Consider the following 47102-nt stretch of genomic DNA (forward strand, 5'->3'; position numbering starts at 1 on the left):
CGGTTCTATGGGCGAGATCAACAAATTGCCTTTATTGAAACAATCCATGAAAATTTTGGTAAATGAATTACGTGCAAAAGATAAAGTTGCCATAGTGGTGTATGCAGGTGCTGCAGGGATGGTTTTAAAACCCACTTCAGGCGACGAGAAAAAAACAATCAATGACGCACTTGATAATTTACAATCCGGAGGAAGTACGGCTGGTGGTGCAGGAATTGAACTGGCTTACAAAATTGCTTCAGAAAATTTTATTAAAAACGGTAATAATCGTATTATACTGGCAACCGACGGCGATTTTAATGTTGGAAGCACTTCAAATTCTGATATGGAGAAATTAATTGAAGAAAAAAGAAAAACAGGCGTTTTCTTAACTTGTCTCGGTTACGGAATGGGAAATTATAAAGACAGCAAAATGGAAACTCTGGCAGACAAAGGAAACGGAAATTATGCGTATATCGACAACATTCAGGAAGCCAACCGCTTTTTAGGAAAGGAATTTAAAGGCTCGATGTTTGCCATTGCAAAAGATGTAAAAATTCAAATCGAATTCAATCCCAAACAAGTACAATCGTACCGACTAATTGGATATGAAAACAGAAAACTTCGTCCGGAAGATTTTAAAAACGATGCCATCGATGCGGGCGAATTGGGGAGCAACCATATTGTGACGGCGTTATATGAAATCATTCCGGCAGGAGTTTCCAGCGAATATATTAGCAGTTTACCAGATGATTTAAAATATACTAAAACAGAAGAATCTGCAACAAATTTCAGCAATGAACTGGCAACAGTAAAATTCCGTTACAAAAAACCGGATGGTAACAAAAGTATCGAAATGGTTCAGGTAATTGACAATAAAACAATCGCTCTGGACAAAGCCAGCGACGACATGAAATTCAGCACCGCTGTCGCCTGGTTCGGATTAAAACTGAGAGATTCAAAATTAATCGCCAACAAATCTTCTGATGACATTGCATCATTAGCAAAGCAAGGATTATCAAATGATGTTGATGGCTATAAGGCAGAATTTGTAAGACTGGTAGAAACTTCAAAACAGTTTAATTAATATAATTGTCAGAGCAAATTAAACCTGGAGACGCACTTCGGTGTGTTTCCAGGTTTAATTTTTTTTGCGGTTAAATCATCATTAACAATAAATCCTAAATAAGGATTTGATAGATATTTTAGTACATTTGATCTTTATCAATCAAATATTATATACTCAATGAATTCAATTTTAAGCCAGAATCTATTTTTAGTAAAAGAACATGTCGGAATGTTTAAAGCCGCAAACAATTACGATATCTACAATCCCGACAACAATCAAATTATCTTAAACTGCCGCGAAAATAATTTAGGCTTTTTTACCAAAATATTACGTTTTACCGATTACAAAAGAGCTACTCCTTTTAATGTTGAAATTTCAACTCCGTCGGGAGAAAAATTAATTACCGTAAGAAGAGGTGTTGCCATTTTTCGTTCTACCGTTGAAGTATTGGATGAGAAAGATCGTTTGGTTGGAACCTTCAAACAAAAATTCTTTTCTATTGGAGGTAAATTTGACATCTTAGACAAAAACGAAAAACCTGTTGCGACTTTACAGGGAAAATGGACTGGCTGGGATTTTAAATTTTCTCACGAAGGAAAACCACTGGCGCAGGTAAGCAAAAAATGGGCAGGATTAGGAAAAGAATTCTTTACCAGTGCCGACAATTATGTACTTCAGATTGAAGAAACCGTACCAACTGACAGCCATTTAAGACAGTTGATTTTAGGAGCAGTAATGTGTATCGATATGGTTTTGAAGGAATAGTAAAAACCTGTTAAACTTAGATTAAGAATACATCTGAAAGCATTATTTTTAGTTTGCAAAAGCTTATTTTTGTAAGACTCAAAATAATGCTTTTGCATTTTCTAAATTTACAATCATGACTGACTTAAAAAATAAAAATGCGCTTATAACAGGCGCCGGAAAAGGAATTGGAAAAGCCGTTGCTATTGCTTTGGCCAAAGAAGGTGTAAACTTAATTCTGGTTTCGAGAACGCAAAGCGACATTGATGAGCTGGCAAAAGAAACTGCAGATCTTGGGGCAAAAACTATAGCGATCTCTGCAGATGTTGCCGATATTAATTCGATTAATAATGCTGTAGAAAAAGCCTTAAGCGAATTTAAAACTATTGACATTTTGATAAACAGCGCCGGAATTGCTTCTTTTGGAAAATTCCTTGAACTTGAACCGGAAACTTTCGAAAGAATTATTCAGGTTAATTTAATGGGGACTTATTATACAACCCGCGCCGTAATTCCGAATATGATCGAAAGACAGACCGGAGATATTATTAATATTTCTTCAACTGCGGGATTGAACGGAAATGCTTTAACAAGCGCTTACAGTGCATCTAAATTTGCTGTTTTAGGCTTAACCGATTCTTTAATGCAGGAAATGAGAAAACACAATATTCGTGTTACTGCTTTAACACCTAGTACAGTGGCAACTGATATGGCGAAAGATTTGAACCTGACAGACGGAAACCCCGAAAAAGTAATGCAGTCTGAAGATATGGCAGAATTAATTATTTCGCAGTTGAAACTAAACCGAAGAGTTTTTGTGAAAAACAGCAGTATTTGGTCTACTAATCCTTAATTTAAATCTCAAATTTTAGAAATCTCAAATTCCAATTTATTAACTTAGAGATTGGAATTTAAAAAAAACGTAATGGAGCAATATTTAAGACAATTGGTCGAAATTGAATTTCAGGATAAAAAAGAAATCTTTACCGGTTTTCTTATCGATTATTCTGACGACTGGATTTTACTTCGAAATAATCCTGTCGATTTTATATTGGATGGTTTTGTGATTTTAAAAAATAAAAATATTGAAGCGGTTAATCGTGATCATGATTTGGCTTTTAATGAGAAAGTAATTCGAATGAAAGGCTTACAAATCAATTCGGAAGATATCATTCCGATACGCGATTTAGCATCGATTATGAAATATGTCTCTGAGAAATACGGCATTTTTCAACTTGCAAAAAAATCTTCAAAATCTGCTTATTTAGGAAAACTGATTGAATTTACAGACGAAGAACTTACAATTGATTTTCTGGATACAAAAGGTCAGTTTGGCGGCGAATTAAGTTTTAATCCTGAAAAAATTCGTGTTATTGAATTTGATACAGATTATATTAATTCTTTGAAATTGATTGTTGGAGAGGATAATTGATTTTTTTTTGTTTCACAGAGATTCGCGTAGGTTTTTCGCAGAGATACACGAACAATTTTTAATAAAAAAACGACAAAACTCTTTAATTTAAAGTTATAGAGTTTTGTCGTTTTTGTCATTTCGACCGAAGGGAGAAATTACACTAGTATATGGACAAAGATTGGTAATTTACTTTGTGGAGTTTCTAGTGCGATTTCTCCCTTCGGTCGAAATGACAAACTTTATGTTTTTCTAATTATTTTCTTGATTAAACCTCTGCCAGTTTATTTAAAAACTCCAGACGAACACTTCCGTCTTCATCAATTTTGGTCAGATTTATTTCCTGCAAAGTATTTACGAGTTCCGGATTCCACGGTGTTTTTACTTTTACATAGTTTTCTGTAAATCCGTGTATGTAACCTTCTTTATTTTCTCCTTCAAAAAGAACTGTTCTGTTAGTTCCCAATTGACTTTCATAAAAAGCACGACGTTTTTTCACAGATAAACCGCGAAGCATTTTACTGCGTTTTGCCCTTACATTTGAAGGAACAACACCTTCCATGTCTACTGCTTCTGTATTATCTCTTTCTGAGTATGTAAAGACATGCAGATACGAAATATCCAGATCGTTTAAGAAATGATAAGTTTCTAAAAAGTGCTCGTCTGTTTCGCCCGGAAAGCCAACAATAACATCCACTCCAATGCAGGCATGCGGCATTACCTCTCGTATTTTATTGACACGATCGATATAAACTTCACGTAAATAACGACGTTTCATTAATTTTAAAATATCATTACTTCCAGATTGCAGCGGAATGTGAAAATGGGGTACAAAAGTTCTGCTTTTGGAAACAAATTCTATGGTTTCGTTTTTTAGCAAATTCGGTTCGATGGATGAAATTCTCAAACGTTCAATTCCTTCTACTTTGTCCAGCGCCTGAACCAAATCCAGAAAAGTATGCTCGTGTTTTTTATTCCCGAACTCCCCTTTTCCGTAATCTCCAATATTTACTCCCGTTAGAACAATCTCGCGAATATTCTGAGCTGAAATTTCTTTGGCATTTTTTAAAACATTTTCTAAGGCATCACTTCTTGAAATTCCACGTGCCAGTGGAATTGTACAATAGGTACATTTATAATCACAGCCATCCTGCACTTTTAGAAATGCTCGGGTACGATCTCCTATAGAATAACTTCCTACATAAAAATCGGCTTCGGCAATCTCGCAGGAGTGCACTTCACCCATGTCGTTTTTACTGAGATCATTTATATAATCGGTAATTTTGAATTTCTCTGTAGCTCCCAAAACCAAATCTACACCGTCTACAGAGGCTAGTTCTTCTGGTTTTAATTGCGCATAACAGCCAACAGCGGCAACAAAAGCTTTTTCGTTAAGCTTCATCGCTTTTCTCACAACTTGTTTAAACTGTTTGTCGGCATTTTCTGTAACCGAGCAAGTATTGATTACATATATATCTGCAACATCTTCAAAATCGACGCGGTCAAAACCTTCGTCATTAAAGTTTCTGGCAATTGTAGAAGTTTCTGAAAAATTCAGTTTACAACCCAGCGTATAAAAGGCAACTTTCTTTCTGTTTTCCATAATCTGTCTTAAATTAATGAAATCGTTGTCAAAAAATTTAAGGCTGCAAATTTACAAACAATATTCATCAAAAGAAAGCGATTAATTTACTTCGGGTCAGGAATTTGAAGTAGATGCAAATATCCCTGCATAAAAAGAGATTAATAATAAAATTTATTTTTATGCGAATACTATCCAACCAGAACTTTTTTTTAACATTTCAATAAGAATAAAATGACAAAATAATCGATTAAATGCAAATATTATCGATTAAATACATTTTTTATTCGTTTAGATTCAAAATTTCTTACATTTACCTTTGTTATAATTTTGCGATTGAATAAATCCGTATTTAAAAATTTTAAGAGGATTTGATTAATTAAATAATAATTCACGCATAACAATTTTGAATTTTACTCGTTATGTTGTTGTTTTGTGTTACAAAATGAAATGGGAAAGCCGAAAACCAAAGAGAGTAGGCAAAATATTATACAAATACCACGCTTTATGAAAGCATTTTTACCCACGATCTGCTTGATGTTCCTAACCCTTTTTAGTTCGCAAGCGCAAACTAATGCTCCGGCTTCAAATCCATTTCCTTCGATTAGTACATTGACTACATGGGCAAGCATGAACTCACAACAACAATTTGATGTTGCGATTCGCGCTGTTGGATTTAAATTTGAAGTAAAAGAGCCAGGCGAAGGTTCGACAGCTTACACTTATATTCGTAAAGTAACTGTAAATGAAGTAAACTATACGGATAGAATTGTTTACAGAATAACTAATAATAACTCAGCAAGCATTATTTCTTTGGTAACTGCTTCTACTGATTTAGTTAGTTTGTATACACCACAATTAGCAAGTTTTAAAAACAACAACTGTAAGACTGAAATGTCTAAAGACAAAAACACAACCTGCAGCTGTTACGAAAGTGCTAATTTTGCAATCGATCTTTGCGACGAGCGTGTAAAATTAACTATGGGTGACGGAAATAAATATTTTGTTTCTGTAGCTAAAAAATAATAGTACAATATTTTAACTCTAAATGGTTTCCAAATCTTTACTGACTTTTAAGTATGTAAAGATTTGGAACACATTTTTTTTAGTTTGAGTCCGGATTTTTGAGTTCATACCAAACTTCTAATTCTTCCTGATAAGTAAACGAATTCACAAAGTGAAAACCTAACTTCTCCAGGATCTTCCTTGAGCTTTCATTTCCCGCATCCGCGTAAGCGTAAAGTGCTTGTGCTTTCAATTCTTTAAAAGCATAATCCACAAAAGCTTTTCCGGCTTCAGAAGCATACCCTTTTCCCCAGTGTTCTTCGATAAAACGATATCCTAATTCGTAGAAATTCTGGTGTTTATTGATCTCATCAGTAATATATTTTATTCCCGACCAGCCAATAAATTCGTTTGTTTCTCTTAGAATAACAGCCCATCTTCCGATGCCGAAATTCTGATACTGTTTTTGAATATTTTCAATATATTCAATGCTTTCTTCAATATGTTTCACAGGTCTGTTGCCCAAAAATAAATGCACATTTGGGTTCGAATCCAACTCAAACATTCCGTCAGCATCTGAAAGCTGTAATTCCCTTAAAATTAAACGTTCTGTTTCAATTGGTTTTTTCATCGTATTTAATTTAAAATGTAGCGCTGTACAACCTCGGCTACTCCATCATTATTATTTGAAGATACGATTAAATTTGCTTTATCACGCAATTCCGGTGCTACATTATCAACCCAGACTCCCAAACCGGCGTATTCGATCATGGTTAAGTCATTTGCCGCGTTTCCTACTGCTATAATTTCATTTTGATGAATTCCCAGCTTTTCTGCCAAAAGTTTCAAACTGGCCGCCTTATCGATTCCTAATTGCGCTACTTCCAGAAAAAAAGGTTTAGAAGTTGTAACACTCAAATGTGGCATTGCCGCAATTAAGTCTTTTTCTACCGTTTTTAAATAATCAGGATCCTGCAATAAGATGCATTTTACCGCCGGTCTGTCAACATAACTTTTAAAATCCGGAACTTTACGATGCGCCATTCCGGTAATTTCTTTTTCGATTTCAATGTATTCTGAATCTGTTTCGCTGATAATTTCATTATCCAGATACGTGATAATATCGGTTTTCATTTTCACGCTGTAATCGTATAAAGCGTGAATTTGTTCAACTGTCAATTTCTGTTCAAACAAAATCAAATCATCTTTTACGCGGCTTATTATGGCTCCGTTAAACGAAATCATATACGAATCGTTTAGATCTAATTGTAAATCTTTTGCATAAGAAGTCATCGCAATAGTTGGTCGTCCAGAAGCCAAAACTACATATACACCTTTTGCCTGGGCTTCTAAAAGTACTTTTTTATTTAAATCTGAAATTCTGTGGTCGTCTGTCAACAAGGTATCATCCATGTCGAGTACAATCATTTTGTATTGCATTTTTTTAGTTCTTAATTTTTTAGTTTTTTTAGTCCCTGATACTTCGTTTTTAGCACTTTGTTCTAAACAATTAGTTTCTAAGAAGAAGGAATGGTAACTAAATCACTATGTATTAGATACTCATTCTAAATTGTTCTACAACAGGATTTGCTTTTGCAAAATCTGTTTCCTGAATAAACAATTCAACAGCTAAATCGGTCTGACCGAATCCGCCCAAACGAGCCGACTGAATATTATCTTTTTTTACTGTTTCTACTCCTGCTTCTTCTAATCTTTCCTGCAAAGCAATTGCTAATATTTCGCTTCCTGAAAACACCTTCATTAATCCCATGACATTTTGTTTTTATAATTAATTATTTTATTCTAATATTATTTTCAATTTATTTTGATAATCATTATTCTCGTTCATTCCAATATGCTCCTGGTTTTCCAGGAGAATAAGATGAGCTTTTTGATTGACTATTCTGTTCAGACGAATAGAATTTTCATATGAAATTAGGCGATCTTCCTTTCCATGGAACAGGTAAATTGGCGCTTTAACTTTTTGTAAATAAGTATGGGTTTCCAATTTAAATTTTTTCATAAAGTCAGGAAAGAAACGAACTCTTGTACTTGACAATTCTGTAAAGCTGTAATAAGGCGATTGAAGAATCAAAGCTTTGGGATTATTCTGTGACGCCAAAATTGATGCAAATCCCGAACCAATAGAATACCCGGCGATTATTATTTTGTCTTCAGAATATTGTTTTTTTAAAGTTTGATACACAATTGAAATATCTCTGATCATTTGCTCTTCATTTTCAATCTCACCTTCACTTTTTCCAAAACCTCGATAATCTAAAATAAAAATATCATACCCTAAGTTGGTATATATTTTTGCAATTTTCCCCCAGGTATCAAGTGTTCCTGCATTTCCATGAAGATAAAAAATAAGTCCTTTTGATTTTTCAGTTTTAAAAAGTAAACCATTCAGATTTGCTCCGTCAAAAGATTTTATATTTAATTCTTCAAATTTTTCAAGATACTCATACTTATGATTTTTTGGAAGGGCTACACTTTGAAAAATCATTCCCACCTGATTAAAATAAATATAGGAAATCATTAAAACATAAATAACAAGGAAAGCGCACGCAAGAACGATAACCAAAAATTTAAGCGTTTTAAAAATCTCCATTGTTATTTCTGTTATAAATTTTTCAGTCCCAATTTTCAATGTTTAAAACTGAAAATTGAGACTGAAAGTCGAGACTATTATATTTATTCTTCTTCCTGAATATCATCTTCCTCCTCATCGAGTTCCTCTTCGCCTTCTTCATCCATATCAAATAAATACGGTTCCAGCAACATTTTATCTGCAAGGATTTCAATACGCTCTGTTAATTCTTCGGCAAAAATAATACGTTGTACTTTTGCAATACTATTGGAAATACGCATGATTTTGGTTTCGTTGCGCAATTTCAAAATCGGATCTGCATCATCCAAAATCATCATTTTCAGACGGTTTACATTATAACCAGCCGTGGTAAACATATCATTTAATTTGACCGGCGTTCCGATTAAAACATCAATTCCGGTTGAAATATAGTTTTTATCATAATCCATATCCCCTTTTTCATGAACGCCATAAATTTCCAGATCGGTATATTTTCCGTATTTATTAAAAAGCTCTACCATTTCCAAAACCTTTGCTTTGTCTTCAACGATAATCAGGGCTCGTGGCGATTCTTCTATTTTTCCAGCCAATTGCTGAATCACATTGATGACAATTGTTGTGGTTTTTCCGCTTCCTTCCGGCGAAATAATAATACAATCGGCACCACTTTTTATGGTAGAGAAAGTTTCTAACTGAAGCGCATTAGCTTCCGTTAAACCATTTTCAATTAAACCGTCCTGTAATTTTTCGTTTATTTTTTTTAGTTTCATCTAATGAGATTAAAAGATTAAAAAATTGAAAAATTGAAAGATTCTAAATTGATCTTTCAATCATTAAATATTTAAATCATTAAATTAATTTATTTGCTTGCAAACAGTTTAACATCCGTTTCTGAGATTTCGCTGCCTCCTAAAATAATCAGTCTTTCTACTACGTTTCTGAGTTCACGAATATTTCCCGTCCAGTCGTATTCCTGCAATAATTTTATGGCTTCCGCCGAAAATCCTTTCACAGCATTTCCCTGTTCTGAAGCTATTTTTTCTGCAAAATGTAAAATCAAAGCCGGAATATCGTCCCGTCTCTCATTCAAGGGTGGGACTTTGATTAAAATCACGGCTAATCTATGGTATAAATCTTCACGGAAACGGCCTTCGGCAATTTCGGTTTTTAGATCTTTATTGGTTGCGGCTACAACACGTACGTCTACTTTTATGTCTTTATCGGCACCCACCCTGGTAATCATACTTTCCTGCAGTGCGCGTAATACTTTGGCTTGCGCCGAAAGACTCATGTCTCCAATTTCGTCGAGGAAAATGGTTCCCTTATCGGCTGCTTCAAACTTTCCGGCGCGGTCTTTAACCGCCGATGTAAAAGCGCCTTTTACGTGTCCGAATAATTCACTTTCTATCAGTTCACTCGGAATCGCAGCACAGTTTACTTCGATTAAAGGAAAATTAGCGCGCTCACTCTTCTCGTGCAATTGGTGCGCTACTAATTCTTTTCCCGTTCCGTTTGGCCCGGTTATCAAAACTCTGGCTTCAGTTTGCGCTACTTTATCAATCATCATTTTGATATGATTAATAGATTCGCTCTCGCCGATCATTTCGTAATTTTTGCTGACTTTTTTCTTTAGAATTTTATTCTCAACAACCAATTGTTTTTTGTCTAAAGCGTTGCGAACGGTATTCAAAAGACGGTTTAAATCAGGTGGTTTTGAAATATAATCAAATGCCCCCAAACGCATAGTATGAATAGCCGTTTCCATGTCTCCATGTCCGGAAATCATTACCATCGGAATTTCAGGTTTTATTTTCTTTACTTCTTCCAAAACCTCAACACCATCCATTTTGGGCATTTTGATATCGCACAAAACCAGATCGTAATCGTTGTTTTTTATTTTATCGAGTCCGGCTACACCATCTTCCGCTTCATCAACCTGATACGAATCATTTTCTTCTGATAAAATTTTTACCAAAACCCTTCTGATTGCCGCTTCGTCTTCTATAATTAGTATTTTACTCATTCTTTTTAAGGTTCAAAGGTGCAGAGGCACAAAGAGGCAAAGGTTCTTTACTTTGTCACTATCTACACTGCATCTTTACTATATTAATATATTTTTTAACGCAAAACGACAGAGATTGGAAACCTTTGTTCCTTTGAACCTCTGATGCTTTGCTCCTTTTTCCAATCAATATTTAAGCCATCTGTACAATTCTTTCCAGGTTGGTTTTTTGCCGTACATTAAAATACCAACACGGTAAATTTTTGCGGCGAACCACACAACAAGGAAAAACGTAGCAAACAATAATGATACCGAAATTGCAATTTGCCACCACGGCACTCCAAATGGAATACGCATTAACATCACTATTGGCGAAGTCAGCGGAATCATAGAGAATGCAACTGCAACTGTTCCATGCGGATCGTTTACAACTGTAAAAAATCCAATATAAACGCTTAATATAAGCGGCATTATGATAGGTAATAAAAATTGCTGTGAGTCGGTTTGATTGTCTACCGCCGCACCAATTGCAGCGTAAAATGAGCTGTATAAAAAGTATCCTCCAATAAAGTAAACCACAAAACCAATAATGATACTGGCAATGGGAAGATTCCATAATTCGGCAATGTACATTTGAGCCGTTCCCGAAAGTTCGTGCTGCGCCGATTGCATTAATTCTGGCGAAATTCTGGCCGTTGGACCGACATTCACACCAAAAAATGCCGATGCAGCAAACATTAGTCCCAGACCTATAATGGCCCAAATGGCAAATTGTAAAATTCCGGCCAATGAAGTTCCGATAATTTTACCGATCATCAAATCAAATGGTTTTACAGATGAAATGATAATTTCAATGATACGGTTTGTTTTCTCTTCGATTACACTTCGCATAACCATGTTGCCGTAAATGATAATAAACATCATGATCAAATAACCAAACGCACCTCCGATTCCGATTTTTATTTCATTCAGTCCTTTTAGACTTTCTTCCCCAGAAGCTTTTGCCAAATGAATATTAACTTCGCCCTGCGCCTTTTGAATGGCCAAAGTATCTAGCTTTGCTTTTTGTAAATTGATTTTAGTGATTTTTGAAGCAATAACATCCTGAGTGTTTTCGATAAAAGAAATACTTGGACTATTATTGGAAATAAATTCAATTTTTGATTGTAATTCTCTTTCTGAATCTGTTTTAGGAATTACTAATAATCCGCTGAAATTCTCTTTTGAAATGCTGTCTTTTAAGGCACTGAGACTTACTTCAGATAAATTCAGATATCTATATTCTCCCCCTTTTTTGTTTTCTTTTAAAAAATCTCCCGCGAACAAACCTGTTTCATCATGAATTGCAATTCGCTTAGTATCTGCTTTCATAGAACTTAAATAGCCAATAAAACCCGCTACTGCAACAAACAATATCGGACTTAAAAAAGTCATGACAACAAAAGATTTGTTTCTGACTTTTGCAATAAATTCTCTTTTTATAATTAGTGAAATTATACTCATTTATTTTAGATTGTTAGATTTTAGACTTCTTAGACTTTTTTAGACCTTTTTAAACTTCAAGATTATCTAAGAATCTAAGAAGTCTACCGATCTAAAGCCTATCCAGTTACTGTTTGAATAAAAATATCGTTAATACTTGGAATTTTTTCTACAAAATGAGTAACCTGACCTCGTTGTGTCAGGATATTAAGTAATTCGTTTGGCGCCGAGTTTCCAATCTCTACATTCAATTTCAAATCTTCATTTAGTGACTTAAAATTTGCAGGAGAAACCGTGAATTTTTGTGTAATGTCGTACATCAAACCCTCCACATTGCCTGTTAAAATCCCGACCTCAAAACTATTGGTTCTAAACTGTCGTTTAACATCGGCAACTTTTCCTTCGATTAGTTTATTTGATTTGTGAATTAAGGAAATATGATCACATAATTCTTCAACACTTTCCATGCGGTGTGTCGAAAAAATAATTGTAGAACCTTGTTCTTTCAAAGCTAAGATTTCATCTTTGATTACATTCGCATTTACAGGATCGAAACCTGAGAAAGGTTCATCTAAAATCAGCAATTTTGGTTTATGAAGTACACAAACCACAAACTGAATTTTTTGTGCCATTCCTTTAGAAAGTTCCTGAATCTTCTTGTTCCACCAACCCTGAATTCCTAAACGATCAAACCAATAATCCAGTTGTTTTTTGGCTTCGGCTTTAGAAAGTCCCTTCATCTGAGCAAGATACAAACATTGCTCTCCTACTTTCATGGTACTGTACAAACCTCTCTCTTCGGGCAAATAGCCAATAGTCTGCACATGTTTGGGCTGCAGTTTTTCTCCATCTAAAATTACTTCTCCACGATCGGGCATCGTAATTTGGTTGATAATTCTGATAAGGGAAGTTTTTCCAGCTCCGTTTGGACCTAAAAGTCCATAAATGCTTCCTTTCGGCACATTTAATGAAACTTCGTTAAGCGCCACATAATCACCGTATTTTTTTACGACTTTATGTACTTCAAGTAAGTTGCTCATTTGTTTTTATCGATTTTCTATGTCAAATTGACCTTTGCTGTTAAGCGGATGTAAAAATAATTAATTCAAAGCTATTCTAAGTATGAATAAGCAAAAAACCCATTCTAAATTTATCTTAGAATGGGTTTTATTTATTTAAGCACTTTTAAAAAAGTTTTAGTTATGAAAACATGTCTTTTACTTTTTCAAAAAATGATTTTTCAGATTTCTCAGGATTTGGAGCAAAATGTTCATTATTTAAAGCATTTTCAAAAAATTGTTTTTGCTCTTTATTTAATGTTTTCGGAGTCCAAACGTTTACATGCACTAATAAATCACCACTTCCGTAACCGTTTAAACTTGGAATACCTTTTCCTTTTAGCCTTAAGATTTTTCCGGACTGAATTCCTTCTTCCAACTTAATGCGCACTTTTCCGTTAATTGCTTCAATATCTTTAGAAGCTCCCAAAACTGCTTCCGGAAAACTGATATATAGATCGTAATGCACATTTTCACCTTCACGTTTCAGGAATTCGTGCTCAATTTCTTCAATAGCTACAATTAAATCTCCCGGTATACTGTTCCCCGGAGCATCGTTTCCTTTATTAGAAACTTTTAACTGCATACCGTCAACAACCCCTGCAGGAATTTTGATTGATACTGTCTCATCTTCCTGAACCATTCCCTGAGCATCTGCTTCAGAAGGTTTTTTATCTAAAATCTGACCAGAACCGCCACAAGCAGGACAAGTTGATGCAGACTGCATTCTTCCCAAAATAGTATTGGTTACACGCATTACCTGACCTTGCCCGTTACAAGTTGTACACGTTTTATAGGTTACACCTTTGGCCTGAACTTTACGTTTTACTTTTACTTTTTTCTCTACTCCATTTGCAATTTCTTCCAAAGTCAGTTTAACTTTGATACGAAGATTGCTTCCTTTAGAACGGCGAGGACCACCGCCTCCGCCTCCGAAACCGCCAAATCCGCCTCCGAAGATATCACCAAACTGGCTGAAAATGTCATCCATATTCATGCCGCCGTGACCTCCGCCGAATCCACCTGAACCATCAAATGCCTGATGTCCGTACTGGTCGTATTTCGCTTTTTTCTGCGGATCGCTTAAAACTTCATAAGCTTCTGCTGCTAATTTAAAGTTTTCTTCTGCCTCTTTGTCGCCCGGATTTTTATCCGGGTGATATTTCAACGCACTTTTTCTATACGCTTTTTTAATTTCGGCAGCATCTGCATTTTTTGAAATGCCTAATATTTCGTAAAAATCTTTTTTCATAGTCTAGGTTAAATTCCAAGTACAAAATTTTAAATCCAAATTTCAATAGATAATATTGACTTTAAGACTTTATATGTTTTTTAGTTCCCGATAACCACTTTAGGAAAACGAATAATTTTATCTCCTAATTTGTATCCTTTTTCAATTACATCAACAATTTTCCCTTTTAATTTATCAGACGGAGCTGGGATTTGGGTAATTGCTTCAGCAAAATCAGCGTTAAAAGCATCTCCTGCTCCAACTTCAACCTGCTCTAATCCTTTAGAAACTAAAGTACTTTTTAGTTTTTCGTGAATTAATTCTACACCTTTTTTCAAATTTTCGTCGTCAGATTTATTGATTTCCACAATAGCTCTGTCAAAATCATCTAAAACAGGAAGCATTGCAAGCAAAACTTCTTGATTGGCTGTTTTAAATAAATCCATACGTTCTTTCGAAGTTCTTTTTTTGTAATTTTCAAATTCGGCAAATAATCTTAAAAACTTATCTTTTTCTTTTGCTAAGTCTTGTGCCAGTTGCTCTTCAACACTTAATTCTTCAACAATTAACTGCTCTCCATTGGCGTTATTTTCTAACGTTACATCGTCTAATTCTTGATCGAATTCTGTATTTTCCGTAGTCATATCACTTTTATTTTTAAAAATATTTTTAAACTTCATTTTTTATTCTTTCTGTTGGATTGCAAAAGTACTGCCAAATCTCATAAAATGTCAAATTGTCACTTTATTAAAAATGAGCCAATTAAATTTTATTAGTCACCCTGAAAAATTTAGTATAATTTTAAGACTATTACGTTTTAGTTTGATGTAAATTTGAGGACACAACAAACTAAATTTTTATTATTTAAAATTGAATTTAAGGGCTAGCCTCGGCTATAAAAATAATTATTAATTCAAATTTACCTTATATTAAAAAAAGCTTCGTCAGAAATTCAGACGAAGCTTTTTTTATGCATTTTTTTCTTTGGCAAAGTGTCAGATTAAATCTTTACTTTTTAAAATCCAGTTGCACGGGCGGAGGGATTCGAACCCCCATCAACGGTTTTGGAGACCGCTATTCTACCCTTGAACTACGCCCGTAACTTAGGCCGCAAATTAAAAGGTTTTTTTTTTATCTGGCAACTATTTGAGGCACATTTAAAAGGATTTAAGTCAAGTTGTTCAGGCTCTTTAAATTACAAACTCTTTACGTTCCAACGGTTGAAACCGTGAGCTATGTTTTATAAATTAATTCGTGAAATTCGTGGCAAAAAAACAATATCCTTGCGTTCCCACGGTTAAAACCGTGGGCTATCTTTTTATAACTTGCGAACCTTGCATAAACCCTTGCGCTCTTTGTAATTAAATTCTAAGCCAGCAAAGCGTTTTTCAATCCTTCAAAATCCACAGTAACCTGCTCTCCGGAAACAAGATTTTTAAGCGCGTATAAATTGGAAGCCATTTCTGTATCTCCAACAATTACTGCAAACGGAATCAATCGTTTATCTGCATATTGAAACTGTTTTCCTAATTTTACATTGTCAGGATATAATTCTACTTTTATATTTTCTTTTCTCAGCTTCTGAATTGCCTGCGAAGCGTACAACGCTTCCTTATCTCCATAATTTAAAAACAGCGCTTTAGAGGTTGCCGCAACAGTTTCCGGAAATAATTGTAATTCCTCTAAAACCAGATAAATCCTGTCCAGTCCAAAAGAAATTCCGACACCGCTCATATTTTTCAATCCAAAAATACCAGTCAAATCGTCGTATCTGCCACCGCCGCCAATAGAACCCATCGCGACCGTTTTCGGCGCCGCTACTTCAAAAATGGCCCCGGTATAATAATTAAGTCCACGCGCTAAAGTAACATCCAAATCCAAAGTTGCAGTTGACAATCCTAAAGTCGCCACATTATCACAAATAAACTTTAGTTCTTCCACACCTTTCATTCCCTCTTCTGATGAAGCCAACATTACAGAAAGCTGATCAATTTTATCTGTGAAAGTTCCTGAAAAGCTAAAAAGAGGCTGTACTTTAACCAACGCATCTTCAGCAATTCCTTTTTCGATCATTTCTTTTTTAACGCCGTCTTCGCCGATTTTATCCAGCTTATCTAACGCGACTGTAAAATCAATCAATTTATCTGAAGCTCCGATCACCTCAGCAATTCCCGATAAAATTTTACGGTTATTAATTTTAATCGTAACGCCTTCTAAACCTAAAGCAGTAAAAACGGTATCGTACAATTGTACCAGTTCGACTTCCTGCCATAATGACTTTGAGCCTACCACATCGGCGTCACATTGAAAAAATTCCCTAAAACGGCCTTTCTGCGGATTATCTGCTCTCCAAACCGGCTGAATCTGATATCTTTTAAAAGGAAATTCAATTTCACTTTGGTGTTGCACTACATATCGTGCAAAAGGAACTGTCAAATCATAACGCAATGCTTTTTCTGAAATTTTTGACGTAAATTTATTCAGTTCGATTCTTTGTTCTAAACTGATTTTCTCAGCAGAATTTAATTGCAGTTCTTCTAATGCTTCCGGAAGTTCTATTTTACTTTTATTGTAGAAAAAATTACCCGAATTCAGAATTTTAAAAATCAGACGATCGCCTTCTTCTCCATATTTTCCCATCAGAGTATCCGAATTTTCAAACGAAGGCGTTTCAATAGGCTGAAAACCAAATTTTTCAAAATTAGTTTTTATAGTCTGAATAATATATTGACGTTTTGACACCTCTGCCGGTGAAAAATCTCTGGTTCCTTTTGGAATACTTGGTTTTGAAGCCATCTTTTTTATTTTAGATTTCTGATTTAGATTTTGGATTCTTTGAAACTAAAATCTAAACCTTTAAAATTAATTTATTTCTAGATTTTTTGATTGTTGGTTTATAAAAACTTTCGACTTTATGACTTTCCAACTTTTGACTTAATTTAAAATCGCCTGCAAATATCTTACTTTTTAAAATAAATATTAAAGGTTCGAAAACAAACTTGTAACAAAAAACGTATTTTCGTGACAAATTGGTCATATGCTAAAATTATTTAAAGAAAATATTCGAATTGCGTTTGGTTCTATCAAAACCCAATTGCTGCGCACTATCCTGACCGTTCTGATTATCGCAATCGGAATTACAGCTCTGGTCGGAATATTAACCGTTGTTTCTGCACTTGAAAACACCATTTCCAATGATTTTGCTTCAATGGGGGCCAATACTTTCAATATCAATCAATACGAAAATAAAGTTCGAAATCGCGGCGGAAACGAGCGCGAAGTTGTAAATCCGATTATTTCTTATCCTGAAGCTGTTGCTTTCAAATCAAAATACAAATATCCTTTTACCGAAACGTCTCTTTCCTTTACTGCTACTTCAACGGCAGAAGTAAAATATCTGGGCGAAAAAACCGATCCCGAAATTACAATTGTAGGTGTAGACGAACATTTTATTACCAACTCCGGACTGGAAACGAGTTTAGGCAGAAGTTTTAATCAATTTGATGTTGAAAACAATACGTATTCCTGTATTGTTGGTTCTGATTTTGAGAAAGGACTTTTGAAGGACATCAATCCAATTGACAAAATCATTTCCATTCGAGGCGCGCGATTTAAGGTTATTGGCGTTTTAAAAGAAAAAGGATCTACGTTTGGAAATAGTCAGGATTTAAGAGTTTTAATTCCGATTCAGGTTGCGAGATCTTTATTTACAGCACCAAACATCAATTATACAATCAGTGTAATGGTTTCTAAAAAAGAAGTTTTAGACCAGGCAATTGATAATGCTACGAGTACAATGCGAAGAGTTCGTAAATTAAGTCCGGTTCGTGACAATAATTTTGGCGTAGTGCGAAGCGATGATTTAATCAACCGTATTTTAGGAATTACGCAGTATTTGGGCTGGGCGGCCTGGATTATTTCGGTAATTACAATTTTAGGTTCCTCTATTGCCTTAATGAATATTATGATTGTTTCGGTAACCGAGCGTACACGGGAAATTGGTGTGCGCAAAGCGTTGGGCGCAAAAAGATCTACTGTAGCTTTTCAGTTTTTTATAGAAACTTTATTGATTGGCCAAATCGGTGGTCTGGTCGGAATTGTACTTGGAATTTTACTTGGCTTTGGCATTGCGGCTGCCATGAGTTTTGCATTTGTAATTCCGTGGATGGCAATTATTGCCGCTTTTGCAACCAGTTTCTGCGTTGCATTGGTTTCCGGATTATATCCCGCAATTAAGGCTTCAAAACTTGATCCTATCGAAGCTTTACGTTACGAGTAATCATAAAAATATTATTTTTTTGTTGGATTTGGAATTAAATTTTACCTGATATCATTCTGTCGTTATCGTAAATATCTTTGCGGAGTTCTACTTCTTTAAACTCCATGTTTTCCAGTAATTCAATCATTTCTTTTCCCAGATATTGATTGATTTCAAAATACAATTTGCCATTTTCGAAGAGTGCATTTTTTGCCAGTAAAGCAATTTTTCTATAGAAAATCAATGCGTCGTCATCTTCTACAAAAAGTGCCAAATGCGGTTCGTAATCCAAAACATTCTTTTTGATTTCCTGCTTTTCTAAATTACGGACGTACGGCGGGTTTGAAACAATGATATCAAACTGACAGGTAAACTCTACTGCTTCCAAAATATTGAGCAACATAAAAGTAACGTCAACATTATTGGTTATCGCATTTCTTTTGGCGGTTTCAATTGCTTTGCGGGAAACATCAATTGCAAAAACTTCTGCATTTGGTAGATTTTTTGCTAAAGAAATAGCAATGCATCCACTTCCTGTTCCAATATCCAGAATTTTTATTTTTTCAGATTTGTTCGGAGTTGAATTTTCATTGATAATCCATTCTACAAGTTCTTCTGTTTCCGGTCTTGGAATCAGAACATTTTCATTTACTTCAAAATCCAAACCGTAAAAGTTTGTTTTCCCAAGCAGGTATTGAATAGGAACTTCATTTTTTAAATGCTTAATTAATTCATTCCAGATTATGAAATCACTTTCTTCAAAAGACAATTCGTGATTTAAGGCTAAATCAATCTGACGAAGCTTATGTTTATTTTCAAGAATCAAATAGAAAAAACTTTCTGCTTCGTACGCATCGTAAAAAGGAGCTAATTCTTTAATAAACTGAGTACGATATTGTTTGATTTTCATTTTAATTTGTTGAGCATTATAAAATTCAGTCCGACCTGATTTTTTATCTACCAATAAGTCGGTTTAGTTTAAAATTGTTACAGTTAAAAACTATAAAACTTTCAACATCCAGACCGGACAAGAATTGTGCCCTGTGCAGCCCAGCGGAGCATCAAGATATTCAAAACCAGATTTTTTATACAGCTTTTGTGCAGCATGCATAAAAGGCATTGTCTCTATATAACATTTTTTGAAACCAAAAATCCTTGCCTGTTCCAGACATTTCTCCATCATTTTGGTTCCGATTCCCAGACCTCTTGTTTGGGGCAGAAAGTACATTTTTTGCAATTCGCATATTTGTTCATCTCCATTTTCTAAAGGTGCAATTCCGGCGCAGCCTACAATCTCTCCTTCACTTTCTACAACAAAATATACAGATCTCGATTTATTATATTCTTCAAACATTAAATCAAGATAAGGGTCCTCATAAGCTGTTCCGACCTTTGGAATTTCCATTTCATCAAAAACAGATCTTATCAAACTTGCAACTGCCTCATTATCTTCCTTTTTAATTTCTCTGATAAGCCAATTTACCATTTTTTCGTTCTAAATCATTATATATACAAAAATAGAAATAGTTTTTTGATCCTCTGATAACTATTCGGATTGTTTCACAACTTAACGACAATAGTGGACAAAAACCTTTAAAATAATTACTTTTGCATTGTGAATATACAAGAGAAATACATTAAACGCTGTATACAGCTGGCACAAAACGGACTTGGATCGACGTATCCGAATCCTATGGTGGGCAGCGTAATTGTGTACGAAAACCAAATTATTGGAGAGGGCTGGCATAAAAAAGCCGGAGAACCTCATGCAGAAGTAAATGCCGTAAATTCCGTAAAAGACAAAGCCCTGCTAAAAAAAGCTACGATATATGTAAGTCTTGAACCCTGCAGCCATTTTGGGAAAACGCCTCCGTGTTGTGATTTAATTATTGCGAATGGAATTCCGAATGTGGTTGTGGGAACCGTCGATCCGAATGAAAAAGTCGCAGGAAGAGGAATAAAAAAATTAATCGAAGCCGGGATAAATGTGACAGTCGGTGTTTTAGAAGACGAATGCAACAAATTAAACAAACGCTTTTTTACCTTTCATCAAAAAAAGAGACCTTATATTATTTTAAAATGGGCAGAAAGTCAGGATGGTTTTTTAGCTCCGGAAAAAATATTTAACCAGGGCCGTAAACCTGTCTGGATTACTAATCAATACTCCAGGCAAATGGTTCATAAATGGAGAACTGAAGAACAGGCTATTCTCGTTGGAACACAAACCGTTATTGACGATAATCCAAAACTAAATGCAAGAGACTGGTCTGGAAATAATCCTGTAAGAGTTGTTATAGATCAAAATGGCAGAATAGATAAGAGCAGTTTTATTTTTGATGAAACGGTGAAAACAATTGTTTTTTCTAAAGACAAACAAACATCTACAAAAAATACTCAATTTGAAAACATTGATTTTGAGAGCAATATAATTTCTCAAATTTTGGATGTTTTATATACAAATCAGATCCAATCCATAATTATCGAAGGGGGAAGACAAACCCTTCAATCTTTTATAGAGGAGAATTTATGGGATGAAGCGCGCATCTTTATCGGAAAAAGCCGTTTTGAATCGGGAACGAAAGCACCCGTTATTTTAGGAAAAAGCAGTGTTAAAACTACTATATTAACAGACGAATTAATAGAAATTAGAAATTATGATTGACACCATCATTTTCGACTTTGGAGATATTTTTATCAATCTGGATAAACAGGGAACAATTTCCGGATTTCAAAATCTGGGAATGAAAGAATGGATTTCCGAATTTGATGAATTGAATTTTTCGTTTGAAGTCGGCGCCATTTCTCCGGAAGATTTTATCGGCGGATTTCAGAAACAATTACCAAATGCCTCAACAGAAGAGATCTTAAAAGCATGGAATACTGTTTTGGCAGATTTTCCGCTTTACCGTTTGGAATTTCTTCAGGAATTATCAAAAAAATATCGTCTTTTTCTATTAAGTAATACTGATTCTATTCACATAAAAACTTTTGAAGAAAAAAGTGGTCCTTCTTTTTATCAGGATTTTTACAATTGCTTTGAGAAAGTATACTTTTCGTTTGATTTGGGAATGCGAAAACCAGATCCGAAAATCTATCAGTATCTTATTGACAAACATAATCTGGTTCCGGAGAACACGTTGTTTGTTGATGATAAAAAAGAAAATACAGACAGCGCAGCAGCTTTAGGAATAAAAGTATGGAATCTGCAGGTGGGAAAAGAAGACGTTGTTGACCTTTTTAATAAAAACATAGTATAATAATCTGCTTTTGGAAATAATCGATACCTATCAAACCATTGCAATTGCATCTGAAGAAACATTGTTTAAAGAAAAAGGAAGCAAATTCTTTGGCTATGCTTTTCCTATAAACCACGAAGATGAAGTAAAACCGATAATTGAGGAGCTTAAAAAACAGCATCCCCACGCTGTACATTATTGTTATGCCTATCAGCTTGGTGTAGGCAATAAAATTACTTATCGTGCAAATGATGACGGTGAGCCAGGCAATACGGCGGGTGCTCCTATTTACGGACAAATACAATCTTATGGATTAACAAACGTTCTTGTTGTGGTAGTGCGCATTTTTGGAGGTGTAAAATTAGGTGTCGGCGGATTAATTTCTGCTTACAGAACGACAGCTCAAATGACATTGGATGTTTGTGAAATTGTTGAAAAAACAATTGACGAAGAATTTTTAATCTCTTTTGATTATAAAAACATGAATAAAGTAATGCGTGTAATCAAAGAAAAAAAGCTTGAAATTGTTTCTCAGGAAATGGAAATGGATGAAATTTCGGGCTTACCAATTGGCAAAATTGTGACAAAAACACGAAAAAAAAATGCCGAATCTGTATTCAGCATTTTTGATTTAATGTTTGAAATCGATATTAAATTATTATAAAATATTGAAAAAACCTACTGTGTTTTAACATTTATTCGAGGGTTTTAAATATATCCAAAATGTATTCCGGAGGGGCAGTTGGGCGACCTGTTTTTAGCGCTATAAATACCAAAATAAAGCTCGCAGTTGTTAATAACTCATTTGCCTCATTATAGATCGCGCAGTCAAATTCAATCTTAACCGAAGAGTGACTTTTGAAAGTCGTGTGAATTGTTAAAAGTTCATCATATCGTGCCGACTTTTTGTAATTGATATTCATGTTGACAATTGGGAGCCCGATTCCGCTTTCTTCCATGCTTTTATACGAAACCCCTTTATTTCTAAGCCATTCCACGCGTCCAATTTCAAAATAGGGAATATAATTTCCGTGATAAACGACTCCCATCTGGTCGGTTTCTGAGTAACGAACTCGCACTTGAGTCTGATGATTTTTCATTGATAAAATATTAAAAAAATTGAAATTTAAAAAGCCTCTGTACAACTTTTTTTTATAAAATTAGATACCAAAATATTTTTTTTTACAGAAATTTGTTCACATATTTGTTATCCCGAAATACGGAATAAAATTGCTCCTTATTTATTAGGAGAATCTTTATAACAATAATAAAAAATTTATCTGAATCTATGACTAAAACTGCTCAATCGGTATGGGAAAACTGTTTGTCCTTTATAAAGGATAATATTCAAGATCAAGCATACAAAACTTGGTTTGAACCAATCAAATCAGTTGAGCTAACCGATAACGCATTATATATTCAGGTACCAAGTAAATTTTTCTACGAGTGGCTCGAAGAGCACTATGTAAAATTATTGAAAGTTGCGCTTACCAAAGAACTGGGAAAAAACGCAAAGTTACTTTATAAAATTAAAATGGAGAACACTTATGGAAATAAACAGCCGTTTACCGAGCAGCTGCCAAGTTCCAACAGAGTTCCGATGAAACCACAAGAGGTTGATGCTCCATTTAAGAACTTAAATCCTGAACTAAAAAATCCGTTTGTAATTCCGGGAATCAGAAATTTAAAGATTGAATCTCAGTTAAATCCAAATTATAGTTTTGATAATTTCCTTGAGGGAGATTCTAACCGCCTGGCCCGTTCTGCCGGTATGGCTGTTGCAAACAAACCGGGAGGAACTTCATTTAATCCTCTATTGATTTTTGGAGGAGTCGGTTTAGGAAAAACGCACTTAGCGCATGCTATAGGCGTAGAAGTAAAAGATAAATATCCGGAAAAGACCGTTTTATATATTTCTGCAGAGATTTTCACACAACAATACATTGATTCTGTAAAAAAGAATAATCGTAATGATTTCATTCATTTTTATCAGTTGATTGATGTTTTAATTATTGATGATGTTCAGTTTTTATCCGGAAAATCAGGAACTCAGGATGTGTTTTTCCATATTTTCAACTATTTACACCAAAACGGAAAACAGGTAATCTTAACTTCAGACAAAGCTCCTGTAGACATGCAGGATATTGAACAAAGATTATTATCCCGTTTTAAATGGGGACTATCTGCCGAATTGCACCAGCCGGATTACGAAACCCGTATCTCAATTCTTAAAAACATATTATATCGCGATGGTGTAGAAATGCCGGAAGATATTTTAGAATATGTTGCGCGTAACATTAAATCAAATGTCAGAGAATTAGAAGGTGCTATTATTTCGTTAATCGCTCAATCCTCTTTTAACAAAAAAGAAGTTACGATTGAATTAGCAAAAAGTGTCGTAGAGAAATTTGTTAAAAATGTAAAGAGAGAAATCTCTATCGATTATATTCAGAAAATTGTTTCAGATTATTTCCAACTGGATATTGAAACCTTACAATCAAAGACCCGAAAGAGGCATGTTGTGCAGGCCAGACAACTAGCCATGTTTTTTGCTAAGAAATTTACAAAAGCTTCTTTAGCAAATATTGGTTCACAGATTGGAGACCGTGATCACGCAACTGTACTTCACGCTTGTAAAACTGTTGACAATTTAGTTTCTACAGACAAACAATTCAAAAAATTTGTCGAAGACATTAATAAAAAACTAACGCTGTAAACGCGAATCATGCCAATAAAAGTTTTAATGGTTTGTCTAGGGAATATTTGCAGATCACCCTTAGCAGAAGGAATTTTAGCATCAAAATTACCTGAGGATAAATTCTTTGTAGATTCTGCAGGTACAGGTTCCTGGCACGTTGGGCATTGTCCCGATAAACGTTCCATTGAAGTAGCACGAAAAAACGGAATCAAAATCGACGCTCAAAAAGGCAGGCAAATCAAATCTTCTGATTTTGATGAATTTGATTATATCTACGTAATGGACAGCTCCAATTTTCGAGATGTCGTACAACTAGCCAAAACTCCGGAACATAAAAAGAAAGTCCGAATGATCCTGAACGAATTATTTCCAGATGAAAATGTAGATGTCCCGGATCCTTATTATGGTGCTGTAAATGGCTTTGATAATGTTTATCAAATGCTGGACGAAGTGACGGATATTATTGCAGATCAGCTTCTTAAAAAACACTCATAATTCAATTCAATTATTTCTATAAGAGAGATAATTGAATTTTTTAATTTTAAACATAATCACATGAAACTTCCTGGAAAATTATATCTTATTCCAACGACAATGGGCGAAAGCGATCCGATGGATGTTTTACCTCAAACCGTAAGGAGAACGATAGAAGTCATTGACCATTATATAGTTGAAAATGATAAAACTGCGAGAAAATCGATAAAAGCGGTTTATCCTGAAAAAAAGCAATCAGAATTGGTGCTTTTTACTTTAAACAAAAGAACAGAACCAAGCGAACATTTAGACTTTATAAAACCTTTACTTGAAGGAAAAAATATGGGTTTAATGAGCGAGGCCGGCTGTCCGGGCGTTGCAGATCCCGGTGCTGTAATTGTAAAACTGGCACACGAAAAAGGGATTCAGGTTGTGCCTTTGGTCGGCCCTTCTTCTATCCTACTGGCGATGATGGCTTCCGGAATGAACGGTCAGAGTTTTACTTTCAACGGATATTTACCAATTGATAAAGACGAAAAAAAATCGGCCATTCGTCATTTTGAAAAATTATCTCAGGATAAAAACCAGTCTCAGTTATTTATTGAAACACCTTACAGAAATAACAAATTAGTTGAAGATCTTTTGCAGATTTTAAATCCGTCAACACATTTATGTATTGCGACTGATATTACTTTACCAACAGAATTTATTAAAACCATGAAGGTTTCTGACTGGAAAAAATTAAAAGTTGATTTGCATAATAGACCCACTATTTTTATTATTCATAAAATGTAAACTAATCTTAGACTTTAATATTATGAGAAAGTTTTTAATATTGATTTTAATCTGTTTCGCACAGATTTCATTTTCACAAAATACTAAGACCAATTCCAAAAAAAAATCCTCTACAAAAGAGTCGCAAGCTGCAACTGTTAATCCCGGAAGCATTGGAAATACAGATTCTAAAATAACAATAGACGAACCTATTACTAAAAGTTACCCGCAAGGTGATGAACCTAATGACGATTATAGCATTTATAATACAGCAGGCATAGAATTGAAACCTGAGTTTCCAGGTGGAATAGAAGCAATGAACGACTTTATAAAACAAAATTTCAAAAGCCCAAAAGTAGGTTTAAAAGGGAAAATATATGCTACATTTATTATTGAGAAAGATGGATCGCTTAGTGATATTAAAATTTTAAGAGATCTTGGACACCAGACAGGTGCTGAGGCTATTAGAGTTTTAAAACTATTTCCTAAATGGAGTCCGGGGAAACAAGACAACAAATTAGTCAGAGTACTGTACTCTATTCCTATGGTAATTAATTAAGTATATTTTATTAACTCACAAGTTTTCCACAGATCGGACTTTATATGAGTAAACTTCCAAACGTAACCACAAGCATATTTACGGTAATGTCAAAAATGGCGTCCGAATATAACTCAATCAATCTATCACAAGGATTTCCTAATTTTCCTGTTGATGAAAGACTGACTGATATAGTTGCGAGGTTATCCAAAGAAAATGTGCACCAATATACGCCAATGGCGGGTTACCCGCCTTTGATGAACAAAATTGCTAAACTAATTTTTGATTCATACAAAAGAACTATAAATCCCGAATTGGAACTGTTGGTTACTGCCGGTGCCACACAGGGAATTTTTACTACTATTCTGGCTTTAGTAAAAGAAAATGACGAAGTTATAATTTTGGATCCGAGTTATGACTCTTATGAATCGCCGGTTTTATTGTGCAATGCCAAACCCATTCGTGTTGCCTTAAATGATGATTATACACCGAATTGGGAAAGAATCAAAAAATCCTATTCCCCGAAAACCAAGTTGATGATAATCAACAATCCGCATAATCCGACTGGAAAAATATTAACTGAAAATGACTTTTCTCAATTAAAAAATCTTCTCGAAAAATATCCCGATATAATAGTTTTATCTGATGAAGTTTATGAATATATCACTTTTGAAGAAAAACACATTTCAGCACATACAAAAGATTTTCTTTTAGATCGATGCGTAATGGTTTCTTCTTTTGGCAAATCGTTTCATATTACAGGCTGGAAAATTGGTTACACCATTGCTCCGGAACATTTAATGAGAGAAATCAAAAAAGTACATCAGTTTTTGGTTTTTAGTGTAAACAGTATTTCACAATTTGCAATAAGTGAATATTTGGATGTTGTGGATGTCAATTTACTGGCAAAATTCTATCAGGAAAAAAGAGATTACTTTCAAAAACTGCTTCAAAACAGCCGATTTGAATTGAAACCCTGTGAAGGAACTTACTTTCAGGTGGCTTCTTATGCTATTATTTCGGATCAGGATGATGTAACCTTTTGTAAAAATCTAATTATTGATCACGGCGTAGCAGCAATTCCAATTTCTTCTTTTTATTCGGATCACAAAGATCAAAAGCTAATACGTTTTTGTTTTGCGAAAGACAATTTCACTTTAGAATCTGCCGCAAAAAAATTATGTAATATATAAGTTTATAGAAAATTTATAACATTATTATGCGTGCATCCTATTTTATTTAACTAATATTGTAAAAAGAAAAAGTATGAGCTATACAGATAAAATGTTACGTGATGATGCATTAAAAGGCAAAGTCATTGTCGTTACAGGAGGCGGAAGCGGTTTAGGAAAAGCTATGACCAAATATTTTCTTGAATTAGGAGCTCAGGTAGCAATAACTTCAAGAGATTTAGAAAAGCTAAAAACAACTGCAGCCGAACTGGAAAGTGAAACTGGCGGAAAATGTTTGCCACTTCAGTGTGATGTTCGTCATTACGAAGAAGTAGAAAACATGCTTCAGGAAACTTTAAAGACATTTGGCAAAGTAGATGTTCTTCTAAATAATGCTGCCGGAAATTTTATTTCTCCTACAGAACGTTTATCTGCCAACGCATTTGACACCGTGATAGATATTGTACTTAAAGGTTCTAAAAACTGTACGCTGGCTTTTGGAAAACACTGGATTGACACCAAACAAACATCAGCTGTTGTTTTAAATATTGTAACTACATACGCCTGGACAGGATCTGCTTACGTTGTACCAAGTGCAACTGCAAAAGCAGGAGTTTTGGCGATGACAAGAAGTCTTGCTGTAGAATGGGCAAAGTATGGGATACGTTCGAATGCTATTGCACCCGGACCATTTCCTACCAAGGGTGCCTGGGACAGATTATTACCGGGTGATCTTGCCGAAAAGTTTGATATGGCAAAAAAAGTACCATTAAAAAGAGTTGGAGATCACCAGGAATTAGCCAATCTTGCTGCGTATTTGGTATCTGATTTTTCTTCTTATATCAATGGAGATGTTATTACGATTGATGGCGGCGAGTGGTTAAAAGGTGCCGGACAATTTAATTTACTAGAAGCTATTCCCGAAGAATTATGGGATCAGCTTGAAATGATGATTAAAGCAAAAAAGAATAAATAATTACAAGTGCTTACTAAATTCAGAATATTTTTTTAAACTATACTGATTGCACAAAATCCCGAAGGTTTACTTTCGGGATTTTTTTTGAATTTTCACCATATAACTGATATAAATTCAATGAAATAGAAAATTGTTTAAATATTTTATCACTTAAATTTACTTCTAATACTTATATGGTTTAAAAGAAATAATATGTTTAGAAAATCAGTTAAATTATTATTTTTGCCGAACAAATATCAAACAAAAATTTTATGCTCATTATAGGAATTGCAGGAGGAACGGGAAGTGGAAAAACAACGGTAGTACACCAAATCATGAATGAATTGCCACACACCGAAGTGGGCGTGATTTCTCAGGATTCTTATTATAAAGAAACTACTAACTTGTCTTTTGACGAACGAGCATTAATCAATTTTGATCATCCGCGTGCTATTGATTTTGATTTATTGGTCAGTCATTTAAAAGCGCTGAAAGCAGGTGAAACAATAGATCAGCCGGTATATTCTTTTGTACAGCATAACAGAACGGATGATACGGTTTCAACGCATCCAAGAAAAGTAATGATTGTAGAAGGAATTTTAATTTTGACAAATCCTGAATTACGGGAAATGTTTGATATTAAAATCTATGTTCATGCAGACTCCGATGAAAGATTAATTCGACGTTTAAAAAGAGATATTTCAGAACGTGGAAGAGATATAGATGAAGTTTTAAATCGGTACCAAACGACTTTAAAACCTATGCATGAGCAATTTATAGAACCAAGTAAAGCTTTTGCCGACATTATAATCCCCAATGATAAATACAATACGGTTGCAATTGATGTTGTACGCGCTGTAATTAATCAGAGAATTTTATAATTTTTATTGTAAATTTAGTCCATAAAGATTGGGAGCAGATTCTCCCTTCTTCTTTATCTTTTTATGTATTGTTAAAAAACGAAACCATAACAGGATACCGCGCAAACAAAGTTTACCGGACACAAATAAAAAATAAAATTAGTGACGTAATCGGGGTTGGAAACACCATCAGATTAAAAATAATATCCGTTTAAAATGAAATTTAAAAATCCATATAAAGATAAAAAATGGTTCAGATACCTGGGAAACAAATACGTTTGGGTCCTGCTATTCTTTATTGTATGGATGTTATTTTTAGACAATTACTCGTATTTTGATCATCGTTTTTTAGACGAACAGATTAACGAACTTCAGGATAATAAGAAATATTATCAGGAAGAAATCAAAAAAGATCAGGAGCAAATTAAGGAGTTGAAAAACCCGGAACAAATTGAAAAGTATGCCCGCGAGAAATATTTTATGAAAAAAGACAGCGAGGATATTTATATTATACAATTTGAAGGAGACACTATTCAGGAAAAAGAATAATCAAAAAAAATACAATGGCCACTAACCTATTCGACGATTTTAACCCGGTTTCATCCAAACAATGGAAACAAAAAATTCAGTTTGAATTAGATGGAGCCGATTATAATCAGACATTGATATGGAATTCACCGGAAGATATTCAGGTTAAACCTTTTTATCACAGAGATGAATTTTCTAAAGCTGCAAACGTAAATACACACGCATCAGATTTTAAAATCTGCCAGAATATCTTTGTTTTTGATGTTGAAAAATCGATTGAAAGAGCATTAAACACTCTGGAAAGAGGTGCAGAAAGTCTTCGTTTTAGTATTCAAAACGAACAAACAGATATTCAAAAATTACTACAGGATCTTCCTTTAGAAAATAGAATTGTATATTTTCATTTGAATTTTATCTCAATCGATTTCGTTAAAAAATTAGACAGGATTTCAATTCAAAAAAAAGCTATTTTTTATTGCAATCTGGATCCGATTGGACATTTAGCCCGCGAAGGAAATTGGTTTTCAACATCAGAAAAAAATAATTTTGAAACTCTGGATCTACTTTTTAAAAACACAACAAATGTAAATCTTATAAGTATAGATTCGGGGTTATATCAAAATTCAGGTGCGACTATTACACAGCAAATTGCCTACAGCCTTGCACACGCTAATGAATATTTGAATCGTTTCCCTGATAACACTAAACCAATTGTTTTTCAGGTTTCTGTGGGAACAAATTATTTTTTTGAAATTGCAAAATTGAGGGCTTTAAGAATGCTGTTCAACCTGATTGCAGCAGAATATAATCCGAATTTAGAATGCCATTTCCTCGTGACGCCTACCCGAAGAAACAAAACCATTTACGATTATAATGTAAATATGCTCCGTACGACAACTGAATGTATGTCGGCAATTTTAGGCGGCGCAGATGCAATTGCCAATCTGCCCTATGACGCATTATATCATAAAGACAATGAATTTGGAGACCGCATTGCAAGAAATCAACTTTTAATTTTAAAACACGAAAGCTATTTTGATAAAGTGGATAATCCTGCAGACGGCAGTTATTACATTGAAAGTTTAACAATGCAATTGGCAGAAAAAAGTCTGACTTTGTTTAAGGATATTGAAGCCAGCGGAGGTTTTTTGAAACTTTTAAACGACGGCACAATTAAAAAGAAAATTCAGGAAAGTGCTACTAAAGAACAGGAATTATTTGACTCTAAAAAAGAAATTCTTTTAGGAACCAATAAATATCCAAATAAAGAAGACAAGATGAAACACGATCTGGAGTTGTTTCCATTTGTAAAAATCAAACCCAGGAAAACATTGATTACACCGATAATCGAGAAAAGACTGGCTGAAAAAATGGAACAGGAAAGATTGGAGCTGGAATAAAAATAAATTCAAGAGTACCTATATTTAAATATAAATTAAATAATTATGGAAGCAATTAGACAAATAATAACAGTTAAGAACCATTCAGTAACGGTTATTTTACCTGATGATTTTAAAGCCGATGAAGTAGAAGTAATTATTTTTCCTATTCAAAGTAATGAATACAAAATCCCACAGTGGCAAATTGACCAGGTAAGAGAAAGAACAGAAAAATATTTAAAAAATCCAGCCGATACAACTAATATTGATGATTTTTTAAAAGAAATTGAGAATGAATTATAAAATAGAAATTGTTAAAGAAGCAAAATCAGATTATAGAGAATAATTAATTTGGTACAAAGATATTCATCCAAATTTAGCAATGAGATTTAATGATTCATTTAAAAGAAGCATCTCAATTTTAAAAAATGATCCATTATCATTTCAAATAAGATACGACAATATTAGAATTATCTTCTTAAAAACTTTTCCTTACGCTATACATTATTCAGTTTATAATAATACGATTATTATAAAATCCATTTTTCACACATCAAGAGATAGTGAATTGAACCAATTTTAATTAACATTTACAATTGAGAAAAGACCTTAAACATATTAATCTTCAAAGTCAAAAGTTGAAAGTTGAAAGTCAGAATTCAACACAAAACTTCACAACAGCCGAAGGAATCGAAATCAAAAAAAGATATACTGAAAGTGACATTGAAGATTTTGATTTCCTTGATTTTGGAGCCGGTTTTGCCCCTAACCTTCGCGGACCTTACGCCACAATGTATGTGAGACGTCCGTGGACCATTCGGCAATATGCGGGATTCTCAACTGCTGAAGAAAGCAATGCTTTTTACAGAAGAAATCTTGCCGCCGGACAAAAAGGACTTTCGATAGCCTTTGATCTACCAACACACCGTGGCTACGATTCTGATCATGAACGCGTTGTTGGAGATGTCGGAAAAGCTGGAGTGGCAATTGATTCTGTTGAAGATATGAAGATATTATTCGATCAGATTCCGTTAGACGAAATGTCCGTTTCTATGACCATGAATGGTGCTGTTCTTCCTATTATGGCTTTTTATATTGTGGCGGCCGAAGAGCAAGGTGTTTCAACTGAAAAATTGGCCGGAACCATTCAGAATGATATTTTGAAAGAGTTTATGGTGCGTAATACTTATATTTATCCGCCAACACCTTCAATGAAAATTATTGCGGATATTTTTGAATTTACCAGCAAAAAAATGCCAAAATTTAATTCTATATCCATTTCCGGGTATCACATGCAGGAAGCAGGTGCAACTGCAGATATTGAACTGGCTTACACCTTAGCAGACGGATTAGAATACATAAGAACTGGTCTTTCAACCGGAATGACTATTGACGACTTTGCTCCCAGACTATCTTTCTTTTGGGCAATTGGAATGAATCATTTTATGGAAATTGCTAAAATGAGAGCCGGACGAATGATCTGGGCAAAATTATTACAACAATTTAATCCAAAAAGCGATAAATCTCTGGCTTTAAGAACCCATTGCCAAACAAGCGGCTGGAGTTTAACCGAGCAAGATCCTTTTAATAATGTAGCACGAACTTGTATTGAAGCAGCAGCTGCGGCTTTTGGAGGAACGCAGTCACTTCATACGAATGCTTTAGATGAAGCTATTGCATTGCCAACCGACTTTTCTGCCAGAATTGCGCGTAATACTCAAATTTTTCTTCAGGAAGAAACTAAAATTACTAAAACGGTTGATCCGTGGGCAGGAAGTTATTATGTTGAAAGTTTAACAAATGAAATTACTGAAAAAACCTGGAAATTAATTGAAGAAGTTGAAGAATTGGGCGGCATGACCAAAGCAATTGAAGCCGGAATTCCAAAACTTAGAATTGAAGAAGCTGCTGCAAGAAAGCAAGCCCGCATAGACAGCAATCAGGATATTATTGTTGGTGTAAATCAATATCGTTTAGAAAAGGAAGATCCACTTCACATTTTAGATGTTGACAACCAGTTAGTCCGAAAACAACAGGTTGAACGATTAGAAAACATAAAAAGAAGCAGGGATTCAGAAAAAGTAAATCATTCACTGGAAAAATTAATCCTTTGTGCAAAAACAGGCGAAGGCAACTTATTAGAAATTGCCATTGAAGCTGCCCGAAACAGAGCAACTTTAGGCGAAATAAGTACTGCTCTGGAAAGCGTCTTTGGGCGATTTAAAGCACAAATTAAATCTTTTAGCGGTGTGTATAGTAAAGCTATAAATAACGACGAGAATTTTGAGAAAGCAAAACAGCTTGCTGATACTTTTGCCAAACAGGAAGGAAGACGTCCGAGAATTATGATTGCCAAAATGGGACAAGACGGACATGATCGCGGTGCAAAAGTAGTGGCGACGGGTTACGCCGATGTAGGTTTTGATGTGGATATAGGACCTTTATTCCAAACTCCGGCAGAAGCAGCAAAACAGGCAGTCGAAAATGATGTTCATATACTGGGTGTTTCATCCTTGGCAGCCGGGCATAAAACATTAGTACCACAGGTTATAGAGGAACTGAAAAAACACAGACGTGAAGACATTATGGTTATTGTAGGAGGTGTAATTCCGGCGCAGGATTATCAATTTTTGTTTGATGCCGGCGCAGCTGCTATTTTTGGACCCGGAACTAAAATTAGTGAAGCAGCAATTAAAATACTGGAAGCCTTTATAGATTAAAAAAGAAAAAATCCCTTAATAGGGATTTTTTCTTTTTTACATTAGTCGTTAACTGTTGCGTTGCTGTCTGCTTCTATAATAGAAAGATCGTAGCCCGCAAAATCTCGCATATAGCTTTTTAAAGATGTACCGAATGCATCTCTAAAATGCCTGTTTCCTTTGTTTTTAAAGAAGTTTTTTACGGAACCTGCACCACCCAAATGAGCTGCAGCCAAAATTCCGGATTCTGTAATTTCGATACCACTAATTACTTTGCCTTTATACTTTTCAATTTCATAGCGAAGAATCCATTTGTTCTTTGCCAATAATGCTGTAAAAGCTTTTTCCTGTAAAGCGGGATCTTTTAAAAAGGCTTTGTTATCATTAATTCCGATTGCTCTTAAAGCTTTGGAACCAAATTGATATTTACCCATGTAGCCAAGAGAATTAACTAATCTGTACTTCCCCTGAGATTCTTTGAAAGCTACTGCTTCTTTAAAACCTATCAGATGATTTCCTGTGTATGGGACATTGGTGTTTGGATAATCATCTTTCTCTGTCGATGGAAAAATGTATTCTGATCCATCTGTTTTTTCAATTAGAAACCACGGTTTGGTTTCTTTGTCCGAAGGAATAAATCCTAAGCTTAAAAATGTAATAATAACGACTAAACTCGCGTAAAAATACCATTTCTTTATCATAAATTGTTTTTCTTCAAGTTCCTGTCACTCCCTTGAAATTTCTACGGTGCAAAGATAAGGCATTCACAAATATACTATAAACCAACGATTTACATTTTCCCCCTCATATACCCATATGGCGATCATCCCAACTATACTAATAGATTCCGAGATATTTTAGAGAGAAATATTTAATCTAAAAAATGAAAAATCTAAAAAATAAAAAACCTAATTTTATAAAAATTTTAAGAAAATTAGGCTTAAAATAAAGAAATAGACTATTAAATTTAGTAGAATTTAATGCGTATTATAAAAACTTGATTTTGAATTTTATAAAAAATTACAGCCGATTTTAGTTATTTCATTTAGTAAATACGACGCTTAAAACGTTAAAAATGATAATGCGATAATTTTTGAGAAAAACTATTTATGGATTGAAGAAAAAAAAACCGAAGTAAATTAAAATTAATATACTTCGGTTTTTTATAAGGTTTAAGCGATCTTATCTTGTTACTCCCTGACTGGCGATCCAGTCTGAATATTTTTTTGCGTTTACATTATGTTCTGCCAGAGTCGCAGCAAATTCGTGATATCCGAAACGCTCAACACTTGCACAAAAATATATATAATCATTTTTCTCAGGATTTAAAACAGCTTCCAGAGCCGTAATATCCGGCATTGCAATTGGTCCCGGAGGAAGTCCCTTGTTTACATATGTATTATACGGTGATCTCATTATCAGGTCATTGTAAAATACTCTCTTAATAACCTGATCAAAATTATTATCGCGAAGCTTTAACGAATATATAACCGTTGGATCAGCTTGTAAAGGCATTTCCAGACGTAAACGGTTTAAATAGACACCTGCAATTCTTGGCCTTTCATCTTTTTTCACAGATTCTTTATGAACAATGGAAGCTAAAATGGTAGCCTGAACTGGTGTTAAACCTTGTGCTTTGGCTTTCGCAATTCGTTCATCGGTCCAGAAATTATGATATTCCTTAATCATTTTATCCCGGAATTTTTCAGCAGAAGTATTCCAGTAAATTTCATATGTATTAGGAATAAACATGGCAAAAACATTTTCCTCATTAAATCCGTTAGCGGCCATAAAGGTCGAATCTCTTATCGCTTTTACCAAAGAGACACTGTCGGCTTCAATTTCTGCACCAATTTTACCGGCAAAATTTTCAAGACGCTCCTGATTATTAAATACTAATTTAACGGGGATATTTGATCGCATTGCGCGAACCAGGTCGATATTATTCATATCTTTCTTTAAAAGAAAACGGCCTGATTTTACATTTTCGGGATAGTCTCTTTTTGAAGCAACCATTTCAAAATTGTCAAAATTCTTCACATAAGGCTCCAATATCTTTTTTACATCTGCGTAACTTGCACCAGTTGGCACATATACATATAATTCCTTTTCCTCAAATTTAGTATTAGAACTAAAAATTTTACTGATTAAAATAAATCCATAAATCAATAAAACAGAAATTATGGCTACAGCACTTATTGTGATAATTTTTTTTAGACTCAAAGCTTACGTTTTTTAAATGTTTTTATTAATTAACTGAAACATTGCCTCATCTTGATAGTGGTTATGAAACAAGATCCAATCTTTTTTTATTCCAATTTTCTCAAAACCAAATTTAGTAAAAAGTGCAACACTAGCGGCATTTTCTACACCAATATTTGCATACAATTGATGCAGATTTAAATTGTAAAATGCATAATTAATTAAAAGCCCTAAAGCTTCAGAACCAATATTTTGTCTTTTATTTTCTTCGTTCTGAATGACAATCCCAACTCCTGCTCTATTATTTTTCGGGTCAAACTCAAATAAATCTATTAATCCTATAGCAGGAAAATCTTCGTCCTGACAGATTGCCAGACGAAGTTGCTTCGCTTCATAAATATCCTGATGCGCATTTTCCAGGTATTGGCGAACTAAAAAACGACTGTATGGTGTATTAGTATTGCTAACATTCCAAATGCTTTCATCATTTTCCATCGCGAAAATGAATTCCAGATCATTCGGTTCAAGTGCACGCAGATAAATGTTTTCGCCTTTGAGTGTTATCATCGAAGATTTTGATTTTTAGATTTCGATAGTTCCCTTAAAAACAAATTTTGCAGGTCCGGTTAAGAAGACATTGGTAAATTGATTTCCGTTCTTGTCAAAAGAAACAATTAATTTTCCACCTTCTACATTTAAGTTAATTGAAGTCTTATCAGTTTCACCAATGGCATTCATTGCAATTGCCACTGCCGTTGCACCAGTTCCACAGGCCAAGGTTTCATCCTCAACACCTCTTTCGTAAGTTCTCAGGGAAAAAGTATCATTATCCACTTTTTTCACAAAATTAATATTGCTTCCTTTCTCACCATATAGTTCACCGTAACGAATTGCAGCTCCATTTTCTTTTACATTATAATTTTCCAGATCATTTACAATTTGTACATGATGTGGCGAGCCTGTATTTAAAAAGGTGTAAGAATCTTTTTTTTGTATTTCATTGACATCAATCATCTGAAGAGAAACAATAGAATCGGCATTAACAGACGCATGATGCAATCCGTCAGTAGCTATAAAAGTTGTTTTATCATCAATTACTCCAAGCTGATTTGCGAAAGCGACAAGACAGCGTCCTCCGTTCCCGCACATCGAACTTTGATTTCCGTCTGAGTTATAATATACCATTCTAAAGTCAGTTTCCGAATCATTTTCTAGTAAAATTAATCCGTCAGCCCCAATTCCGAAACGTCTGTCACACAGTCTCTCAATAAGTTTTACATCTTCTTTTGGAAAAAAATCAGCACGATTATCAATCATTACAAAATCGTTTCCTGTACCCTGATATTTATAAAATTCTAGTTGCATTTTTTAGTCGTTATAAATACAAAAGTACGAACAAATAATTAATGAAATGTTAATCATTGTTAAAGAGCGTTAAACCGTTTTTTGAAATAATTTTTTGAAGTAATTTTACGTTAAATATCATGACATAAATTCTAATAACTTTAATTATAAACTTTAATATGAAAAGATTTTCAGCCTTATTTTTAGTGTCGCTTTTAAGTGGTGCTATTACACTTGGTGCTTACAAGTTATTATTTGAAAGCAACAATTCTTTTTTTGGAAAAAGAGGTTCTGTTGTAACTCTTGCTCCAGACTCATATGGCAAAAATGTCGGTTTAGGAGCTGAAACAGTTGATTTTACCGAAGCTGCAGACAAAACAATTCACACGGTTGTCCATGTAAAGAATGTTTCGAGAAGAACGGTCAGCAACCCAATGCTTGAATTTTTCTACGGATACGGCGGACAGCAGCAACAGGAACAGGTAGGTACCGGTTCCGGAGTAATTATTTCTGAAGACGGTTATATCGTAACCAACAATCACGTAATTAAAGATGCGACGGAAATTGAAATTACGTTGAACAACAAAAAATCATACAAAGCAAAATTAATTGGTACCGACTCTAAAATGGACATTGCATTATTGAAAATCGATACCAATGAAAAACTTCCTTATACTGCTTTTGCTAACTCTGATACTGTAAAAGTAGGAGAATGGGTATTGGCAGTCGGGAATCCGTACAATTTAACATCGACCGTAACTGCCGGTATTGTATCGGCAAAAGCCAGAAATTTAGACCAGAGCGGAATTCAGTCTTTTATCCAGACCGACGCTGCCGTAAATCCAGGTAATAGCGGTGGAGCGTTAGTAAATGCAAGAGGCGAATTGATTGGAATTAATACCATGATTTCGTCGATGACAGGATCTTATGTTGGCTACTCTTTTGCTGTTCCTTCTAACATTGCCCGTAAAATTATTGAGGATATAATGGAATATGGAAATGTTCAACGTGGAATTTTAGGAGTTGAAGGCGGAGAATTGAATAGCACCGCTTCTAAAGAACTTGGAATTACCGAAACTCAGGGTTTTTATATTAATAGAGTTTCTAAAAATTCCGGAGCTGAAAAAGCCGGCTTAGCAAAAGGCGATATTATAGTTAAACTTGATGATCAAAATATTTCTACTTACGCAGATTTATCTGGTTACATCAACACAAAGCGTCCAAATGATGTGGTGAAAGTGACGTATATTAAAGACGGAAAAACGAAAACTGTTCCGGTAACATTAAGCAAAAATGAGTTTTTTAGTGCCGAATTTAAGGGGATTGAACTTGAGAATATTGATGCTGCAGATAAAAAGAAATTCAGAATTGATTATGGTGTTAAAATCAAAAATATTACTAATGAGAATTTAATGCAATATCAAAACGAATTACAGGGAAATATCATTTTAAGTATTGATAATGTAAAAGCAACAAATGTCGAGACTGTCTCTAAACTTTTGAGTAAAAAAGACGAAGGTCAGAGCGTTCGCATCGAAATGATCAATAGAAATGGTGAGATTTTCAGGATTATAATATAAGGATATGTTCATTTTTTGAACTGAGATCTTATATAAAATATGAAAACATCAGGAGCTGTCTTAAGAAATTAAGGCAGCTTTTTTATTTCCGAAAATAAATGTCAAAATAGTTTACGAAATCGATTGAAATAGATACTTTTGCCCAAAATTTTAAAATAGTGAGCATTTTATATTTTCAATTATGAGTAACAAATCATTGTACCAAAAAGAGGTAACATTACAAGTCGACCGACGAAAAGCCGGCGTCGAATTAATCAAAATCATAAGTGATTTATGGTATGATAAATCAATAGAAGTGGTTTTATTTAAAAATCAGCTATTAGATAAAAATGTCAGCGATATTATAAATCTGCATCAATATGCAGGAGAATTTGTCGGAAAACCAATTACCATTTTCGATTCTGTCGAAATTGCCAGAGTTGTGTTATCGTTAGATCTTCCGCCGGCAAAAATTGATCTTGGTAAACTTACTTACGAGTATCGTTTAGAAGATGAAAAGTATCCTGATGCAAGATATTTTGTCATGGATAAATTGAAAAAAGCCAAATCATCGACAGAAATTCAGCCTAAAGATGTAGTGCTTTATGGTTTTGGAAGAATTGGACGTCTATTGGCACGAGAGCTAATGTCTAAAACCGGTAAAGGAAATCAATTGCGTTTAAGAGCAATAGTTACCCGTGATAAAAATGATACATCCAGCTTAGAGAAACGAGCTTCTCTACTGAGATATGATTCTATACATGGTGATTTTAACGGATCTGTAAGTGTTGATGCAAAAAACAATGCGTTGATTATTAACGGAACAACCGTCCACATGATTACTGCCAATTCTCCAGAAGAAATTGATTATACCGAATATGAAATTAATGATGCATTAGTGATTGATAATACGGGTGCTTTTACTACTGAAGAAGCACTTAAAAGACATTTAAAATCTAATGGAGTCAGCAAAGTTTTATTAACCGCTCCAGGAAAAGGGGTTCCGAATATTGTGCATGGAGTTAATCATAACGAATTTGATCCCGATCAAATTGACATTTTCTCTGCGGCATCCTGCACTACGAATGCAATTACTCCGATTTTAAAAGTTGTCGAAGAAGCATTTGGTGTTGTAAAAGGTCATTTAGAAACAATTCACGCCTACACCAACGACCAAAATCTGGTTGATAATATGCATAAAAAATACCGTCGCGGCAGAGCTGCTGCATTAAATATGGTAATTACCGAAACTGGCGCAGGAAGTGCCGTTGCAAAAGCGCTACCCTCTCTGGAAGGTAAATTAACTTCTAATGCAATCAGAGTTCCTGTTCCAAATGGCTCACTTGTTGTCTTAAGTTTAGAAGTAAAAAAAGCAACATCAATTGCCGGAATTAATAAAATAATGAAAAAATATGCTCTCGAAGGAGAATTGGTGGAACAAATTAAATATTCATTAAATAATGAATTAGTTTCCTCTGATATTGTTGGAACTTCTGCCCCAGCTATTTATGACAGCAATGCAACAATTGTTTCAAAAGATGGAAAAAATATTGTCTTATATATCTGGTATGATAACGAATTCGGATATAGTCATCAGGTAATTCGTTTAGCAAAATATATTGCCAAAGTAAGACGTTATACCTATTATTAATTCAACCAAACTAACTGTTTTCTAAACCATCAAGAGCATCTTGGTGGTTTTTTTATTTAATTAAATAGGCAATACCGTAGTACTTTTTACCTCTGAAATCACAAAAACTGTATTTATTAGAGATACCTCGGGTAAAACAGATAATTTTTTTTGATGGAAATGGTGATAGCTTTCCATATCCGGAATTATAATTTTAAGCATATAATCGAAGTTTCCCGAAACGTAATTACATTCAACAACCTCAGGCAAATTCAAAATAGACTGATTAAAACCTTCAGAAGTATCATATGTTTGCTTTGTTAAGGTAACCTGACAGTAAACAGTTAGATTATTACCCAATTTTTTTTTGTCTAAAATGGTGACATATTTTTCTATAATTCCGTCTTTTTCAAGTCGTTTCACTCTGTCATGAACCGGTGTCAAAGACAAATTTATTTTATTTGCAATGTCTTTTAAAGTATAATGCGCATCTTCTTGTAAGAGACGTAAGATTTTTTTGTCAATTTCATCTAAGGCCATAACGAAAACGTTGTAATAGAATTATTAGTATTCAGTTATTTTTTCTCTTTGAAGAATTAAATACAGCTCTAAAAAGAAAAATTTTCTGTAAAATTAAAAAATAAAATAATATTTTCTTATTTATTACCCTTTAAAACATAATTTATTCTCTATCTGTAGATTTGTAAAAACAATTTCTACTAAAAACAAAAAATATAACAAATGATAATAGGTGTTCCAAAAGAAATAAAAAATAACGAAAACAGAGTTGCATTAACTCCTGCAGGTGTTTCAGAAATGAAAAAACATGGTCACACTGTGTACGTACAATCTACTGCTGGTTTAGGAAGCGGTTTTGCTGATGAAGAATATGCAAATGCCGGAGCAGTTGTTTTACAAACAATTGAAGAAGTATATTCGGTTTCGGAAATGATCATTAAAGTGAAGGAGCCAATTGCTTCTGAATACCCATTGATTAAAAAGGACCAATTATTATTTACGTACTTCCATTTTGCATCATCTGAAGAGTTAACGCATGCAATGTTACAAAAAGGAGCGGTTTGCTTGGCGTATGAAACTGTAGAAAAAACAGATCGCAGTTTACCACTTTTAGTTCCAATGTCTGAAGTTGCTGGTCGTATGGCAATTCAACAAGGAGCTAAATACCTTGAAAAACCACTAAAAGGCAGAGGAATTCTTTTAGGAGGTGTACCAGGAGTTCCACCAGCAAAAGTACTGGTTTTAGGTGGAGGAATTGTAGGAACACAAGCTGCAAAAATGGCTGCAGGTTTAGGTGCACAGGTAACTATCATGGACTTAAGCTTACCTCGTTTACGTCAGTTAGATGATATTATGCCTGCTAATGTAAATACAGAAATGTCAAATCACTACAACATTACAAGAGCAATTAAAGATGCTGATTTAATAGTTGGGGCAGTTTTGATACCTGGAGCTAAAGCACCTCATTTAATTACGCGTGATATGCTTAAATTAATGCGTCCGGGAGCAGTGGTTGTTGACGTTGCTGTTGATCAGGGAGGATGTATTGAAACTTGTACTCCAACAACACACGAAAATCCAACTTTTATTATTGATGATATTGTTCACTACTGTGTAGCAAACATGCCAGGAGCTGTTCCTTATACATCCACTTTAGCTTTAACTAATGCGACTTTACCTTACGCGGTTCAATTAGCTAATAAAGGATGGGAAAAAGCTTGTGCTGAAAATGAAGAATTGAAAAAAGGATTAAACGTGGCTAATGGAAAAATCCTTTATAAAGGAGTAGCTGAAGCTTGGAATCTTCCTTTTAACGAAGAAATAGTATTAGCAAACGCATAGTGCTAATACTTTATAAGTGCTTACTAAGTCACTATTATAAGGCTTTTCTTAATTGAAAAGCCTTTTTTTAGCATAAAAAAACCTATCTTGTGGATAGGTCTATATTTATAATTATTTCTTTTCATTCAAAACCTCGGTCATTACTTTAGCCTCTGTTCCATTTGGAAAAGTAACTTTAATTTTCTGCGCTATCGTTGGAGCGATTTCTGTAATTGCTTTTTTATCATAAGACTCTCCTTTCTTAATATGCCATCCATAAAATATGGCAGGGACATGAGTATCATAAGTATAAATTGTTCCATGTGATGTTCCTGTAGTACTATACTCGATGTCACCAGTCTTATCAACAATTACTAAATCACCATTTTGGGTAACATCGTAACCTTTAGCCACAAAATTTAAGGAATAGTCATTTCCTGCATTTGCCAATACTTCTTCTTCAGTATAAACTTTCTTAACCTGAGGCTGCGCAATTAAAAACTCTTTGAAAGCTTTTTTAACATTTACCAGTTCCAGTCCTTTATCTTTGATAATTTGTTTATTGAAGAAAACATTAAAGTTAGAATAGTTTAAAATCAAGTCAACCCCAAAAGTCTTAATTGAAAAATCCTGTAGACTTTTCTTTACGTCTTTAGAAGGATAATTATCTACATTATACTTATGATCTTTAAGATAAATTACATTTTCAGCACCTGCATGATCTGCAGTTAAGAATAGTAAATAATTCCCTTTACCCACTGTTTTATCAAGATAAATTAAGAAATCAGCTATTGTTTGATCCAATCTTAAATAAGTGTCTTGTAATTCTATTGATCTTGGTCCCAACAAATGACCCACATAGTCTGTGGAAGAAAAACTCACAGTAAGAAAATCTGTAACATTATCTTTTCCTAATTCTTCCTTCTCTATGGCTCTTTTTGCAAACTCTGCTAACAAATCATTTCCGTACGGTGTTGCGCGAATAATGCCCGCATCATTTTTCTCATACATACTTTTTAAATCATAAGGAAAAACAGGAGCAGCACTACCATATAATTTCCCTTCATAAGGATTATTGTCAACTAAACTTTTATTATAAACTGAAGAGTGTTTATAAAGATCCCAGCCTTTATTTATATATTTCAAATAATTTTTCTCATTATTAAATTCTGTAACCCACTCTGGCAATTTTTCACCATAAAAAGTACTGGAAATAAAAGAACCTGTTTTACTATACCAGAACGCCCAGTTAGCAAAATGACCTGCAGGTAAAATAGCACCTCTATCTTTTAGACTCATTCCGATAACTTTACCGTTAAAATTTGTAGCCATTCTAACTTCATCAGTTATAGTCGTACTCTGAAGGTTTTTAGGTGACATAGCACCTTCTTCTGCCGTCCCATCACCTAATGTTTTCACACCGGCATCATCGGTGCAATACATCTCTTTACCAAGTGTTCTGCTAAACCATTCATTACCTACAATTCCGTGAGTAGCCGGAGTTGTCCCTGTGTAAATTGAAGCATGTCCGGGAGCAGTATAAGTAGGCATATAATTATAATGCATGTTTTGAAATGTAAATCCATCATTCATTAATCTTTTAAAGCCACTTGGCGAAAAATCATCTGAGAATCGATATAAATATTCCATTTTCATTTGATCTACAACAATGCCTACGACTAACTTTGGACGTTGTTGTGCACTTAAATTACTAATAATAAAAAGTGCCAACAGTAAAATATTTTTCTTCATTTTTAATAAATAATTTGATTACAAAAATAATCATTACTATTTTAAAAGTCCCGGTGAAATGATTAAACTCTAAATAATTGACTATAATTTAACAGTTAAAATTAGTAATGCAATGATCTATTAGCGGTTCAATATTTCTAACAATAATCGAGATTTTTCATAAAACGAAAAAACCCCTATCCGTTATGGATAGGGGTTTTAAAAGAAAGGCGACGACATACTCTCCCACAATACTGCAGTACCATCTGCGCAGGCGGGCTTAACTACTCTGTTCGGGATGGGAAGAGGTGAGCCCCGCCGCAATAACCACCTTAAGGTTGTTGGTTTTTAGTTTATTGTTTTTAGCTTTCACTTATAACACCTGACTTATAACCGCCCGCGACGGGCAAATATCTTAACATACTGAGATAAAGAAAAGTAAATGGTTTAGAAAGTTTCTCCCTCCCTGGCCGTTAAACCAGGGAGGAAAAGGGTGTACATAAGCTTACGGATTATTAGTACTACTCGACTATGACATTACTGCCTTTACATCTATAGCCTATCAACGTGGTCATCTTCCACGATCCTTAAAAGAAATCTCATCTTGTGGTGGGTTTCGCGCTTATATGCTTTCAGCGCTTATCCCTTCCAAACGTAGCTACTCTGCGGTGCCCCTGGCGGGACAACAGATACACTAGAGGTTTGTCCAATTCGGTCCTCTCGTACTAGAATCAGATCCACTCAAATTTCTAACGCCCGCAGTAGATAGAGACCGAACTGTCTCACGACGTTCTGAACCCAGCTCGCGTGCCACTTTAATGGGCGAACAGCCCAACCCTTGGGACCTTCTCCAGCCCCAGGATGTGACGAGCCGACATCGAGGTGCCAAACCCCCCCGTCGATATGAGCTCTTGGGGGAGATCAGCCTGTTATCCCCGGCGTACCTTTTATCCTTTGAGCGATGGCCCTTCCATGCGGAACCACCGGATCACTATGCTCTACTTTCGTACCTGATCGACCTGTATGTCTCTCAGTCAAGCTCCCTTATGCCATTGCACTCTACGCACGGTTACCAAGCGTACTGAGGGAACCTTTAGAAGCCTCCGTTACTCTTTTGGAGGCGACCACCCCAGTCAAACTACCCACCAAGCAATGTCCCCCGCAACGCGGGGTTAGGCCTCAGATAAACAAAGGGTTGTATTTCAACAATGACTCCACAACGCCTGGCGACGCCGCTTCATAGTCTCCAACCTATCCTACACATCATTTATCCAAGGTCAATACTAAGCTATAGTAAAGGTGCACAGGGTCTTTTCGTCCCACTGCGGGTAAACGGCATCTTCACCGTTACTACAATTTCACCGAGCTCATGGCTGAGACAGTGTCCAGATCGTTACACCATTCGTGCAGGTCGGAACTTACCCGACAAGGAATTTCGCTACCTTAGGACCGTTATAGTTACGGCCGCCGTTTACTGGGGCTTCAATTCAATGCTTCTCCGAAGATAACATCTCCTCTTAACCTTCCAGCACCGGGCAGGTGTCAGGCCCTATACTTCATCTTACGATTTTGCAGAGCCCTGTGTTTTTGATAAACAGTCGCCTGGACCTCTTCACTGCGGCCCACATTACTGTGGGCGACCTTTCTCCCGAAGTTACAGGTCTATTTTGCCTAATTCCTTAGCCATGAATCTCTCGAGCACCTTAGGATTCTCTCCTCAACTACCTGTGTCGGTTTACGGTACTGGTACTAATTACCTGAAGTTTAGAGGTTTTTCTTGGAAGCCCTTAGGCGCACTATCTCTTTGTCCGAAGACTCCGAGTACTATCGTATTTCACCAAAACCTGCGGATTTGCCTACAGGTCTTATAGCTAGGTACTTCAACGAACTATTCCGTCAGTTCGCGGCGCTTTCATCACTCCGTCACCCCATCACAGTAATTAGTAGTACGGGAATATTAACCCGTTGGCCATCGACTGTCCCTTTCGGGTTCGCCTTAGGACCAGACTAACCCACAGCTGATTAGCATAGCTGTGGAAACCTTAGTTTTTCGGTGTGCGGGTTTCTCGCCCGCATTATCGTTACTTATGCCTACATTTTCTTTTCCAGCCGGTCCAGCATACCTGACGATACACCTTCAACCCTGCTGGAATGCTCCCCTACCACTTGCAGTAAACTGCAAATCCATAGCTTCGGTAATATGTTTATGCCCGATTATTATCCATGCTCGTCCGCTCGACTAGTGAGCTGTTACGCACTCTTTAAATGAATGGCTGCTTCCAAGCCAACATCCTAGCTGTCTGGGCAGACAAACCTCGTTCTTTCAACTTAACATATATTTGGGGACCTTAGCTGATGGTCTGGGTTCTTTCCCTCTCGGACTTGGACCTTAGCACCCAAGCCCTCACTGCTGGGAAACATTATATAGCATTCGGAGTTTGTCAGGAATTGGTAGGCGGTGAAGCCCCCGCATCCAATCAGTAGCTCTACCTCTATATAACTATCACCAGCGCTGCACCTAAATGCATTTCGGGGAGTACGAGCTATTTCCGAGTTTGATTGGCCTTTCACCCCTACCCACAGGTCATCCGAAGACTTTTCAACGTCAACCGGTTCGGTCCTCCACTGTGTGTTACCACAGCTTCAACCTGCCCATGGGTAGATCACACGGTTTCGCGTCTAACACTACTGACTAAAGCGCCCTATTCAGACTCGCTTTCGCTACGGATCCGTGGCTTAACCACTTAACCTTGCCAGCAACGTTAACTCGTAGGCTCATTATGCAAAAGGCACGCCGTCACCCCACGAAAGGGCTCCGACCGCTTGTAAGCGTATGGTTTCAGGATCTATTTCACTCCGTTATTCACGGTTCTTTTCACCTTTCCCTCACGGTACTGGTTCACTATCGGTCTCTCAGGAGTATTTAGCCTTAGCGGATGGTCCCGCCAAATTCAGACAGGGTTTCACGTGCCCCGCCCTACTCAGGATACCACTATCCATTACACTTGTTACCCATACGGGGCTATCACCCTCTATGGCGTCACTTTCCAGCAACTTCCGGTTCCTTGTG

General features: G+C 35.1%; 44 protein-coding genes, 1 tRNA gene, 1 rRNA gene and 2 other annotated features (1 of these 48 only partly in view). Of the genes, 23 read left to right on the plus strand and 23 right to left on the minus strand.

The window, feature by feature from the left end; genetic code table 11:
- The 4 genes from ABEB31_RS03675 to ABEB31_RS03690 all read left to right on the plus strand — a co-directional run.
- Positions 1 to 1066, plus strand: the 3' end of a protein-coding gene (locus ABEB31_RS03675) for a YfbK domain-containing protein (protein ID WP_347049984.1). It extends 1088 nt beyond the left edge of the window; only the last 1066 of its 2154 coding nucleotides appear in the window; the start codon falls outside the window, past its left edge; it ends in the stop codon at positions 1064 to 1066.
- 159 nt (positions 1067 to 1225) lie between these two features.
- A complete protein-coding gene (locus tag ABEB31_RS03680) occupies positions 1226 to 1813 on the plus strand; it encodes an LURP-one-related/scramblase family protein (RefSeq protein ID WP_347049985.1) in 588 nt (195 codons plus the stop codon).
- A 115-nt stretch (positions 1814 to 1928) separates the two neighbouring features.
- Complete coding sequence (locus ABEB31_RS03685; protein WP_347049986.1) at positions 1929 to 2645, plus strand: 3-ketoacyl-ACP reductase; 717 nt, start codon at positions 1929 to 1931, stop codon at positions 2643 to 2645.
- A 72-nt stretch (positions 2646 to 2717) separates the two neighbouring features.
- Positions 2718 to 3224: a hypothetical protein gene (locus ABEB31_RS03690; protein WP_347049987.1), complete on the plus strand. Its 507-nt coding sequence runs from the start codon at positions 2718 to 2720 to the stop codon at positions 3222 to 3224.
- A gap of 247 nt (positions 3225 to 3471) precedes the next feature.
- Here ABEB31_RS03690 and mtaB read toward each other — a convergent pair whose 3' ends face one another.
- Positions 3472 to 4806, minus strand: a complete 1335-nt coding sequence (gene mtaB / locus ABEB31_RS03695) for a tRNA (N(6)-L-threonylcarbamoyladenosine(37)-C(2))-methylthiotransferase MtaB (protein ID WP_347049988.1) — start codon at positions 4804 to 4806, stop codon at positions 3472 to 3474.
- A gap of 486 nt (positions 4807 to 5292) precedes the next feature.
- On the opposite strand from mtaB, the gene ABEB31_RS03700 reads away from it, so the two are divergent.
- The gene (locus ABEB31_RS03700; protein ID WP_347049989.1) at positions 5293 to 5811 is read left to right on the plus strand and encodes a hypothetical protein; all 519 of its coding nucleotides are present in this window, start codon (positions 5293 to 5295) and stop codon (positions 5809 to 5811) included.
- 79 nt (positions 5812 to 5890) lie between these two features.
- On the opposite strand, the gene ABEB31_RS03705 is transcribed toward ABEB31_RS03700, so the two are convergent.
- From ABEB31_RS03705 to hisS, 12 genes are all read right to left on the minus strand, one after another.
- A complete protein-coding gene (locus tag ABEB31_RS03705; RefSeq protein ID WP_347049990.1) occupies positions 5891 to 6421 on the minus strand; it encodes a GNAT family N-acetyltransferase in 531 nt (176 codons plus the stop codon).
- 5 nt (positions 6422 to 6426) lie between these two features.
- Positions 6427 to 7218: a Cof-type HAD-IIB family hydrolase gene (locus ABEB31_RS03710; protein WP_347049991.1), complete on the minus strand. Its 792-nt coding sequence runs from the start codon at positions 7216 to 7218 to the stop codon at positions 6427 to 6429.
- A gap of 124 nt (positions 7219 to 7342) precedes the next feature.
- Complete coding sequence (locus ABEB31_RS03715) at positions 7343 to 7561, minus strand: putative signal transducing protein (RefSeq protein WP_347049992.1); 219 nt, start codon at positions 7559 to 7561, stop codon at positions 7343 to 7345.
- 27 nt (positions 7562 to 7588) lie between these two features.
- Entirely contained in the window at positions 7589 to 8299 is a 711-nt protein-coding gene (locus ABEB31_RS03720) for an alpha/beta hydrolase (protein WP_347049993.1), read from the minus strand.
- Between the two features lie 188 nt (positions 8300 to 8487).
- On the minus strand, positions 8488 to 9153 hold the full coding sequence (locus ABEB31_RS03725) for a DEAD/DEAH box helicase (protein WP_347049994.1): 666 nt from the start codon (positions 9151 to 9153) through the stop codon (positions 8488 to 8490).
- An 89-nt stretch (positions 9154 to 9242) separates the two neighbouring features.
- Positions 9243 to 10406: a sigma-54-dependent transcriptional regulator gene (locus ABEB31_RS03730; protein WP_347049995.1), complete on the minus strand. Its 1164-nt coding sequence runs from the start codon at positions 10404 to 10406 to the stop codon at positions 9243 to 9245.
- Between the two features lie 165 nt (positions 10407 to 10571).
- Complete coding sequence (locus ABEB31_RS03735; protein WP_347049996.1) at positions 10572 to 11888, minus strand: ABC transporter permease; 1317 nt, start codon at positions 11886 to 11888, stop codon at positions 10572 to 10574.
- A gap of 98 nt (positions 11889 to 11986) precedes the next feature.
- Positions 11987 to 12907, minus strand: coding sequence for an ABC transporter ATP-binding protein (locus tag ABEB31_RS03740; protein WP_347049997.1), 921 nt, complete (start codon positions 12905 to 12907; stop codon positions 11987 to 11989).
- Positions 12908 to 13067: 160 nt separating this feature from the next.
- Entirely contained in the window at positions 13068 to 14177 is a 1110-nt protein-coding gene (gene dnaJ, locus ABEB31_RS03745; protein ID WP_347049998.1) for a molecular chaperone DnaJ, read from the minus strand.
- 80 nt (positions 14178 to 14257) lie between these two features.
- Positions 14258 to 14836, minus strand: coding sequence for a nucleotide exchange factor GrpE (locus tag ABEB31_RS03750; protein WP_347049999.1), 579 nt, complete (start codon positions 14834 to 14836; stop codon positions 14258 to 14260).
- Positions 14837 to 15185: 349 nt separating this feature from the next.
- Positions 15186 to 15256: transfer RNA gene (locus ABEB31_RS03755), tRNA-Trp, on the minus strand.
- 268 nt (positions 15257 to 15524) lie between these two features.
- Positions 15525 to 16952, minus strand: a complete 1428-nt coding sequence (gene hisS, locus ABEB31_RS03760; protein ID WP_347050000.1) for a histidine--tRNA ligase — start codon at positions 16950 to 16952, stop codon at positions 15525 to 15527.
- A 241-nt stretch (positions 16953 to 17193) separates the two neighbouring features.
- On the opposite strand from hisS, the gene ABEB31_RS03765 reads away from it, so the two are divergent.
- A complete protein-coding gene (locus ABEB31_RS03765; RefSeq protein ID WP_347050001.1) occupies positions 17194 to 18435 on the plus strand; it encodes an ABC transporter permease in 1242 nt (413 codons plus the stop codon).
- 34 nt (positions 18436 to 18469) lie between these two features.
- Here ABEB31_RS03765 and prmC read toward each other — a convergent pair whose 3' ends face one another.
- Positions 18470 to 19324 carry a peptide chain release factor N(5)-glutamine methyltransferase gene (prmC, locus tag ABEB31_RS03770; protein ID WP_347050002.1) on the minus strand — a complete coding sequence of 285 codons (855 nt, stop codon included), beginning with the start codon at positions 19322 to 19324 and terminating at the stop codon, positions 18470 to 18472.
- 90 nt (positions 19325 to 19414) lie between these two features.
- A complete protein-coding gene (locus tag ABEB31_RS03775; protein WP_347050003.1) occupies positions 19415 to 19900 on the minus strand; it encodes a GNAT family N-acetyltransferase in 486 nt (161 codons plus the stop codon).
- 129 nt (positions 19901 to 20029) lie between these two features.
- Here ABEB31_RS03775 and ribD point away from each other — a divergent pair, with 129 nt between their 5' ends.
- The 3 genes from ribD to ABEB31_RS03790 are packed head-to-tail and all read left to right on the plus strand — an operon-like array spanning position 20030 to position 22314.
- Positions 20030 to 21076 carry a bifunctional diaminohydroxyphosphoribosylaminopyrimidine deaminase/5-amino-6-(5-phosphoribosylamino)uracil reductase RibD gene (gene ribD, locus ABEB31_RS03780; RefSeq protein ID WP_347050004.1) on the plus strand — a complete coding sequence of 349 codons (1047 nt, stop codon included), beginning with the start codon at positions 20030 to 20032 and terminating at the stop codon, positions 21074 to 21076.
- On the plus strand, positions 21069 to 21671 hold the full coding sequence (locus ABEB31_RS03785; protein ID WP_347050005.1) for an HAD family hydrolase: 603 nt from the start codon (positions 21069 to 21071) through the stop codon (positions 21669 to 21671). Before ribD ends, ABEB31_RS03785 begins: the two co-directional genes overlap by 8 nt.
- 10 nt (positions 21672 to 21681) lie before the next feature.
- The gene (locus ABEB31_RS03790) at positions 21682 to 22314 is read left to right on the plus strand and encodes an IMPACT family protein (RefSeq protein WP_347050006.1); all 633 of its coding nucleotides are present in this window, start codon (positions 21682 to 21684) and stop codon (positions 22312 to 22314) included.
- Between the two features lie 31 nt (positions 22315 to 22345).
- On the opposite strand, the gene ABEB31_RS03795 is transcribed toward ABEB31_RS03790, so the two are convergent.
- Complete coding sequence (locus ABEB31_RS03795) at positions 22346 to 22750, minus strand: acyl-CoA thioesterase (protein ID WP_347050007.1); 405 nt, start codon at positions 22748 to 22750, stop codon at positions 22346 to 22348.
- Positions 22751 to 22938: 188 nt separating this feature from the next.
- On the opposite strand from ABEB31_RS03795, the gene dnaA reads away from it, so the two are divergent.
- From dnaA to scpA, 11 genes are all read left to right on the plus strand, one after another.
- A complete protein-coding gene (gene dnaA / locus ABEB31_RS03800) occupies positions 22939 to 24366 on the plus strand; it encodes a chromosomal replication initiator protein DnaA (RefSeq protein ID WP_091492283.1) in 1428 nt (475 codons plus the stop codon).
- Between the two features lie 9 nt (positions 24367 to 24375).
- Positions 24376 to 24843: a low molecular weight protein-tyrosine-phosphatase gene (locus ABEB31_RS03805; protein WP_347050008.1), complete on the plus strand. Its 468-nt coding sequence runs from the start codon at positions 24376 to 24378 to the stop codon at positions 24841 to 24843.
- A 60-nt stretch (positions 24844 to 24903) separates the two neighbouring features.
- A complete protein-coding gene (locus ABEB31_RS03810; protein ID WP_347050009.1) occupies positions 24904 to 25617 on the plus strand; it encodes an SAM-dependent methyltransferase in 714 nt (237 codons plus the stop codon).
- A 22-nt stretch (positions 25618 to 25639) separates the two neighbouring features.
- Positions 25640 to 26155 carry an energy transducer TonB gene (locus tag ABEB31_RS03815; RefSeq protein ID WP_347050010.1) on the plus strand — a complete coding sequence of 172 codons (516 nt, stop codon included), beginning with the start codon at positions 25640 to 25642 and terminating at the stop codon, positions 26153 to 26155.
- Between the two features lie 44 nt (positions 26156 to 26199).
- Positions 26200 to 27327 (plus strand): methionine aminotransferase, encoded by a 1128-nt coding sequence (locus ABEB31_RS03820; protein WP_347050011.1) that lies wholly within the window; start codon positions 26200 to 26202, stop codon positions 27325 to 27327.
- A gap of 73 nt (positions 27328 to 27400) precedes the next feature.
- The gene (locus ABEB31_RS03825) at positions 27401 to 28282 is read left to right on the plus strand and encodes an SDR family oxidoreductase (RefSeq protein ID WP_347050012.1); all 882 of its coding nucleotides are present in this window, start codon (positions 27401 to 27403) and stop codon (positions 28280 to 28282) included.
- Positions 28283 to 28533: 251 nt separating this feature from the next.
- A complete protein-coding gene (udk, locus tag ABEB31_RS03830; protein ID WP_347050013.1) occupies positions 28534 to 29142 on the plus strand; it encodes a uridine kinase in 609 nt (202 codons plus the stop codon).
- Between the two features lie 195 nt (positions 29143 to 29337).
- Positions 29338 to 29670: an FtsB family cell division protein gene (locus ABEB31_RS03835; RefSeq protein ID WP_347050014.1), complete on the plus strand. Its 333-nt coding sequence runs from the start codon at positions 29338 to 29340 to the stop codon at positions 29668 to 29670.
- A gap of 14 nt (positions 29671 to 29684) precedes the next feature.
- Positions 29685 to 31049, plus strand: coding sequence for a methylmalonyl-CoA mutase subunit beta (locus tag ABEB31_RS03840; protein WP_347050015.1), 1365 nt, complete (start codon positions 29685 to 29687; stop codon positions 31047 to 31049).
- A 45-nt stretch (positions 31050 to 31094) separates the two neighbouring features.
- Positions 31095 to 31331, plus strand: coding sequence for a hypothetical protein (locus tag ABEB31_RS03845; protein ID WP_347050016.1), 237 nt, complete (start codon positions 31095 to 31097; stop codon positions 31329 to 31331).
- 293 nt (positions 31332 to 31624) lie between these two features.
- The gene (gene scpA / locus ABEB31_RS03850; protein WP_347050017.1) at positions 31625 to 33748 is read left to right on the plus strand and encodes a methylmalonyl-CoA mutase; all 2124 of its coding nucleotides are present in this window, start codon (positions 31625 to 31627) and stop codon (positions 33746 to 33748) included.
- Between the two features lie 41 nt (positions 33749 to 33789).
- Here scpA and ABEB31_RS03855 read toward each other — a convergent pair whose 3' ends face one another.
- The 4 genes from ABEB31_RS03855 to dapF all read right to left on the minus strand — a co-directional run bounded on the left by ABEB31_RS03855 (position 33790) and on the right by dapF (position 37294).
- On the minus strand, positions 33790 to 34428 hold the full coding sequence (locus ABEB31_RS03855) for a peptidoglycan-binding protein LysM (protein WP_347050018.1): 639 nt from the start codon (positions 34426 to 34428) through the stop codon (positions 33790 to 33792).
- Between the two features lie 481 nt (positions 34429 to 34909).
- Positions 34910 to 35950, minus strand: coding sequence for an endolytic transglycosylase MltG (gene mltG, locus ABEB31_RS03860; RefSeq protein ID WP_347050019.1), 1041 nt, complete (start codon positions 35948 to 35950; stop codon positions 34910 to 34912).
- 12 nt (positions 35951 to 35962) lie between these two features.
- Entirely contained in the window at positions 35963 to 36496 is a 534-nt protein-coding gene (locus tag ABEB31_RS03865) for a GNAT family N-acetyltransferase (protein WP_347050020.1), read from the minus strand.
- A 15-nt stretch (positions 36497 to 36511) separates the two neighbouring features.
- A complete protein-coding gene (dapF, locus tag ABEB31_RS03870) occupies positions 36512 to 37294 on the minus strand; it encodes a diaminopimelate epimerase (protein WP_347050021.1) in 783 nt (260 codons plus the stop codon).
- 158 nt (positions 37295 to 37452) lie between these two features.
- On the opposite strand from dapF, the gene ABEB31_RS03875 reads away from it, so the two are divergent.
- A complete protein-coding gene (locus ABEB31_RS03875) occupies positions 37453 to 38853 on the plus strand; it encodes a trypsin-like peptidase domain-containing protein (protein WP_347050022.1) in 1401 nt (466 codons plus the stop codon).
- Between the two features lie 181 nt (positions 38854 to 39034).
- Positions 39035 to 40483 (plus strand): glyceraldehyde-3-phosphate dehydrogenase, encoded by a 1449-nt coding sequence (locus ABEB31_RS03880; RefSeq protein WP_347050023.1) that lies wholly within the window; start codon positions 39035 to 39037, stop codon positions 40481 to 40483.
- Between the two features lie 60 nt (positions 40484 to 40543).
- Here ABEB31_RS03880 and ABEB31_RS03885 read toward each other — a convergent pair whose 3' ends face one another.
- The gene (locus ABEB31_RS03885) at positions 40544 to 41002 is read right to left on the minus strand and encodes an Lrp/AsnC family transcriptional regulator (RefSeq protein ID WP_053474073.1); all 459 of its coding nucleotides are present in this window, start codon (positions 41000 to 41002) and stop codon (positions 40544 to 40546) included.
- A 201-nt stretch (positions 41003 to 41203) separates the two neighbouring features.
- On the opposite strand from ABEB31_RS03885, the gene ald reads away from it, so the two are divergent.
- Complete coding sequence (ald, locus tag ABEB31_RS03890; protein ID WP_347050024.1) at positions 41204 to 42322, plus strand: alanine dehydrogenase; 1119 nt, start codon at positions 41204 to 41206, stop codon at positions 42320 to 42322.
- A 111-nt stretch (positions 42323 to 42433) separates the two neighbouring features.
- Here the strand turns inward: ald and pafA are convergent, their stop codons facing one another.
- Positions 42434 to 44053 (minus strand): alkaline phosphatase PafA, encoded by a 1620-nt coding sequence (pafA, locus tag ABEB31_RS03895; RefSeq protein WP_347050025.1) that lies wholly within the window; start codon positions 44051 to 44053, stop codon positions 42434 to 42436.
- A gap of 204 nt (positions 44054 to 44257) precedes the next feature.
- A 5S ribosomal RNA gene (gene rrf, locus ABEB31_RS03900) occupies positions 44258 to 44367 on the minus strand.
- A 172-nt stretch (positions 44368 to 44539) separates the two neighbouring features.
- Positions 44540 to 46859: a sequence feature (most likely nonfunctional fraction of RNA operon), on the minus strand.
- Between the two features lie 102 nt (positions 46860 to 46961).
- Positions 46962 to 47102, minus strand: a sequence feature (23S ribosomal RNA rRNA prediction is too short).

Origin of the sequence: Flavobacterium olei (genome assembly GCF_039749035.1) — a bacterium.
Taxonomy (GTDB): domain Bacteria; phylum Bacteroidota; class Bacteroidia; order Flavobacteriales; family Flavobacteriaceae; genus Flavobacterium; species Flavobacterium olei.

Bases quoted from the DNA above. Each gene is read 5' to 3' on its own strand.
- dapF (WP_347050021.1), bottom strand. From the start codon at position 37,294: ATGCAACTAGAATTTTATAAATATCAGGGTACAGGAAACGATTTTGTA.
- ABEB31_RS03710 (WP_347049991.1), bottom strand. From the start codon at position 7,218: ATGATTGTACTCGACATGGATGATACCTTGTTGACAGACGACCACAGA.
- ABEB31_RS03685 (WP_347049986.1), top strand. From the start codon at position 1,929: ATGACTGACTTAAAAAATAAAAATGCGCTTATAACAGGCGCCGGAAAA.
- dnaA (WP_091492283.1), top strand. From the start codon at position 22,939: ATGACTAAAACTGCTCAATCGGTATGGGAAAACTGTTTGTCCTTTATA.
- ABEB31_RS03795 (WP_347050007.1), bottom strand. From the start codon at position 22,750: ATGAAAAATCATCAGACTCAAGTGCGAGTTCGTTACTCAGAAACCGAC.
- ABEB31_RS03740 (WP_347049997.1), bottom strand. From the start codon at position 12,907: ATGAGCAACTTACTTGAAGTACATAAAGTCGTAAAAAAATACGGTGAT.
- ABEB31_RS03690 (WP_347049987.1), top strand. From the start codon at position 2,718: ATGGAGCAATATTTAAGACAATTGGTCGAAATTGAATTTCAGGATAAA.
- dnaJ (WP_347049998.1), bottom strand. From the start codon at position 14,177: ATGAAAAAAGATTTTTACGAAATATTAGGCATTTCAAAAAATGCAGAT.
- ABEB31_RS03785 (WP_347050005.1), top strand. From the start codon at position 21,069: ATGATTGACACCATCATTTTCGACTTTGGAGATATTTTTATCAATCTG.
- ABEB31_RS03725 (WP_347049994.1), bottom strand. From the start codon at position 9,153: ATGAAACTAAAAAAAATAAACGAAAAATTACAGGACGGTTTAATTGAA.
- ABEB31_RS03820 (WP_347050011.1), top strand. From the start codon at position 26,200: ATGAGTAAACTTCCAAACGTAACCACAAGCATATTTACGGTAATGTCA.
- ABEB31_RS03715 (WP_347049992.1), bottom strand. From the start codon at position 7,561: ATGGGATTAATGAAGGTGTTTTCAGGAAGCGAAATATTAGCAATTGCT.
- hisS (WP_347050000.1), bottom strand. From the start codon at position 16,952: ATGGCTTCAAAACCAAGTATTCCAAAAGGAACCAGAGATTTTTCACCG.
- ABEB31_RS03730 (WP_347049995.1), bottom strand. From the start codon at position 10,406: ATGAGTAAAATACTAATTATAGAAGACGAAGCGGCAATCAGAAGGGTT.
- ABEB31_RS03705 (WP_347049990.1), bottom strand. From the start codon at position 6,421: ATGAAAAAACCAATTGAAACAGAACGTTTAATTTTAAGGGAATTACAG.
- prmC (WP_347050002.1), bottom strand. From the start codon at position 19,324: ATGAAAATCAAACAATATCGTACTCAGTTTATTAAAGAATTAGCTCCT.
- ald (WP_347050024.1), top strand. From the start codon at position 41,204: ATGATAATAGGTGTTCCAAAAGAAATAAAAAATAACGAAAACAGAGTT.
- ABEB31_RS03835 (WP_347050014.1), top strand. From the start codon at position 29,338: ATGAAATTTAAAAATCCATATAAAGATAAAAAATGGTTCAGATACCTG.
- ABEB31_RS03880 (WP_347050023.1), top strand. From the start codon at position 39,035: ATGAGTAACAAATCATTGTACCAAAAAGAGGTAACATTACAAGTCGAC.
- ABEB31_RS03720 (WP_347049993.1), bottom strand. From the start codon at position 8,299: ATGATTTTTCAAAGTGTAGCCCTTCCAAAAAATCATAAGTATGAGTAT.
- ABEB31_RS03805 (WP_347050008.1), top strand. From the start codon at position 24,376: ATGCCAATAAAAGTTTTAATGGTTTGTCTAGGGAATATTTGCAGATCA.
- ABEB31_RS03700 (WP_347049989.1), top strand. From the start codon at position 5,293: ATGAAAGCATTTTTACCCACGATCTGCTTGATGTTCCTAACCCTTTTT.
- ABEB31_RS03750 (WP_347049999.1), bottom strand. From the start codon at position 14,836: ATGAAGTTTAAAAATATTTTTAAAAATAAAAGTGATATGACTACGGAA.
- ABEB31_RS03815 (WP_347050010.1), top strand. From the start codon at position 25,640: ATGAGAAAGTTTTTAATATTGATTTTAATCTGTTTCGCACAGATTTCA.
- ABEB31_RS03680 (WP_347049985.1), top strand. From the start codon at position 1,226: ATGAATTCAATTTTAAGCCAGAATCTATTTTTAGTAAAAGAACATGTC.
- ABEB31_RS03765 (WP_347050001.1), top strand. From the start codon at position 17,194: ATGCTAAAATTATTTAAAGAAAATATTCGAATTGCGTTTGGTTCTATC.
- ABEB31_RS03845 (WP_347050016.1), top strand. From the start codon at position 31,095: ATGGAAGCAATTAGACAAATAATAACAGTTAAGAACCATTCAGTAACG.
- ABEB31_RS03775 (WP_347050003.1), bottom strand. From the start codon at position 19,900: ATGGTAAATTGGCTTATCAGAGAAATTAAAAAGGAAGATAATGAGGCA.
- ABEB31_RS03840 (WP_347050015.1), top strand. From the start codon at position 29,685: ATGGCCACTAACCTATTCGACGATTTTAACCCGGTTTCATCCAAACAA.
- ABEB31_RS03735 (WP_347049996.1), bottom strand. From the start codon at position 11,888: ATGAGTATAATTTCACTAATTATAAAAAGAGAATTTATTGCAAAAGTC.
- ABEB31_RS03885 (WP_053474073.1), bottom strand. From the start codon at position 41,002: ATGGCCTTAGATGAAATTGACAAAAAAATCTTACGTCTCTTACAAGAA.
- ABEB31_RS03855 (WP_347050018.1), bottom strand. From the start codon at position 34,428: ATGATAAAGAAATGGTATTTTTACGCGAGTTTAGTCGTTATTATTACA.
- ABEB31_RS03865 (WP_347050020.1), bottom strand. From the start codon at position 36,496: ATGATAACACTCAAAGGCGAAAACATTTATCTGCGTGCACTTGAACCG.
- pafA (WP_347050025.1), bottom strand. From the start codon at position 44,053: ATGAAGAAAAATATTTTACTGTTGGCACTTTTTATTATTAGTAATTTA.
- mtaB (WP_347049988.1), bottom strand. From the start codon at position 4,806: ATGGAAAACAGAAAGAAAGTTGCCTTTTATACGCTGGGTTGTAAACTG.
- udk (WP_347050013.1), top strand. From the start codon at position 28,534: ATGCTCATTATAGGAATTGCAGGAGGAACGGGAAGTGGAAAAACAACG.
- ABEB31_RS03825 (WP_347050012.1), top strand. From the start codon at position 27,401: ATGAGCTATACAGATAAAATGTTACGTGATGATGCATTAAAAGGCAAA.
- ABEB31_RS03875 (WP_347050022.1), top strand. From the start codon at position 37,453: ATGAAAAGATTTTCAGCCTTATTTTTAGTGTCGCTTTTAAGTGGTGCT.
- ABEB31_RS03810 (WP_347050009.1), top strand. From the start codon at position 24,904: ATGAAACTTCCTGGAAAATTATATCTTATTCCAACGACAATGGGCGAA.